The 50,091-nt window shown below is 57.7% G+C and carries 38 protein-coding genes and 1 tRNA gene; 8 read left to right on the forward strand and 31 right to left on the reverse strand.

What is annotated here, in order from left to right; translation table 11 throughout:
• Positions 1 to 580, reverse strand: a 580-nt coding sequence (locus K1Y02_05715; protein MBX7255838.1) for a 1,4-beta-xylanase, incomplete at its 3' end; no start/stop codon positions are given.
• Positions 581 to 834: 254 nt separating this feature from the next.
• Here K1Y02_05715 and K1Y02_05720 point away from each other — a divergent pair.
• Entirely contained in the window at positions 835 to 1,236 is a 402-nt protein-coding gene (locus K1Y02_05720) for a BlaI/MecI/CopY family transcriptional regulator (GenBank protein MBX7255839.1), read from the forward strand.
• Positions 1,233 to 4,607: a carboxypeptidase regulatory-like domain-containing protein gene (locus tag K1Y02_05725; protein ID MBX7255840.1), complete on the forward strand. Its 3,375-nt coding sequence runs from the start codon at positions 1,233 to 1,235 to the stop codon at positions 4,605 to 4,607. The genes K1Y02_05720 and K1Y02_05725 overlap by 4 nt, the downstream gene beginning before the upstream one ends.
• Positions 4,608 to 4,647: 40 nt before the next feature.
• Here K1Y02_05725 and K1Y02_05730 read toward each other — a convergent pair whose 3' ends face one another.
• The 9 genes from K1Y02_05730 to K1Y02_05770 all read right to left on the reverse strand — a co-directional run bounded on the left by K1Y02_05730 (position 4,648) and on the right by K1Y02_05770 (position 14,685).
• Positions 4,648 to 5,016 carry a hypothetical protein gene (locus tag K1Y02_05730; GenBank protein ID MBX7255841.1) on the reverse strand — a complete coding sequence of 123 codons (369 nt, stop codon included), beginning with the start codon at positions 5,014 to 5,016 and terminating at the stop codon, positions 4,648 to 4,650.
• Between the two features lie 54 nt (positions 5,017 to 5,070).
• Complete coding sequence (locus tag K1Y02_05735) at positions 5,071 to 6,120, reverse strand: galactitol-1-phosphate 5-dehydrogenase (protein ID MBX7255842.1); 1,050 nt, start codon at positions 6,118 to 6,120, stop codon at positions 5,071 to 5,073.
• A gap of 79 nt (positions 6,121 to 6,199) precedes the next feature.
• Positions 6,200 to 6,427 carry a type II toxin-antitoxin system HicA family toxin gene (locus K1Y02_05740; protein ID MBX7255843.1) on the reverse strand — a complete coding sequence of 76 codons (228 nt, stop codon included), beginning with the start codon at positions 6,425 to 6,427 and terminating at the stop codon, positions 6,200 to 6,202.
• The gene (locus K1Y02_05745) at positions 6,424 to 6,663 is read right to left on the reverse strand and encodes a type II toxin-antitoxin system HicB family antitoxin (GenBank protein MBX7255844.1); all 240 of its coding nucleotides are present in this window, start codon (positions 6,661 to 6,663) and stop codon (positions 6,424 to 6,426) included. Before K1Y02_05745 ends, K1Y02_05740 begins: the two co-directional genes overlap by 4 nt.
• A gap of 278 nt (positions 6,664 to 6,941) precedes the next feature.
• A complete protein-coding gene (locus K1Y02_05750) occupies positions 6,942 to 8,018 on the reverse strand; it encodes a hypothetical protein (GenBank protein ID MBX7255845.1) in 1,077 nt (358 codons plus the stop codon).
• 75 nt (positions 8,019 to 8,093) lie between these two features.
• On the reverse strand, positions 8,094 to 9,353 hold the full coding sequence (locus K1Y02_05755; protein MBX7255846.1) for an efflux RND transporter periplasmic adaptor subunit: 1,260 nt from the start codon (positions 9,351 to 9,353) through the stop codon (positions 8,094 to 8,096).
• Positions 9,350 to 12,472, reverse strand: a complete 3,123-nt coding sequence (locus K1Y02_05760; GenBank protein MBX7255847.1) for an efflux RND transporter permease subunit — start codon at positions 12,470 to 12,472, stop codon at positions 9,350 to 9,352. Before K1Y02_05760 ends, K1Y02_05755 begins: the two co-directional genes overlap by 4 nt.
• 13 nt (positions 12,473 to 12,485) lie before the next feature.
• Positions 12,486 to 14,009 (reverse strand): TolC family protein, encoded by a 1,524-nt coding sequence (locus K1Y02_05765; protein MBX7255848.1) that lies wholly within the window; start codon positions 14,007 to 14,009, stop codon positions 12,486 to 12,488.
• Positions 14,010 to 14,127: 118 nt separating this feature from the next.
• Positions 14,128 to 14,685, reverse strand: coding sequence for an isoprenylcysteine carboxylmethyltransferase family protein (locus K1Y02_05770; GenBank protein MBX7255849.1), 558 nt, complete (start codon positions 14,683 to 14,685; stop codon positions 14,128 to 14,130).
• A 303-nt stretch (positions 14,686 to 14,988) separates the two neighbouring features.
• Here K1Y02_05770 and K1Y02_05775 point away from each other — a divergent pair, with 303 nt between their 5' ends.
• Positions 14,989 to 15,768, forward strand: a complete 780-nt coding sequence (locus K1Y02_05775; GenBank protein MBX7255850.1) for a hypothetical protein — start codon at positions 14,989 to 14,991, stop codon at positions 15,766 to 15,768.
• A 16-nt stretch (positions 15,769 to 15,784) separates the two neighbouring features.
• Here the strand turns inward: K1Y02_05775 and K1Y02_05780 are convergent, their stop codons facing one another.
• The 3 genes from K1Y02_05780 to K1Y02_05790 all read right to left on the reverse strand — a co-directional run bounded on the left by K1Y02_05780 (position 15,785) and on the right by K1Y02_05790 (position 18,457).
• Positions 15,785 to 17,191: a HAMP domain-containing histidine kinase gene (locus K1Y02_05780; protein ID MBX7255851.1), complete on the reverse strand. Its 1,407-nt coding sequence runs from the start codon at positions 17,189 to 17,191 to the stop codon at positions 15,785 to 15,787.
• A complete protein-coding gene (locus K1Y02_05785; GenBank protein ID MBX7255852.1) occupies positions 17,172 to 17,846 on the reverse strand; it encodes a response regulator transcription factor in 675 nt (224 codons plus the stop codon). The genes K1Y02_05780 and K1Y02_05785 overlap by 20 nt, the downstream gene beginning before the upstream one ends.
• A gap of 299 nt (positions 17,847 to 18,145) precedes the next feature.
• Positions 18,146 to 18,457 carry a hypothetical protein gene (locus tag K1Y02_05790; GenBank protein MBX7255853.1) on the reverse strand — a complete coding sequence of 104 codons (312 nt, stop codon included), beginning with the start codon at positions 18,455 to 18,457 and terminating at the stop codon, positions 18,146 to 18,148.
• A gap of 452 nt (positions 18,458 to 18,909) precedes the next feature.
• Here K1Y02_05790 and K1Y02_05795 point away from each other — a divergent pair, with 452 nt between their 5' ends.
• Entirely contained in the window at positions 18,910 to 19,632 is a 723-nt protein-coding gene (locus K1Y02_05795) for an HAD family hydrolase (GenBank protein ID MBX7255854.1), read from the forward strand.
• A 621-nt stretch (positions 19,633 to 20,253) separates the two neighbouring features.
• Here K1Y02_05795 and K1Y02_05800 read toward each other — a convergent pair.
• Positions 20,254 to 20,730 (reverse strand): NUDIX domain-containing protein, encoded by a 477-nt coding sequence (locus K1Y02_05800; protein ID MBX7255855.1) that lies wholly within the window; start codon positions 20,728 to 20,730, stop codon positions 20,254 to 20,256.
• A gap of 3 nt (positions 20,731 to 20,733) precedes the next feature.
• Positions 20,734 to 21,537: a hypothetical protein gene (locus K1Y02_05805; GenBank protein ID MBX7255856.1), complete on the reverse strand. Its 804-nt coding sequence runs from the start codon at positions 21,535 to 21,537 to the stop codon at positions 20,734 to 20,736.
• Positions 21,538 to 21,866: 329 nt separating this feature from the next.
• Here K1Y02_05805 and K1Y02_05810 point away from each other — a divergent pair, with 329 nt between their 5' ends.
• A complete protein-coding gene (locus tag K1Y02_05810; GenBank protein MBX7255857.1) occupies positions 21,867 to 23,540 on the forward strand; it encodes a hypothetical protein in 1,674 nt (557 codons plus the stop codon).
• Between the two features lie 68 nt (positions 23,541 to 23,608).
• Here the strand turns inward: K1Y02_05810 and K1Y02_05815 are convergent, their stop codons facing one another.
• The 3 genes from K1Y02_05815 to trxA all read right to left on the reverse strand — a co-directional run bounded on the left by K1Y02_05815 (position 23,609) and on the right by trxA (position 25,608).
• Positions 23,609 to 24,613 (reverse strand): aspartate-semialdehyde dehydrogenase, encoded by a 1,005-nt coding sequence (locus K1Y02_05815; GenBank protein MBX7255858.1) that lies wholly within the window; start codon positions 24,611 to 24,613, stop codon positions 23,609 to 23,611.
• 121 nt (positions 24,614 to 24,734) lie between these two features.
• Entirely contained in the window at positions 24,735 to 25,118 is a 384-nt protein-coding gene (locus tag K1Y02_05820; protein MBX7255859.1) for a thioredoxin family protein, read from the reverse strand.
• Positions 25,119 to 25,287: 169 nt separating this feature from the next.
• Complete coding sequence (trxA, locus tag K1Y02_05825; protein MBX7255860.1) at positions 25,288 to 25,608, reverse strand: thioredoxin; 321 nt, start codon at positions 25,606 to 25,608, stop codon at positions 25,288 to 25,290.
• 460 nt (positions 25,609 to 26,068) lie between these two features.
• Here trxA and K1Y02_05830 point away from each other — a divergent pair.
• The 3 genes from K1Y02_05830 (at position 26,069) to K1Y02_05840 (ending at position 28,648) form a co-directional block, all read left to right on the forward strand.
• A tRNA-Ser gene (locus tag K1Y02_05830) sits at positions 26,069 to 26,160 on the forward strand.
• Positions 26,161 to 26,195: 35 nt separating this feature from the next.
• A complete protein-coding gene (locus K1Y02_05835) occupies positions 26,196 to 27,239 on the forward strand; it encodes a glycosyltransferase family 9 protein (GenBank protein MBX7255861.1) in 1,044 nt (347 codons plus the stop codon).
• A gap of 41 nt (positions 27,240 to 27,280) precedes the next feature.
• The gene (locus tag K1Y02_05840; GenBank protein ID MBX7255862.1) at positions 27,281 to 28,648 is read left to right on the forward strand and encodes a dipeptidase; all 1,368 of its coding nucleotides are present in this window, start codon (positions 27,281 to 27,283) and stop codon (positions 28,646 to 28,648) included.
• 42 nt (positions 28,649 to 28,690) lie between these two features.
• Here the strand turns inward: K1Y02_05840 and K1Y02_05845 are convergent, their stop codons facing one another.
• The 13 genes from K1Y02_05845 to K1Y02_05905 all read right to left on the reverse strand — a co-directional run bounded on the left by K1Y02_05845 (position 28,691) and on the right by K1Y02_05905 (position 50,059).
• On the reverse strand, positions 28,691 to 29,206 hold the full coding sequence (locus K1Y02_05845; GenBank protein MBX7255863.1) for a hypothetical protein: 516 nt from the start codon (positions 29,204 to 29,206) through the stop codon (positions 28,691 to 28,693).
• A gap of 11 nt (positions 29,207 to 29,217) precedes the next feature.
• Positions 29,218 to 30,711, reverse strand: coding sequence for a pilus assembly protein PilM (gene pilM / locus K1Y02_05850; GenBank protein ID MBX7255864.1), 1,494 nt, complete (start codon positions 30,709 to 30,711; stop codon positions 29,218 to 29,220).
• Complete coding sequence (gene gspK / locus K1Y02_05855) at positions 30,708 to 31,766, reverse strand: type II secretion system minor pseudopilin GspK (protein ID MBX7255865.1); 1,059 nt, start codon at positions 31,764 to 31,766, stop codon at positions 30,708 to 30,710. Before gspK ends, pilM begins: the two co-directional genes overlap by 4 nt.
• Positions 31,763 to 32,710: a prepilin-type N-terminal cleavage/methylation domain-containing protein gene (locus tag K1Y02_05860; protein MBX7255866.1), complete on the reverse strand. Its 948-nt coding sequence runs from the start codon at positions 32,708 to 32,710 to the stop codon at positions 31,763 to 31,765. The genes gspK and K1Y02_05860 overlap by 4 nt, the downstream gene beginning before the upstream one ends.
• On the reverse strand, positions 32,707 to 33,345 hold the full coding sequence (locus K1Y02_05865; GenBank protein MBX7255867.1) for a prepilin-type N-terminal cleavage/methylation domain-containing protein: 639 nt from the start codon (positions 33,343 to 33,345) through the stop codon (positions 32,707 to 32,709). The genes K1Y02_05860 and K1Y02_05865 overlap by 4 nt, the downstream gene beginning before the upstream one ends.
• Positions 33,342 to 34,067 (reverse strand): hypothetical protein, encoded by a 726-nt coding sequence (locus K1Y02_05870; GenBank protein ID MBX7255868.1) that lies wholly within the window; start codon positions 34,065 to 34,067, stop codon positions 33,342 to 33,344. Before K1Y02_05870 ends, K1Y02_05865 begins: the two co-directional genes overlap by 4 nt.
• Positions 34,068 to 34,144: 77 nt before the next feature.
• Entirely contained in the window at positions 34,145 to 34,591 is a 447-nt protein-coding gene (gene gspG, locus K1Y02_05875) for a type II secretion system major pseudopilin GspG (GenBank protein ID MBX7255869.1), read from the reverse strand.
• A 27-nt stretch (positions 34,592 to 34,618) separates the two neighbouring features.
• Positions 34,619 to 35,833 (reverse strand): type II secretion system inner membrane protein GspF, encoded by a 1,215-nt coding sequence (gspF, locus tag K1Y02_05880; protein MBX7255870.1) that lies wholly within the window; start codon positions 35,831 to 35,833, stop codon positions 34,619 to 34,621.
• Between the two features lie 4 nt (positions 35,834 to 35,837).
• A complete protein-coding gene (gene gspE / locus K1Y02_05885) occupies positions 35,838 to 37,556 on the reverse strand; it encodes a type II secretion system ATPase GspE (GenBank protein MBX7255871.1) in 1,719 nt (572 codons plus the stop codon).
• Between the two features lie 34 nt (positions 37,557 to 37,590).
• Positions 37,591 to 40,281: a type II secretion system secretin GspD gene (gspD, locus tag K1Y02_05890; GenBank protein MBX7255872.1), complete on the reverse strand. Its 2,691-nt coding sequence runs from the start codon at positions 40,279 to 40,281 to the stop codon at positions 37,591 to 37,593.
• Positions 40,282 to 40,292: 11 nt separating this feature from the next.
• The gene (locus K1Y02_05895; GenBank protein MBX7255873.1) at positions 40,293 to 41,207 is read right to left on the reverse strand and encodes a PDZ domain-containing protein; all 915 of its coding nucleotides are present in this window, start codon (positions 41,205 to 41,207) and stop codon (positions 40,293 to 40,295) included.
• Between the two features lie 812 nt (positions 41,208 to 42,019).
• Positions 42,020 to 44,365 (reverse strand): hypothetical protein, encoded by a 2,346-nt coding sequence (locus tag K1Y02_05900; protein ID MBX7255874.1) that lies wholly within the window; start codon positions 44,363 to 44,365, stop codon positions 42,020 to 42,022.
• 81 nt (positions 44,366 to 44,446) lie between these two features.
• On the reverse strand, positions 44,447 to 50,059 hold the full coding sequence (locus K1Y02_05905; protein ID MBX7255875.1) for an IPT/TIG domain-containing protein: 5,613 nt from the start codon (positions 50,057 to 50,059) through the stop codon (positions 44,447 to 44,449).
• Positions 50,060 to 50,091 lie beyond the last annotated feature (32 nt).

Consider the following 50,091-nt stretch of genomic DNA (forward strand, 5'->3'; position numbering starts at 1 on the left):
TCATGTTGGCGGGTTCATTGTAGAGGTCCCAGATCTGCACACGCTTGTCGTTTCCGAAGCGCGTGAGAAGCCCTTTGACGTATGGTTCGAGTTGGTCCACTTTCGCGGGGTCTTTCAGCACGTCAATGCTCGGGCTTTGCACCCAACCGGAATTGTGCACGTGGGGTTTGGGGTCGCGCTGCTTGCCAAGCTTGGGATAGGGGTCCCATACGGAATCGAACGGCACGAACATCACGCCAATACCGTGCTTGTCGGCGATGGATAGAAACTGGTCGATCCGGTTACAGAAGCCTTCGGCGTCCTGCTGCCACAAGAGGTCGTGCAGGAACACGCGAATGCTGGTAAAACCCAGGCTCTCGGCATAACCGAGTTCGCGGTCGATGGTGGCGGGGTCGAAGGTGTCGGCCTGCCACATTTCGAGTTGGTTGATGGCCGTGCTCGGGCTGAAGTTGCAGCCCACCAGCCACGGTTGTGCGGCATACCATGTGTTGGCTTTTTCTTCTGTCCAACGCGGGGCGGGGCCTTGCGCCAACGCCATCGCCACTACCGCCGCCGTCACTCCGGATGTCATCGCAAACATGACTTCTCCCCTCAACTCTGCCTAAGTGGTTTCGACTTGCCCCCCGACTTACGATGCACGAAGCAACCCAATTTCGCAAGTTGGTCGCTTGGTCTGCCATCGATGTGGCGCAGCCGGGCGTCCACTTCCTCGTAGCGCCCGACTTCCACGCCTGGTACTGCGATTCGGTATCGCCCTCCCCCTCCGTACCGCTTGACATCTACTATGCTCATAGTAGATACTATATTCATAGTAGCAAAACGAAAGGCGTTGCCATGAAGTCAGCTAGCCGGCCTTCCGAACTGGAACTCCAAGTCCTGGCCCTCATGTGGGAAAACGGCCCGCTGACGGCCCGGGAAGTGAGTGCGCTCATGCCCGACGGAAAGTCGCGGGCGTACACGACGGTGTTGAGCGTGCTTCAAGTAATGGAAAAGAAGGGACTCGTATCGCACACGCAGGATGGACGGGCAAATCGCTATGCGGCGAAGGCCGCCAAGCGCGCCGTACTTGGACCGATGTTGAGACAGATGGTCGCAAATGTGTTCGGAGGAAGCCCGTCGGCGGCAGTGCAGCACTTGTTACAGGAGACAAAAGTCTCAGCTGACGAACTGAGCGAGATTCGCAAGGTCATTGCGGAACATGACACGGCCTCAAAGCGAGGAGGCAAAGCCAAATGATCGATCTCGCCTCGCTGTGGAGTCCAACGCTATGGGCACAATTGCCCATGGCGCTGCTGCACACGATTTGGGAAGGCACGCTCATTTCCGTGCTGCTTTGGGCAGTGCTCCGTCGTCTCCCGGCGAAGCATGCAGACCTTCGATACGGCGCGAGCGTGGCAGCGATGGCGATAGTCGTGGCAACGTGGTGGACCACATGGGCATTGCTAGGTTTTGAGGCATCAAATTCGGAAGTCATGAACGATGCCACGAACGTCGCCGCAACCGCACCGTCCGCTTCCTCCATGACGCGCGCCGAGACGCCTGCACCAACTTCGAAGCCTACGCATTCGAGTATCCCGTGGCAACAGTGGACCACGTATGCGTGGCTCGCAGGAGTGGCCGCAATGACGATTCGTACCGCCGCGTTGCTCACGGGCGCGGGCCAATTGCGCAGAGAAAGCGTGCCGTGTACCAACGAGGCCGTTCTCGCGTTTGCGGAAGATATACGCGAAGCTATTGGCGTAGGACGCCGGGTCGCGCTGCGCGTGTCGCAAACGGCAACGAGTCCGTTTGCGATGGGTATTCTGTGGCCGGTGGTCGTGCTTCCCGCGCACATCGCTACGGGAATGCCGCCGGAATACCTCCGTGCAGTGCTTGCGCACGAGTTCGCACACATTCGCCGTTGGGATTATCTCGTCAACCTGATGCAGTTGCTCGTGGAGTCGTTGCTGTTCTTCAACCCCGCCGTGTGGTGGATTAGCCGGCAGATTCGGATTGAGCGGGAGGCCTGCTGCGACGCGATGGCCATCCGGCATTGCGGCAACGCAGTGGAATACGCGCGCGTGCTCGCCGACGCGGCTGAGCGAACCAATGCGTCGTTAGCTGCCGTCATGGCCATGGGTGGACCTCTGCCCGAGCAATCGCTGCTTGAGCGGGTGCGCCGTTTGCTTGCGCCGAATCATCGCCCCATCCTGTGCCTTCCCTGGTACACGTTTTCAATCTTCCTGCTCGTATCTACGATCTTGCTGGCAAGCCTCGGCGGCACCACGTTCTTCGCGGTGACGTTTATTGCCCAGGCTATGAAGCCCGAAGAGCGGATTGCGAAGATGGCCGAAGTGCAACAGAAGACCAGAGAATTGCACTTTGATGATTCTGCGCGCGTCGTAGTCACCGGTACCGTGCAAACCGAGGATGGTACGCCGCTCCCAAAACCGCTGAATATTAGTTTTGAGAGCATTACCGACTGTAGCTCCTGCTATGACTCGGCGCCTATTCATGACGGGCACTATGAAAAGGAGATACTGCCGGGGTTCGTTTTGGCGTTCTGCAGGGTAGATGGGTATGCCCTCTCTTTTGCGGAGCCAACGCTGGTCACACCGGAGCAGTCACCGCGGGAAATCAACGTCGTGTTACGGCGTGGCCGCACCGCGCAAATCCATTGTATGGACAACAACGGAACGTCGGTTGCCAACGCACGCGTCGTGTGGAACTTACCGCTTGTCATACCGACTCGCCAAAAGAATGCCCTCTGGTTTCCCGGAGGAGAAGCCGTCTCCGATGCCGAGGGTATGATCCAAGTTGAGCATTGCTGGGATCGGCCGCTCAAACTGGAGGTCATAGCACCAGGCTACCAAATGCGGCGAATACCGGAGGCCGCCATACCCACAAACGAAGCTTTCACGTGTATGCTCGAGAAGGCACGACCTGCGCGCATCATCGTCAAGGATCGCGTAACCGGCGCGCCCATTGAAGGAGCAGAATTGCTGCTCTTGGTGTCAGAAGGTCTGTATTTCTACCAATGCGACCTTCAGAATGGTCTGAACCCAGCACGCGACGCAATGCGGCTGGGAGTCTCGGACCCAAGCGGGCAAATCCTCTTCGACACCGCAAGCGAGGGCACGCGCTATTGGTGCGGCATCGCGGCTCCAAATGGCCGCAAGATCATTTTGGATCGCCCTATCGTCGCTGGGCAAGAAACGATAGACGTCGAAGTCGGTCCGCCGCTTTCTGTACGCGGCACGATATTCGCTCCTCCCGATACCAGCGACGTGTGGAATGGTCCGCATGAAGTTGGATACGAGTTCATCCTACGTATTGCTCATCAGTCCCATGGGTTAATGGGTAATTTTGACGCGGTCTTCAAAGACGGTGTGGCGGAATTCTTCTACTCGAATCTCTGGCCCTGTGGGATCGTGTTGTACGGTGGAGAAGACCGGAACGTGATCGATCTGCGAGAACCGGTGGACAATGTAGAACTCAGGCTTGCACCGAAAGTCCTAAAGACTGAGCAGGCCAAACGCAAAGTAGTCGTGCACTTCGTTGTGCCCGAAGGCAATCCGGCGCCACAAGGCACATTTCGGCTCGACCATATCGCCCGCCCCGGCGACACTCACTATACAATCAGGACATTTCCTATTCTCTTTGGCGAAGTTCATACCGAGGTACCGGTACCTACGAAGCTTGCTTACCATATGGACCGCACTGCAGGGTATTGGATCAAACAAGCTTCGGAGATAGTGGTTGATGCGGGGGATGAACCATTTCGGCTGAATGTGCCCACTCTGCCAGCGGGCGCGATTCATGGAAAAATATCCGGGAGCCATTCGAGAGGCCTGAACTTAACATTGAAAGAACTTGAGCAAGCGCCAAGTGTAGATACGCAGTCATTAGATGTTCAGCCCGAGTACAATGCCGATGGAGAGTATTCGATTAGCCCGCTGCCGATTGGCGGAGTCTATTGCGTCATGGCCTGCGCAGACGCCACGACAGTGATCAGTGATTCCATCGCGCTGACGGAGGCCGAGCCTATACACGAAGTGAACCTCACCCTACCTGAGGGGAAAACCATCTCGGGGCAAGTGACTCTGCCAGATGGAACCCCCTTGGCTGGCTGTACAGTAATGCTGAAACTCGCGCACCCCAAAATGTCTTCGTCGAATTCAACGTTAACGGATGGGCAAGGAAAGTTCCGATTCGAGCACGTAAACCCAGAGTGGGGCATGAGCTATTCTCTTGAGATCAGATCGAGAGCAGACTTCCAGCCGCTGTATCGCAAGGTGAAGCCAGGTGCAATCGTTGACCTCAGGCTAGAACACGGCAAGGTCCTTGAAGGTACGTTGATTGAAGATGCAAGCGGCCTTCCAATCCCCGGCGCTCAGGTTTGTGCAATCTCGTTGAAACAGCATGGCCTTGTGGAAGCAGAAGTCAAGACGGACAAGCACGGGAAGTTCCGCTTCAGTACGCTGAGCGATGGGGAGTACCGGCTCAGCGCGCGCGATGCACGCGAAATCAAGGAGATGTTGGTTACGCCCGACACTGGTAAACCGGTCGAGCTACGGGTGACATTAGCCGACTGGAGTACGTTGAAGCCTGCTAAAAAGAGTCAATGACTCTGCGCCGAGGCACGATCAAGCGCTAATCACTCTGCAGTCATTTCGACCCTGTATCGAGTTCATGTATCGCCTTGGCAATCGCTTCTTTGAATCGCAGGTCCGTTTCGTACGTCACATAGTCTGCATTCTGGAATTGGGTGAGTACTTCGCTGACATTGGCGACGTCGGACTTCTCCAGCGCATACACTATGGCCCGCACAAAGTCGCTGACGGCCCGCGTGTGGTCGTTGTTCGCCTTGTACCGTGCTGACGTGTTTGCGACCACCCCGGAGATGAGATTACCGAGTAACAGCGCGAGGAGTGTGTACCCGATCAAGACTCGCCGGTATCCTGAACGTAGTAGGAAGTACCACCCTGCACCGAATACGATCGTCAAGATCGCCGATACAATCCAGATTTCCGACATGCAGCCTCCTCCTCCCCCGAAGTCTGAAGCCAATGTGATTCGCCCTGAGTTGATTCACCGCCCCGCTTCGTTTACATACAGCACTTTGTTCGAAAGCTCGGTGCGGTCGCGCATGCGTTTCATGGCGTCGAAGAGGGTATCGAGGCCGACGCGGTGAGTGATGAGGCGTTTCAGGTTGAGTTTTCCGGAGGCCATGAAATCGAGCGCGAGTTTCCATTCGTTGCGCGGCAGGTTGCTGTAGCTGGAATTCCAGGTTCCGAACACTTTCAGTTGCTTGCGGAGGATCGCCCAGTAGGCATTCTGGGAGAGGCGCATATCGCCGTCGGGATTGCCCATGAGCACGACGCGGCCGAACGTGCGCGCGGCGAGCATGCATTGTTCGAAGGCCGCGGAACTGCCGGACGCCTCGACGACGAGATCGGCCCCGTCGCTGGTTACGCCGCTCAGCCACGCGGTGAGTTCGGTTTCGCGGACGTTGCAGGTATTGTCGAATCCGATGTCGCGCGCGAACGCGAGTTTCTTCTCGTCGATGTCGGCCAATAGCACCTTGCCCGCGCCCCAGGCCCGCGCCCACATGCCGAGCATGAGTCCGATGGGACCCGCGCCCATGATGAGTACGGCATCGCCAATATCGATCCCGGCTTGGCGCAGCGCATGCACGGCCACGGCGGCAGGTTCGGTCATGGCGGCCTCTTCGCTCGACACACCGTCCGGAAGCGGCAGGAGATTCCACACGGGCACGCGGACGTATTCGGCGAAGCCGCCGTCGCATCGCGACCCCAGGTAGTCGTAGTCGGCGCATTGTGCGTATTCGCCCACTTCGCACAACGCGCACGCGCGGCACGGGATCAATGGAAAGACCGCGGCCGCTTTGCCTACGAGCGCGGTATCGACGCCGTCGCCAACGTGTTCGACAACGCCCGCAAGTTCGTGGCCGGGGATCGTCGGGAAACGGTAAGTCCCCTTCACAAAAACGCGCGGGATATCCGACCCGCACACGCCACACGCGCCGACGCGCAGCAGCACTTCGCCTGCGGCAGGCTGAGGCGTAGGCACGCTCTCATGGCGCAAGTCGCCGACCGCGTGAAGGACACAGGCTTTCATAATCTATGCTCCTCGGGCTTGCCGCGAAAGGCAGTGGCTATACACTGTCGAAAAGAAAGTCTGACGGGAATAACTGTCATCACTTCAGCCGCAGAAAATCGTCAACACTAAATCCCGCATCCCTCAAGATGCGTGCGGTCAAACCGCGGCCTAGGTCGCAATGGGAATGGATGGGCACAGTGACCGCCGTCTTCTTTTCTTCGTGCCAAAGCGTGAGATGACTGCCCGATTGCCGGTCCTCTACGAAACCCTGTTTGCGCAGAAAGCGGACAAGCTCCTGCGCCGTGAGCTGCGGCATCCGGCTCATTCAGGGATTCCGACAGTCAATTCTTCGACGTGAACGAGCCGTTCTTGTTGTTCAATCTTCTGACCGTGGGTTCTCAGGGTGGCCAAATGTTGCTGAACTGCTTCGCGGATGTTCCGCTTGGCCTCTTCGATCGTAGAACCATTGCTGAAACAACCCGGTAAAGTTGGGCTATACGCGAAGTACCCTTCATCCTCAGGCTCTTTCTCGATCACAATCTCGAATGTGTAGAAACGCATCGGATGTCTCCGTGGCCGATTGGTCCCGTGCCAATAATCAGTATGAGGAATTGGCACGGATCGAGGCAAATGGCATTCAGTAACGTTCTACCCCGGATTCCTCACGAACACATTTGAACCTCTCTCGTAACAAGAGAGTTTGCGAGATTTGGGGCCAAGAAACAAAGCGGTTCTCCAAGAGCAGAGTGTGTTCGAGAGAAATCCTCGTGGCACAACCTCAAAGTCTTGCACGTGAGCAATTTGCGTCGGCGCTCAATCGCGCCGGTGCAAATTGCGGACTACTGTTCCGAATTCTTCTTGCGTGGCTTTGGCATATCGAAGTGTTCGCCCCAGGACAACACGACCGTGCTGCCTTTCTTCGCGGACAACGCCAGGTAAGCGTTGGAGCGTGTAAAGGGCGATGCGTTGCCATAGTCCTCGCCGGCGGAGCGATGCTCGAACTCCCAGTTGTGGCCCGGCGCCCAAACCGGCGCCAGCAGCGCGTCTATTTGTTTGGTCAGGTTGACTCCCCGCCAGTAGATGGGACTTCCGACCATCAGGTCGATACTCTTTCCACCTTCAACCAGCACATTCAACCAGCCGTACCACTGCAAGGCGCAGTTGATGTCGCCTTTGGTGGCGACAGTCATTCCCTCGGGCGTCGTGATCACGTAGGCGTTGCATGGCGTGCCGGAGGAATGCTCCGCGTTGTTCCATTGATGGTCCCACAGCACGTCGACTTTCAGTTTGCCGACATCGAGCGGCGTCCCCAGCGTTTGCTTGAGCGTTACCAATTTTTCGGCCCAGGGTTGATCCCCCCACATCTTCTTGTTGCTCTCCGTCACGACGACGGTCTTTCCTTTCTCAATAAGCGCGCGCGTCAACTCGTAGTCGATATGGTCGGAGTGCTCATGCGTGTGGAAGGAGACGTCGATAAGACTCGTCAGCTTATCGACCTGTTCGTCCGTCATGCAGAAGGTTTCGCCTTCTTCTTCCGGCGTCTTGTGCAAGTCTTTGTTGGGGCCTTGGTCAAGATCGATGGCGAAGACAACCGACGGCGTCTGGATGATCTCGGAACTCGAATACAACTGGAAATACCGGATGCCTTGCTTTGGACGTTCTTTTGAAAGCAGGTCAATCACGTGGTCAACCGAGCGGCGATAGTACGCAATCAACTCCGGACTCTTCTCCGAATCGGGGATAGCAATCCAGTCGTCCAGCGCCTTCAACGCGGCAAGGCGGGACTCCGATTGTGGTATGGATGGCGGCGCATCCGTTAGCGCCTGCCACAGGGCGGAACCGTCGTCGGCTACAGCGCAATACGCTATGGCCAGAAACATACAAACCGGCCAAGGCAGTCGAATCTTGACGTTCATGAAGTACCTCCAGGCGCATTAACGCGATGCGGAGGTATTTTGCCCGAAAGGACTGCGCGGAGAACAGTGCGAGAATTACTGCGCCTTGTCGGCTTCCGGTTTTACGATATGTACAGGGCACTCTTCGGGAAGGGCATAGCCGCCTTCCGTGGCTACCGTGTCTCCCGCCGAGATACCCGCTACAATCTGGACAACTCCGGGGGCGTGGGCGCCGGTCTTGACCACAGTCTGGTAGGCCTTGTCATCACGGATGAGTGTGACCACGGATTCGCCATTGCGATCCGCCACCGCTGCGGTCGGAACAACAAGCGCATTGGGAATCTCCGGCAACGCAATACTCACACGACACGCAAGTCCGGGACGCAATGCGCCGTCCTTGTTATCGATGCGAACAAGCGTCTCGACGTCGCCGGTGCTTTCATCGGCCACTTTCCCGACACGCGCCACGGCGCCTTTGTACTCCGAGCCGGACGTGCCATCAAGTGTGACCTTTGCCGTAGCGCCTTCCGTTACTTGCGCAAGACTGCTCGCCGGGACCCGAACGCGCGCATAGACAAACGATAGATCCACGACGGTGGCAACTTTTGAAGTCATGTCGAGGGACATGCCTTGACGAACAAGCAACTGCGTGATGACCCCGTCTATGGGAGACGAAATGGTGCTGAGTTCAAGGTTCAACTTTTGCGCGGCCAGCTCACTCTCCGCGGATTGAAGCTGGGCCTTAGCTTGTTCAATGGCCTCGGGACGCGTCCCGGCCTCCGATACCTTCAAGCGTTGCGCGGCAGCCTGACTGGCAGCGTCGGCCTCATCGGCGGCGGACTTCGCCATCTCAAACTGAACGTCGGCAATTTCCCCGTGTTCGTGCAGGGGTTGAAGCGCTTTGAGTTTGGCGCGTTGGGCTTCGGCGGCAGCGAATGCATTTCGCGCATCTTGCCGCGCGGCTTCAATCTCGGCGCGCAACGGACCCTTCTGAAGCAAAGCAACATTGGCCCTTGCTTCTTCGACGGCCGCGGCAGCCTTGCTCACGTTGGCTTCAACCATGCGCGAATCCAGCAATACTACGGGGTCGCCCGCTTTCACTGCTGCGCCTTCTTCAATGCAGACACGGCTGACAAATCCAGCTACTTGCGGACACAGTTCCACGGTGCGTTCGGGGGCAGCAATAAGGGCTCCCATGAGATCGAGCGACGGACGCAGAGTTGTGGTTTCCACGGTAGCTGCCGAGACTTCGACGGGTGCACGTTCCTCACCCTCGCCTTCGATCGCCGTGTTGCCACCGCAACCCGCAGTCATCGCCGCCACGCATGCAATGCACACCAGAATCCATGTCTTCACGTCGAATTCCTCGCGGTTCTGCTTGGATGAAGCGCCTTCATCAGTGCGTAATACACCGTTGGTGTAGCAATCAGCGACAGCACAAGCGAAACACACAAGGCGCCGATCACGCCGATCGCGAGAGGACGCAGCAGGTCCGCGCCTGCGCCAATTCCGTAAGCAAGCGGCAACAATCCGAGAAATGCCGTTAACGAAGTCATAAGAACGGGGCGCAGTCTCCTGCGCCCCGACTGCACCAGGGCCTCTTCCAGCGAGTATCCGCGGCGCTGCAACTGCTCGACGAAGTCGAGCATAAGGATGCCGTTCTTGGCGACAATGCCAAATCCGATGATGGCCCCGAGAAAGGAGACGATGTTCAACGATGTCCCCGTAACCCACAGAGCGCCGACGACACCGAGAAGAGCAAGGAGAGCCCCAATCACGATGGCGATGGGATGTGCGAACGTTCGGAATTCAAAGATGAGAACCGTGAGGACGAAGAAGATCGCCATGGCGAGTACTCGCGCGAGGTTAGCAAAGGACTCCTGTTGCTGCTGGTACAAACCGCCGTACTCAATGCTTACATCAGCGGGCAGATTGACATGCTCTTTAATTGCGCGCTGAATGGCCTTCATGCCGCTGCGCGTGTCGATGCCGGAGAACCGTGCCGAGACGGCAATCAATTGCCGCTGATCCTCGCGGTGCATTTCAAGCAGCCCAGGTTCATGTTCCAGGTCGGACACTTCGCCGAGTGTAACGCGCGGTCCACTTGCACTGGTCAGCGGGACGTTCTGAATCTTTCGCTCGTTCTCGCGTTCCTTTTCATCCATGATCACGCGAATGCCCACGATCCGGTCGCCTTCCAGGACGTACGATGCCTCTTTTCCGAGCAGCGCAGATTCGACTTCATCGCCAATCTGCGCCGCCGTCAAACCGCTGCGCAGAGCATCGGCTGTGTGGACACGAAACGTCAGGGATGGTCCTGCAACGACGAGACCGTCATTCACGTCGACAACGCCGGGGATCTTCTCGATCTCTTCGGCGATCTGCGGCGCGACGGTCTTAAGAGACTCGACATTGGAACTAAAGATCTTAATCTCGACCGGTTCCGGAGACCAGGTCAAGTCACCGATCAGGTCCGCCAACACGCCGGGAAACTCGACTTCCAGCGCAGGTTCAGCAGCCTCCACCTCCTCGCGGACGGCGTCGACGACTTCATCGGTGTCGCGTTCCCGATCAGGTTTTAGTTTCACCAAGAAGTCGCCAATGTTGGGCTCCGTCGCTGCGAGTCCCAATTGCGCCCCCGAGCGCCGCGAGTAGCTTTCAATCTCGGGCGTCTTTCGCAGGATGGCTTCGATATGCCGCATCATGCGATCGGTCTCGGTGAGGCTTGTGCCCTCGGGACTGACATAGTCCAACACGAACGCGCCTTCGTCCATGTGAGGCAGAAAGTCACTGTCGAGCCGTTGGTAGAGCACGGTCCCGAGAAGAAGCACGAATGCCATGCACATGAGCGCCAACGCGGGATGGCGCAGAGAGACGCGTACCACGCGCTCGTAAAGACGAATCAATCGCCGCAGTATGAATCCACCTTGCTCCAATTCGTCCTGCGTCTCTCCGGGATGCCGCCGCAATAGAGCAATACCGAGCGCGGGGGTCAAGGTGAGCGCAAGAAGAAGCGATATCAATAAAGAGGCGGCCATGGTAAAGGCGAGGGCACGGAAGAACACACCCGGCACGCCTTCGAGGAACGCCAGTGGAAGAAAGACCACTACGGGAGTAATCGTGCTTCCCACCAGCGCATGGCCAACCTCTGAGAGCACCTCATGTATGGACTCGCGCAGGTCACGTCCCGCGCACATCTTTGTGTGCATCGCCTCAACCACGACAATGGCGTCGTCGATGATCAGGCCAATCGCCGCGGCGATTCCGCCGAGCGTCATCAGATTGAAGGTCATTCCCAAGGCGTACATGCACGTCAACGTCATCAGCAGGCACATGGGAATTGCCAGGATCGCTACAAATGTCGTTCTCGCGTTTCGCAGGAAGAGATACATCACAAGAACCGACAGCAGCAGGCCAAAGCCGATACTTTCCCACACACTTCGGCTTCCTTCACGCACGAACAATGACTGGTCGTAGAAGAGCGCCAACTTCATGTCCGGCGGCAGGGTCTTGCGCAGAGCACGCAATTCATCGTGCAGCGCGGCCGCAATGCCTACCGTGTTCCCGTCGGGCTGGCTATAGACATTGAGGAGAACCGCGTCAACGCCGTCCGCCGACACGATATTGTATTTGGGAGCCTCGCTACGCACGACCATCGCCACGTCGCCCACCAAGACCGGCGCGCCGTTGACCCATGCCACGGGGAGCTTCTCAACGTCCGCGGCTTTCGCGACGCGTCCATCGACCAGGGTGAGGTAGAGTTGGCGGTTCTCTTCGTGGAGTCCCGCGGATACGAATGTGTTGGTCTGAGTGATGGCGTCAGAAACCTGCGCCAGTGTCAGGTGATGCGCGTCGAGTTTGGCAGGATCAACCACAACGTGATACTCAGGCTTCTTACCGCCAACAATGTTCACGCTGGCAACGTCATTGATACGGAGTAGCCTTGGCTTAATCTCGTATTCGGCCTTTTCCCACAGCTCGGTGATATTGCGTGTAGTACTCGTTAGGCTGAAACCCAGTATTGGAAACGAAGAGAACGTCAATCGATTCACGGTGTACTCTGCCGTGTCGGGTAAAGAGCTTCGAATTTGCGACAATTGGGCCAACACGTACAGTTCCGCCTGAATCATGTCTGTCTTCCAGTCGAAGAAGACATTGACCTCCGCGGAACCGCGTCCCGTTGCGGACCGGATGTTGACCGTTCCAGGGGCGTTTTTCATGGCCTCTTCGATGGGCCGCGTGATGGTTGCCATCATCTCGTCCGCGGGCATCACACCGTTGTCAACCAGAATTACGATGCGCGGGAAATCGGTCTGAGGAAAGACAGAAGCGGGCATACGGTACGCCGCATAGATACCGGCGACGCAAAGCGCAAGGGAAACAAACAGAATTGTGCTTCCATGTCGTACAACGTAGCTGCTTCGTCCGTTCTGAAGGGGCGTACTGGCGGCCGATGATGTTTGCTCAGTATTCAACGAAGTACTGCCTCTACTTCACCGGCGCCGGCGAATTAGCTGCAGCGTCTTCGAGCGCGCCACCCACTGCCTTCTCAAGATCGGCAAGCGCGGAGGCGTAGTCGGCAGCAAACCGCGCACCGGCTTCTTTGTGGTCGTTGAGCGTTTGCTGCGCCACGAGCAAGGTCAGGATATTCTCCTCACCGGCCTCATACGCCCGCTGGGCTGTCGCGATGTTCTGCTCCGCGAGAGGGATTGCGTCGCGGCCGGACAGTTCGAGCAGACTCTTAGCCGCTTGCAGCCGGGCCACGGACTCACGAACGTCTTGCATGACGCCAAGCGCCATTTCTTCGTAGTCTTTTTGCTTCTGCGCGTACTTGAAGCGGGCTTTGGCGATTTGCGCCTTGTTCTGATCCCAGATCGGAAGCGTAACTTGAAGGCTGGGGCCTAGAATCATGTCGATGGTTTGGCGCTTCTCCAATTTTCGGCCACGCCAATTGTCGAGCTCCTGCAACGCCAGGTCCTTGGCATTCTGCCTGCCCGCCTGAGCTTGGCCGCGGCCAACCTGGGCCAACTGCGTGATGGCCTCATTGATACTTTGGCTTGCCGTAACGCCGCTGAGATCGGGTTTCTGCGGTACCGGAGGCAGTGGTTTCAGACTTCGGGGCGCGCGTGCCTCGGGGCGTTCTCCCTCAATCCCGAGAACAAGGCTCGAGAGTATAGAGCGGCGCTGATGCTTTATTTCGGCTTCCGCGGCGTCCAAATCAAGGGCGGCCATCCGGACATCCAGTCGCGTGTCCAGAGCACGCTTTACCAGAGCCGCCTCATCGGGACAGTCCGCTGTCACACGCGGGAGCGGGTCTGTTAGTCGAACACCAGCCTGCTCGAATGACAACCCCAGCAGCCGTTCAAATCCCGCTCGCGCGACATCTCGATCTCGTCGCGTGGATTCCAATCGCATTTGACCTTCGAGAACACTGGAGGCGACAAGGTTCACGTCGAGGATGGTGGCCTCGCCCGCTTCAAACCGGTTTCTAGCGAGTTGCTGTGCATGCTTGAGTAAATCGAGGTTTCCGGCCAATACGCGTTCTGCCTCTTCTTGCGAACACACGTCGAAGTACGCGCGCCGGACTCTCGCGGTGAGGTCTACAGCCGCATTCACGACGTGAAAGACTGTTTGCTCCAGTTGGTCTTTCGCGATGCGCTTGCGGACAGGTATCTGCCACAAGTCGGCGATTTCCTGAGCGAAGCCCACGCTGAGGTTGCTGCGTCCACCGCCTTCGGGAAAGCGGGCGCTCAGGGAAAGGGATGGATTTGACAGCAATGCCGATTGCGCCACATCCGCCCGCGATACGCCGATCTCTTGAAAGATCGACTGAAATGCGCGGTTGTTGAGCAGAGCCACGCGAATGGCCTCTTCCTGCGTCAACCCGCCGTCAAGCAAGGCGGCGACGCGTTGCTGAACGTCAGACTCAATCGTGGGGCTATACACAACGTTTGAGCCCGTACGCTGCTGGATGAGTTCGCCGGCCCTCGTATAGTCCTTCTCCGGCTTCACAGTGCCGCATCCCGCGAAAGCAAGGATGAGAATAGGTAAGGCTATTCTTCTTCCCATCGTCACTGAGTTTTTGCTCCCAGCCTGGCTCATGTCTTGGCAGCTCACGATCGACACCGCCCTACCCGAAGAACTCCTTTGCGACAAGTGGAATCACGAGAAGCAGGCAGTGCGCTTCGGCCACAAGGCTGGGCAATAGGAATCGCCGCGCCATCTCGGGGCGGAGGCCTCTGCTGCCGAAGCGGGGCACCCAACGAGAAGTTGTTTGAAGATAGGAAACGTACGGCGCCCCGTATTTCTCGGTGAGGTGCGCTTCTTCTCTCCGCACCACGAACCGGTACACAAGCACGCACCAGGCGAGCATCAGCGGCAGAAACCAAATCAATTCGGAAACCACCGTCAGACCGAGCAGCATCGTCGTGTTCGCAATGTAGATCGGATTGCGCACAAGAGAATAGGGACCGGTGGTTGTAAGTGTTTTGTGAATACGTAACCGGTAGTGAAGATGTACTTGCGCCCACACCCGAATGGCAACGCCAATAAAGAAGACCGTAAGCCCTATCGGCCAGATCACGGCATCGTGCTCGGTCTCCCCGGCAAATACAAGCAAGCAGAATAGGTAGGGTGGCGCCATCAACACCCCGCGAAAACGATAAGCGCGTTCAAGCCAAACGTTCATATGTAAAGCTACCTCTTTCGATGCCGCGTGGACACACCTGCCCGCGGCGTACCTCCATGAAGTGTAGAAGACAGGCGCTTACCGGATGCTTGCCGAAACATTACCGTTTGGCAATCTTGAGGAAAGCTGCAAACTCCTGTCGCTCCTTGAATTACGCTTATCCCGCATAGCGAAGATTGCCAAATGGTCATGTACAGGTAATCTCCGGGTTAACTCGTGCTTGTTATGCTGAATGGCGTGTCCAATGATCAGAACGGATCCCGTTACAGATATACATAGCCAAAACACGGAGCGTTGATACCTATGAGCCGAAATCGATCTTTCCAGGATTCGATCGCGCCTTTAGTTGTAGGCACCATTCTCGCCCTAGCACCGTTCTTGTTCAGTGCGCCCGCCCATGCCGTTGATCCGACTTCGCTGGAGCCGGCAGAAGCGTTCACGCCTCGGACTCTTGAACTCGAACTGGAGACCGCGTACGAAAAATACGAGGATGCCGAGTTGGAGCTTGAAGCGACTGTCGGCTATGCGTTCAGTGAGAGGTGGAAATTGGAGGCGGCGCTGCCTGTCGAGTACGAAGAAGGAGACGGAACCGAGGTTGGCGATGCTTCACTGAAACTCATCCACACGTTTAACCCGGATACAGAGAAGTGGCCGCTCCTAGGCCTCTCGCTTAAGCTGGCCTTTCCAACTGGCGATCACGGTGATGAGGATCACGGAGGCATCGATACCGAATTGATGTTTTATGCGATGCAATCGCTTGGCGGTCCCGACAGCAAGCATCAATTGCATCTGAACCTGGGCGGCACATTCGTGGGTGGCGCGTCCGATGAAGAGCGCGACTTCAGGTACTCGGCCCTGCTCGGATACTCCTATGCGCTCAATGAGCGAACGACGTTAGTCGCTGACTTCATACGCGAAGAGCTCGAAGAGAATGGCGAAGACTCGAATATGCTTGAGGTCGGAGTGAAGCGTCAGGTGAACGATTCCGTGGAAGTCGCGGCGGGAGCGGGGATTGGCCTTGGCGAGGATTCTCCGGATTTCATGGTGAAGGCGGGCATCGGTTTCAAGACCGGTCAGAAGTAACTCCAAGCGACGAATCTCAGGCCGTTGCTTTCGGCAATGCGATCGTGAAAGTGCTGCCCTTCCCGAGCATGCTGGTTACAGAAATGGTGCCACGATGTGCTTTCACGATCGCCTCTGCAAGGCTTAGTCCTAGTCCATTACCCGGTTGTGACCGGCTTTCGTCGGCGCGGTAAAAGCGCGAGAAGATCCCGGGCACATGTTTTTCGGCGATGCCGACGCCGGTATCGGTCACGGTGACGCGGACCTCAAGGGCGCTTTCCGAAGTCTCTACGCTCACTTCGCCACCAGCTTCCGTGTACTTGACGGCATTGTCGATGAGTTGCGCTACAGCGCGCCGTAGGCGATGAGGGTCGCCCCGAAACAGGGCATCGCCGTTTGATCGCACGTTAAGCCGTATCCCCTTGTCTTCCGCCGCAGGCGCAAACAGATCGGCGACGTCGTGAGCCAGGTGCGCCATGTTGAATTCCGACGTGGTGAGACGCGCCAGTCCCGCTTCCGTTTCCGAAATCTCAAGCATCGTATTGATCAGCGTCAACAAGGCGTCGCAGTCCTCAACAATGCTCCCCAATACGGAACCCTGGGCCGAGGTATGATCCGTTTCGTCAAGGGCGACTTCCGCGGTGCCACGGATTCTCGTGATGGGTCCGCGCAGATCGTGCGCGATATCGTCGGATACTTCTTTCAGGTTCTTGATGAGCCGCTCGTTGTGCTCGATCATCCGATTGAAAGCCGTTGCCAGGTCGGCGATTTCGTCTTCGTAGCCGGATACCTGCACGCGCTGACTCAAGTTACCCAATTCGATGCTTGTAGCGGCATAGGTGACTTGCTCCACGCGGCGAAGCGCGCGCCGCAGCATATACCAGGCTCCGGCCGCGGAGAAGGGCACGATAACGATTATTCCCCCGAGAAAGACCCAGCGGAACGTGTTCATGATGGCATCGTTCGCTTCGGTGGATACGCCCATTTGGAAAATGATGTCGCCGTTGAGGGGCGCGGTCATAACGCGCGTTTGAGGGCCGGTCGCTGTTGTGGTCAACGTCTCGAACGCGGGTTCGTTTTTCGCCGGCACGCGAATCTGAGAACCAGTGGACTCGAACTCGGGCCACGCGTGCATGCTGGTTGTACCAACGACAGATCCTTGCATATCAAGCAAGCGAAAGAACAGTCGGTCAGTACCCTCTGACATGGCTTCACCATTCAGCACGTCCGTGAGCACGGAAATGCCTCGCGATTCGAGCAGGGCCGAGTATTCTCCGATTTCATTGATCATTGACTGATCGAGGCGGCTGTCGAGGCTGGCGCGCAATACGTAATAACCGATTGCCAGGACTGAGGCAAAAGACATCGCGAAGACAACCGCAAACCAGCACGCCATTCTGAAGGCAAGGCTTTTCGTGGCGCGTCTATTGGGACCGAAGAACATATCCCACCCCTCTCACGGTGTGGATCAGGGCGTTGCCGAATCCTTTGTCGACTTTGTCCCTCAAGCGGCTCATCCGCGCTTCGACCACATTCGTTTGCGGATCGAAGTTGTACCCCCAGACATGCTCCATAATCATGGTCTTCGATACGACCCGGCCGGCGTTTCGCATCAGGTATTCGAGCAGCGAGAATTCGCGCGGCTGCAGTTCGATGGGCTTACCCGATCGCACTACTTCACGCTTGAGCAAGTCCATCTCCAGATCGTCGTAGGTGAGCGCAGTCGGCTCCGCCACGGCGCGCGCCCGCCGTATGAGTGCCTGTATGCGCGCCAACAACTCGGAGAAAGCAAAAGGCTTCGTGAGGTAATCGTCGCCACCCGATTGAAGACCGGCGACTCTGTCACTTACCGATTGCTTCGCGCTGAGGATAAGCACGGGGACATTGACGCCCTGCCGCCGCAAGTCCTCAATCAAGCTGATGCCGTCAAGCTTCGGAAGCATTATGTCGACCACAGCCGCGTCGTAGGACTCCGTCGTAGCCAGATGGAATCCGTCCAGGCCGTTGGTTGCGTGATCGACCGTATACCCGGATTGTTTCAGGCCTTTCACAACAAATGCCGCGATTTTGGCGTCGTCTTCGACCAACAAGATGCGCATGGACTGCAATATGCCCTGATGTTCTGTATTTGAAGACACGGCTCTTCGCAACAGGCAAAGGACCTGCTGACATTGTGCCACAGCGCGGCGGATTGCCGTTACTTACGCAAGATCCGGTCGCGTGCCGACCCGAGAGCGCGAACAGGACATGCGGGTCCGCTTCGGCCTGTGCCGATGGTGATGAACAGACGTTGTTCTCGCTCTTACGGAAACGGGGATCGCGGCGAATGAAGTGCCTAGTCCGGATTTCTCGTGAGCAATTCGCGTCGGCGCTCAATCGCGCCGGTGCAAACTGCGGACTACGCGGCTTTGCTGTTGGTCGTCGCGAGCGATCTCGCCGAAACGGCCGTCGGCGCGTTCGTTTCGACAGGAACTGCCTCAAGCACTACGGGCTCGGGAAGTCTGCTCTCAATGAAGCGAACCAACGAAAGCATGATTCGGCGCAGGCCGCGTGCCGCGGCGGTGAAGAGCATGTCTCCGGCATAGACGACGGCCGGCACGGGCACGAAGGTATCGCCGTTGCGGGTAGCCACCCATACGCCCATGGACGCTTCCGCAGACGGGAACCCTCCCATGGAAAAGTTAGAGGTATCCTGTTCTGTCTTGTTCATGTGATGCGTGTATCCTATCGCCCGGAAAGGCTGCGGTTGGTCTACAAAAGTCCTATATGAACGCTTGACTGCATGCATACATTCCCCTGCGCCGTGCGCTGCAGGATTGCTTTCGCAGCCTGAGCTGGCGGGGTTTGCAACGCGCATGCATTCTGCCGGCCGCACGTTACGGCGGCATTAATCCGCAATTTGCACCGGCGCGATTGGGCGCCGACGCAATTTACTCACGTGCAAAACGTTGAGGTTTTGCCATGAGGATTACTCGCGAACACACTCTGTTATTGGAGGACCGCTTTTTTCACCGCACGTCTCGCAGACACGCGGGTTACGGGAGATGTTCAAGTGTGTTCGTGAGAAATCCGGGTTAATGGCGTGTTTTAAGTGTGTATAATCCCGTGACCCGTGAAATGGTTCCGCCCCTGGCGGAGTGTACCAAGGAGACTCCGACCGTCGTGCATATTTCGCAGTTTCAGGCCGTACTCTTCGATCTGGATGAAACGCTCCTGGAGAATACGCGTTCGTTTCAGGACATGGCCTACGACACGTACTTCCAGTTCCGGACTGACTTGGACCCGGTTTCCGCTGACGATTTCTGGCAGGTCTTCTGGAGCAAGGCCGTGGACATGTGGTACATGATGATAGACGGCGTCATCACCGGCGATGAGGCGCGTCTCTACACCTTCGTGAACACGTTGCGGGCGCTCGACGCCGATTCCGGTCTCGCAAAGCCCATGTTGGAAGACTCCCATGCGCGTATCGTGAACGCGACCAGGTTGTTTGAAGATACGATTCCGGTGCTGACCCGCTTAAGGGAAGCGGGCTTGCGGCTGGGCATTGTCACCAATGGCTATGCCACCACGCAGCACGGAAAGATCGCGCGACATTCCCTTCGGCCTCATGTGGATTTCGTGGTCGTCTCCGAAGAGGTCGGTTCGCACAAACCCGATCCCGCCATCTTCGGGGCGGCGGTGTCTTTGGCGCAGTCGGCCCCGGCGAGAACGCTTTTTGTAGGGGACACGTTCGTCAACGATATTGAGGGAGCGCTGGGGGCCGGTCTACGCGGCGTCCTGGTCGACCCTTCCGGCCGGATGGCAAGCGGGCCTTCGTTTCAAGGTGAGTCAGTGCCAAGTGTGCGCTGCCTCGCCGAATTGCTGCCAATCCTCGGGCTCGAGTAACCCCAAAAAGGAGTTGCGGCGTCTGTGATGGCGGGTCAGACGCCGCAATGGTGGGGGTTCAATCGCGTCCAAGTGGGGAGTAGGACGCGTTAGGAGGCTAATTGAGTTCTTGGCGCAACTGGCGCCGTAGGTCTAGGAGCTGGCAATAACCCAAGTGGTCGCATACAACACAGAACCCAGCATGATGCAGCGTGGCCGCACCCGGCTGTAAATCACCCGCTTACCCTGAATTTTCGTCAGGTACCACATTTTGAATCGGGACGTTGTGGTGGTTCGGTGTCGCATGATCTCCTCTCTCCTCGGTTCAGCTTTTGTCTTCTTCGAGCGGTCATCTATTGACAGAGCAAGCATAATGCCAATCTTATAAAAGGGCACGACTGCGAGTTTTTCTAGTTTTCCTGCGGAAAGATTTGGATTCTTCGCCCTTGTAACTCATTGAAGTTGTTCAATTTCGTTGCAGGATACGCCCCCGCGTTCATAAATGGACGCCCAAGAGCGATGCAAATTGAGTGGCAACAGTTTTCTAAGTTACGACAAGCCCCGAATTTCAAGACTCAGCGTCAGAACAGGAGGGAATTAACGAAACCAAGGAGGTCAATGAGGGGGAAAAAGGATATCAGGCTACTGTTGCTGGGCCTGCTGAGCTGATTTTCGCAGCCACTCTGCGGCCCGCAGGGCAAAATCGCGTTCAGTTTCGTACGTGAGCATGCTGGTGGCGCTTTGCAGGGATTCGGCCCATAGAGGCGAGAAGAGTGCTTCCTCTGACCCTGGTGCAGCGTGGATGGGTCTTCGCTCGGCGGACCGCAGGCGCATCAGGTAGTAATGCTCGTTACGGTGGTAGTGGACGTTTTCGAAATCGTATTCGCTGACTGACTCGCCGAGGTCGGCAATCACGTCGAGTTGGCAGTATCCGGTTTCCTCGCAGGTTTCCCGGACGGCCGCTTCAGCATCGGTTTCGCCAGGGTCGATATGACCCTTTGGCAGGCGAACCTCGTGGATTTCGCGGTTATCGCGAACAACGTGCCGCTCGATAAGCAAAACGCGCAGGGAAGAGTCTAGAACGATTCCGCCAGCGGCACGATATCGTCTGGTCTTCACGGTCTACTGGACGGCCGGTTCCGTTATAACGGGCGACCCGTCCGGCATCTCCGGAACGTGGTAGGCGATGGCCTCAATCAGGGTATCGCTACCAACGGCATATCCGCCGCAGTAGAGCTGCCCAGGAGAGACTTGAGCCATTCCATAGGCATCGATGTACTCTTCACCGGTTTTAACGCCGACGTATTCCGCATCCAACTGGGTCGGGCTGCTGAGCTTTGCTTCACCCCTGAACTCGTAATTCCCCCCCACGGTGGCGACGAAATAGACACTATCGCCCTGGGTCTCCACAATCGCCTGGCCGATTACCGGGGCAAAGGGTTCTTCACTGCGCTTCAGGACATAGCGCCCATCGAATCCATTGGTCAATTGGTACTGGCTTAACGCGATCTCGGTTTCCGAAGGTGAAACGGGGTGTTCAACCAGCTTTTTGGCCAGTTCCTCGTAGATAGCCGAAGAAGAAGTCCAGAGCAACTCCGGATCCGACTCGGAACCTGTGTCTTCGAATCCTTGCGTGAGCATGGACTCGATCGACGACACGTTGAAGGCGACCCAGAGAACAACCAAGAGGCCCAGAACCATCAGGAGACTGGAGAGAACTCGCCGGGGGTGGATTTTTTCCTCGATGGGAATGACAGGACCTTCGCTGGAGAGGCGCCTGGTCCGTTGATCGCGCAGGTTATTGCCGCACATTTTACAGAGCAATGTGCCGGGAGGGTTAACCGTGCTGCACTGTTCGCACACGGCATCCGCATCAATATGCAGATCGGAGTGCTCCGCGATTCCCTCTCGTCCGCTCGGTTCCATTGACGCTCATACCTCCACACGGGTTTATGCCGAATCGTCTGTCGATTGCATGACTCACCGGTACCCGCTACCCCGGCAGCGGGCTATGAACGCATCGCTTGTCGACACAAAGCGCCCCAACCCATTGTGTCACAGAGCAACTCGTGTGTCCAGCGGAACGTTACTCTTGAACCGCTTGATGAGGCTGGCGGCGATGCCGTCGGCTGTGTGCCGCATTGGAAAGGGCGTTTGCATGGTGTAGACTTCGTGGGTGCATGAGGCCGTCTTCGCTCGCTCTGCTGCATCGGGGCGAGTTTCAACACTAGGCTGGGACAAGGGAGTAAGTTAGGGTGCCGTATCGCACGCTCGCACAACGCGTGGGCAATGCCGTACGCCTGGCGGAAGTGGTCCAGGTCTTGGTTCGCCATGGTTTCGCCGACCTGGTGCGGCGTCTGGGTCTTCACGAGGGGTTGCCTGCCAAAGTCCTGCACAGTCTCCGCCTCATAGAGGCGAACTCGGCCCCACCCGAGACGATTGGCGCGCGATTGCGCGAAGCGCTTATGGAGTTGGGGCCCACTTTCGTAAAGTTCGGACAGATTCTCAGCACGCGCCCCGACATCATTGGCCCACAAATCTCCGGTGAACTCAGCCAACTCCAGGATCGCGTGACCGCGTTGAGCTTTGCCGACATGCGCCTCGTGATCGAAAAGGAACTCGGCGGTCCGGTTTCATCGCTTTTTGCGGAGTTCGAGGAAACGCCCGTCGCGGCAGCTTCGCTCAGCCAAGTGTATCGGGCGCGCACCAAAGAGGGGCATCCGGTCGCAGTCAAGGTGCAGCGGCCCGGCGCGCGAAAAGTCATTGAATCCGATCTCAGCCTGCTGATGGGCATCGCGGAATGGGTCGGCGAACACGTGTCGGATGTGAAGTGGATGAACCCCGCGGGCATGGTAGGCGAGTTCGAACGGTCCATTAAGCGCGAACTGGATTTCACCATCGAAGCGCGGACCATCGATCGTTTCCGAGAAAACTTCGGCGCAACGGAAACCGTGTTCGTGCCGCTGGTTTACGACGCGTTGTCGAGCGCGCGTGTGCTCACCATGGACTGGATCGACGGAGTCCGTATCGACGATGTCAGTCAGTATGCCGAGCGCAACTGCGATCCGAAGACCATAGCGGCAATCGGTTGCGACGTGTTGTGCAAGCAGGTGTTCGAGTATCACCTCTTTCACGCCGATCCGCATCCCGGCAACGTGATGGTGACGTGCAACAATCAAATCGCCTTTCTCGACTACGGCATGGTGGGGCATCTCGAGAAGCACGATGTTCATACGATGGCCGACCTGTTGCACGCCGTGTTTAACGAAGACTCCGCGCGGTGCGTTCAGGCGCTGCTTGCATTCACAACTACCGGCGACGCGCCCGACGAACGGGCGCTCGAACATGAGATTGCGCAGTACCTCGCGTTTGAAGCGCAGGCCGTTCTCGGAAAAGCCGACATCGGCCGCGCGTTGGAACAGATCACGGGAATCTTGCAGCGGCACCAATTGCAGTTGGCGCCTCGTTTCTCGCTGTTGCTGAAATCGCTCGCAACGATTGAATCCACGGCACGCGTTCTCGACACCGAGGCCGATATGGTTCCGGTGATACGCCCGTACGTCGAGCGCATGGTGCTTAATCGTTTTGCGCCCCAGAACCTGGCCCTGGAGGGCCAACAAGGTCTTGCGTCCGCGATGCGGATGTTCCGAGAAATGCCCACCGATCTGCGCCACATCGTACGCATGATTCGCACGGGCAAGCTGCGCCTTCAAATGACCCACGAAGGATTCGAAACGCTCGCAAATGTGCTCGATCGCGCCAGCAATCGCATCGCGTTCAGCGTAATTGCCGGTTCGTTGGTGGTCGGCTCGAGTCTATTGCTTTCTACGGAAGCAGGCGCAAAGACCTTGGGGCTCGCGGGATTCATGATTGCCGCAGCGTTGGGGCTGGGCCTTCTCATTTCGATTATTCGATCGAAGAATTACTAGTCTGCAAAAGAAAACGCGCGCGAGGCTTCTCGTTCCTCGCGCGCGTTCTTGCGTTTGTTGTGTGGCGCTTACAGGACTTCGGCGATCTGCACGGCGTTTAGCGCGGCGCCCTTGAGCAGGTTGTCCGACACGATCCACATGAGAAGGCCGTTCTTGTAGGAAAGGTCTTCGCGGATACGGCCGACAAAAGTCTCGCCTCTTCCCGCGGCGCGCGTGGCCAACGGGTAGAGCTGCTTGGACGGATCGTCTTCCACGATCACGCCGGGCGCTTTCGAGAGAAGTTCGCGCGCCTGCTGAACCGTCAGCTTGTCGCGGGTGTCGATGTTCACGGACTCGCTGTGTCCCGTGTACACGGGGACGCGCACCGTGGTGGCAGCGACGCGGATCGAATCGTCGCCCATGATCTTCTTGGTCTCGTTGACCATCTTCATTTCTTCGGAGGTGTAGCCGTTGTCGCCGAACGCATCGCTCTGCGGGATCTGGGGAATGCAGTTGAAGGCGATTTGGTGCGGGAACACGGAGCATGCCGGCTCTTTGCCTTCGAGCACGGCGCGTGTCTGGGCGTGCAACTCATCGAGGGCTTTGATGCCCGCGCCGGACACGGCCTGGTAGGTGGAAACTACGACGCGCTCGATCTTTGCGGCGTCGTGGAGCGGTTTCAAGACGACGACCATCTGGATGGTTGAGCAGTTGGGGTTGGCGATGATGCCTTTGTGCCACTTGATATCGTGGGCATTCACTTCCGGCACGACCAGCGGCACTTCCTTGTCCATGCGCCAGGCGCTGGAGTTGTCAACGACCACGCATCCGTCTTTCGCGGCACAAGGGGCAAACTTCTTGCTGGTTCCACCGCCCGCGCTGAACAAAGCGACGTCCACGCCTTTGAACGAGTTTTCGGAGAGTACTTCGACAGGAATCTCTTCGCCCTTGAACGTAACCGTCTTGCCCTTCGAGCGTTCGGACGCGAGTGGCTTGAGCGACTTTACCGGGAAATTACGCTCTTCAAGGACGCGGAGCATTTGACGCCCCACAAGGCCGGTGGCTCCGGCGACAGCTACGGTTTTCGGTGTCATGGCGGTACACAATCCTTTCTGACTAATAACGGACCCTAGTTCTATGCCCGAGTATGCATACGGTCCCATGCGAAGGCATGGATGCCCGGTTCAACGCTACGTTGCGCCCCCTACTCCCCCATCAACCTTTCAGCAGCGCGCGCAATTCATCCGTCGAGTGATATCCCACTTCCATCCGAACCACCTTTCCTTCCCGAAAGATAAGAAGGGTGGGAACCGATTCCACCTGGTGCCGCTCGGCCAAATCGGGTGCCAAGTCAATATCCACGACGGCCACTCGACTTCCTTCCAAGGCGATCGTATTGACGTTGGGTGACATAGCCCGGCACGGGGGACACCACGTTGCGTAGAAATCCACCAATACGGGCTGCCCCTGCGCCTCAGCCACGAATGCGTCCAGTTTCTCCGCGGAGTCAATCTGCGTAACCGATTGAGACCACTCGACTTTGTTTTCCACGACGGTCTGCGCAATCCCGAAGGCCAGCAGACCTCCAATTACAGCCATGGTCACGGGGTCGTGGTAGAAGACGGTACTTTTTCGCGGAGCGTCGCGCCTCAAGAGAAGGGCGAGGGCCGCGCCAAGTGCCACACCGAGTACTGCTATCGCTAGTTTCGCTGGCATGTCTTCCACGTTGCCGGCTCAGTCCGGCGCGGGCCACCCGGCTGCAAGGACGTCAACCTACGGCGCTGTCGATCGCGGCTTTCAAATCGTTCTTCTGCGTCACGCCGACGAAACGCTTCGAGATCTGCCCGTCTTTGAAGACGATGAGCGTAGGAATGCTCGAGACTTCGAATTTCATGGCCAGATCCGGCTCGTTGTCCACGTTCACTTTGCGGACCTTCGCCTTATCGCCGTAGTCCTTGGCCAGATCGTCCAACACCGGGCCCATCAAGCGGCACGGTCCGCACCACTCCGCCCAGAAGTCCACCAAGGTTACGCCAGCCCCGACCGTAGAATCGAAGTTGCCCGCCGTCAGTTCAAGAGCACTGCTCATCAGATTGCCTCCTACACGTTCCAGTGGGGTTCGCCCCTGCCGTTCTGGAGGGGTTACGCCTTCGGCATTGTATCCGTTTGATGCGCAAAGCCACCGCCTCGCCGGGGCTGCCGGCGAAATGGCCTCCGCCAAATGGACACCGATTATACCTACAAGCGGATTGAACCCGCAATTTTACCTTTTCCGGCGTGTCGCACGTGTTGACGGGTGCATTTACCGGGCGGTCAGGGCAATCTCGGGAGCAGCACGGACTCACACGGACAGGCACGGACAGGCACGGATGAGCATGGACAGGCATGGACGGAATCCGAATCTTCGCTCGCATCTGCGCACCCGCACAGCCGTCCTAAAGAAACTCATTGAATTCAGCCTTATCCAACGCATAAAATCAGGAGTTTTCTGCTAACCATGGATTCGCTTAGATCGGGTGCCGTTGGCGCCCGCACGCATCCACAACCGCGGAGAGATGGCCGAGTGGTTGAAGGCGCACGCTTGGAAAGCGTGTGTACTCTTAACGGGGTACCGCGGGTTCGAATCCCGCTCTCTCCGCCATCTTTATGCCTTAACCGGTGGGACAAGCGCTGCCTATGATGGGAGGCGCTCCGCACATCCTGATTGTCCGGCTCAGCGCCATTGGCGACGTGGTGCGCGTGTTGCCCGCACTGCAAATCATCCGGCAAGCCTTCCCGTATGCCCAAATCGATTGGGCCGTTGAACGGAAAGCCGTTTCGGTGCTGGAGGGACATCCCGCGTTGGATGCGCTGGTTGTTTTCGACCGGCCATCCGCCACTGGAAAGGCCGTCCGGGAATTCTATACTTTCTGCCGCACCATACGCCGGTCGCGCTACGACATCGTGCTGGATTTTCACGGCATTCTTAAGAGCGGTCTGCTGACCGGCTACTCGGGCGCCAAGCAACGTATTGGCTTTGCCCGGCCCAGGAGTCAGGAAGGCAGCAGCCTGGTGACCAATCAGAAGGTGCGGCTTCCTCATCAGCCGATTAACCGCGCCGAGGAAAACTTGTTGTTGTGTTCGGCCTTGGTGCCGAACAGCGAGTGGCCGAGTGTTTCGATCCACGTGCCCCACGATGCGCGCGAGGTAGTGGACGAATTTTTCGAACGGGCATTCGACGGCAACAAGCGGGTTATTGCAATGCATGTGCCGGTGGACCGCCCGGAAAAGCAGTGGCCATTCGAACACTTCGCCGCGCTCTCGGATATGCTCATCGCGGACGGGCGGTTCGACGTCGTGTTGACCTGGGGACCGGGCCAGTTCGATTCCATCGAACGGGTGCTCGCCCACACCAAACGCCGGCCCATTGTTGCGCCTGAAACAACAGACTTGAAGCACTACGCGTGGCTTGCGTATCGGGCATCGCTCTACTTCGGCGGCGATACGGGGCCGATGCACATCGCGGCAGCGATGGGAACGCCGGTAGTTGCCGTGTTTGGAGGAACCGACCCGGTTCGCCATGCTCCATTTCGGATGCCGCACATTGCGCTGATAGCGGGAGATAAGCCCGGGTCGCTCGCGGAGAGCCCCGGTATGCTTCGTGCCGTAACGCCCCAAATGGCGTACGAGGCGTGTGTAAAGCAGGCGCTCGCCGACACGCGGACCCGGCGAATCGACTAATGCATCTCGCCGGCGCCATGCCGGCATTACGGGAGGAAGCCGTGAATCAGGCTATCGACTATGCGCGTTCGAACAGCGAGCGTTACCTTGAGGAATTCAAAGCGCTGCTGCGCGTCCCGAGTGTATCGACGCTGCCGGAGCATAAGGACGATGTGGAGCGTACGGCGCGGTGGCTTGCGGTAGAGTTGCAGCGCGTAGGTATTCCGCACGTCGAGATTCTTCCCACGGCGGGCCACCCGGCTGTCTTTGCCGAGATTCCCGGGCCGAAGGGCTCGCCAACCGCACTCGTCTACGGGCACTACGATGTGCAACCGGTCGATCCTGTTCACGAGTGGGTGTCTCCGCCGTTTGAGCCAACGGTTCGCGGCGACTACTTGTTTGCGCGTGGCGCATCCGACATGAAGGGACAGATCTTCGCGCAGATCAAGGCGATGGAAGCGCTGCTCAAACATGGCTCGGCCCCGTGCACGATCAAGTACCTCATTGAGGGCGAAGAGGAAATCGGATCGCCCAATCTGGGTTGGGTGGTTGATACCTATATCGACAAGCTGCGGTGCGATTTCGTGCTCAATTGCGACGCGGGTATTCACAAGCCGGATGTTCCCGCAATTACGTATTCGCTTCGAGGTCTCGCATACTTCGAAGTGGAGGTGTTCGGGCCGTCGAAGGATCTGCATTCGGGTTTGTTCGGAGGCTCCGTGCACAATCCCGCGCAAGCGTTGTGCGAACTCATTGCGGGGATGCACGACGCGGAAGGCCGCGTGACGCTTCCCGGGTTTTACGACAAAGTGCGCGCGTTGGACATTGAGGAACGCGAGGCGTTGGCGAAGTTGCCGCATTCCGACGAAGAATGGAAAGCGATGACGGGAGCGCCGGCTTTGTGGGGCGAGAAAGGCTACACCACGATCGAACGGGTGGGCGCGCGGCCGACACTTGAGGTCAACGGCATTCTGAGCGGGTTTACGGGCGAAGGCTCGAAGACCGTGTTGCCCGCGAAGGCCATGGCGAAGATTTCCACGCGTCTGGTCGCGGACCAGGATGGTGCGGAGGTTCATGCGCAGTTGTGCGAGTACCTCAAGCGGAACGCACCGCCGACCGTCCGATGGGAAGTGCGTGAATTGACGCACGGCAAGGGTGCGATCATGGATCGTCGTTCGCCGTGGATGCAGAAGGCTGTTGCAGCGCTGGTTACAGTGTTTGGCAAAGAGCCCATCTTCAAACGCGAAGGCGGCAGCGTGCCCGTCGTGAGTCTGTTGCAGCAAAAGCTCGGGGCGGACTCCGTTATGCTGGGTTTTGCGCTGCCGGACGATGGCATTCACGGGCCAAACGAGCGTCAACACCTACCGACGTTCTACCGCGGTATCGAAACGTATATCCGCTTCCTGAGTTCCCTGGGAACGGCGGACTGACGCAAAAGCGCCACGTTGCGCTCGGGGAGTGACTGGTCCGCCTTACACTCGGGGCGAGACGAAGGTCATGCTGCAATCAAGCCCTCTGGAGTCCTTCGCCGGACGGATGAAGTCGACCTTGTCGAGAATGATGAGGTAGTCGTTGGCGTAGATGCGATACAGGACTTCCACGAGCTCCTGCCTATTGACGCCGTTTAGGCGCAGTTCCACGGCTGACACCTTGCTATCGGTTGGCGAGGCGGCACCGAGTTTGCTGGCGATATCGGCGCGCGACCCAAGGGACAACGCCTTCACAACGCCGTCGATATGCGACCACAAGTCGAATCCGCCTTGCTGCACGATCATCTTCTTGACCGAATCGACTTGTTGCCGCGCGGTCTCGATTTCCGCGCTCCAGAGTTGGGCCTCTTGCAGGCGGAGCTTCGCGGCGCTGAGCTGAGTGGCGGATCTCCGGTACTTTTCCAAGGGACCCTGGCTAACCAGAAACAGCACGATGAACAGCAAGGCCATCGCGCCTACTCCCAGGAAGACTTTTTCTCGTTGTTGAAGCTTTGGCATGAATTTCCTCGTCACAAGCTCGCGGTGAAAGTGAATAGGGTCTTTCCCAATTTCTGTGAACGAACCGGCTCGTCTTCGACGTGCAGAATGGCAGACTGTTTTAGACCCTCGAAGATCTGTGTGAATGCCTGAGTGTCCAGCAACTCGCACGACACCGAGACCATTCGCTTCTGCCCGGTTGACGGTCTAATCTTGACTTCGGTTACAAGCACCTTGTCTTGCGGAAGTTTCTCGCTCAGTTCTTTCAGAATGTCCAGCAACGGCGGTCTGGATAGCATGTCCGCGGAGATTTGCGATCCTGCCTTGGAAGTCTCTTCATACTCGCTGCGGAATAGTTCCGCCGTCTGTATGCCTCCGAGATCGTTTGCAGCACGGCCGCTCTTGACACTTTCGGAATTGGGGAACGACTTCGCGTACAGATCCCAAATCTGATCGCCAATCTGCTTAACTTCGGCCATGTTCTTGCGGTAGTCAACCACGCAGTAACCGACATAGCCAGCGACGACCAGCAGCACCAGGACGGCGGAAAAGACTGCGTGTAGTATGAGTCCGCGCCTGCCCCCGGGAGCTGCGAGTTCGTCCTTGCGGAATTCGAACGCAACACCACCGCCTGCCGCGGAGACGGACACGCCAATACAGGGCAGCCAGGCATCGACATTACTTTCCGGAAGGCAATTCGCGCCCTTGATTGACTCACCCAAGTCTTCGAAAACAACGGGCGTCTGCACTACAGAACAGAAGGCGTCGCGGTCAGCCGGATCCGGCGAAATACCAGTCACGGTCAGGTCTTCCAGAGGCGATTCACTCTTCCAATTCGCAAGGAACGCACGGATACAGTTCTGGACTTCGCGGGCCGCCGCGCCGGGGTCTTCCTGAAATCGCTCGGGCGTGAACGTCAATTGGCGAAAGTAGGCCAGCGCTTTGTTGTACGTCACGCTGAAGATTGCGCCTGTACCGAGCAAGTGCACTTGTGCATGCAAACCGGAATTGCTCTTGCGCGAGGAAAGCCACATTGTCGATAGACCGGCGACATCGAGGTTGATGCTTTCAATCTCGACGCCGGCGGCATCGGCAATGGCGACATGCTCTTCCAGCATGGCCCGGCGCACGCCTACCGCGAGCACCTCGGTCTTGCCGTCTACTTCGCGGATTGCCCCGAAATCGACGATAAGTTCATCGATGGGAAATGCGAGAAAGGGTTCCAACTCAAATGGCACCGCGGCGGCGACGCGGGTATGCCCGCGGAAGGGAACTGTGATGGTGCGCGCCACGGCGCTCTGGCAGCTTTCGCAGAGCACAAACAGAGACGGCTTCGATTTGATTGCGCCAACGGCTTCACGCAGCGCCTGCGCAACGGCCTCCGTACGCTGCGACTCGTCCGCGTAGACGGCGCGCGCGGAGTGCGCCTCCAACACCGTGGGGCGCGCCCCACCGGTCTTGACCACGACGACTCGAACGCCGTCGGCGTCAAGCTCAACACACCCGATTTTTGCTGACAACTTCACCGGACTTCTCTCCAATCCAGAATACGAAACCCATCGGGACCGCCCTGAGTGTCTCTGCGAACAAATGCTTCGATGCGGACCTTGCTGCGGCCCGACATCCCGTTTCCTTGTATACGAAATGCGCTACTGGCGATTACAAAGGGACGAAACTGCACTTGGCCTTCTTCCTCGCGGGGTTGTTGAATGCCGCGCGTCTCGAGATCGGACATGGACATGAAGGGCGCCGTCTCGCGTTCTTCGAGAATGATGTCCGCGATACCGGGTTGTCCGATGGCCTCGCCGACGGCCACCAAGAGCTCGTGCTGCGCGGTATTGGCATTGACGCGCCCGCTTCGGTGCCCATAGACCGTCAGCAGCTCCGTCAGCGGCAACTGGTCAACGGTGCCGTTGCCGAAGAAGAGTTCAGGAGTGATGCCGCGGACCAGCAACAGTTCTTCAACCGAACTCATGGGGCCGTTCTTCGCGCGGTAGGGTACGGGCATCTGCTGATAGTAGTCCGATTCGGCTCCCATCGGCTGGGGATCGTCGTCTTCGTCCAGCCAATCGATGATCGCATCGACAACGCTGGGGTCGCCTTGGCGCGCTTCAATCAAACGCCGCAGAATCTCTACAACGTCTTCGCGTGGTTCCTGCGCGCGCGAGTTGAAAAGCGCGTTGAGATTCAGCTTGCCGAATTCGTCTTCGATGGAGCATTGCATCACGCCGTTGTTGATCTTCTGAAACGGAGTGCCCAACGCCCACACCTCGTCCAGGCTGTCGTACAATTCGGCGCCCTGGCGCTCCGACTCGCTGCCGCTGTCTTTCTTCGTGTCGTTTTGCTGCCCGGTCACTCCCAGGATGAGATCCTGGATGAGGAGGGACATGCCCGATGCGACACCGGATTTCGCGGCTATCAGCGCGTCGAAGTCATTCACGTTTGCCGAGACCTGGGATGTCTCGACCTGCGTCTCGTAGGTGAACTCAATGACCAGGGCCATCAATATCGCCACAAAAAGCAACACGATCAGGAGGGCAATCCCCTCTTGTCCTTTTCTGCTTCGGGTGTGCGCGGTCATTGCTTACTGTCCCCAACTCCCCTGCGGGCACGCTCCATGTCTCGCTGTGTCACAGGGTCGCCTACGCCGTAATCGCGACCAGGGTCATAGTTGGGATCGCCGGGTTTCGGTATGCCTTGCTCGTCGAGCTCCGACATCTCTTCGAACGAGCTGATGCTTCCTCCGTCCGCGGTCCGACCCAATCCGATGGGTAGCGGAACGACCACTTCAAAATCCGGTTCGTCGACGATACTGAAACGTTGTTCGGCTTCCTCGGCGAGTTGCGCTTCGGTTCGCGCAAAATTGATCCGAACGCGAATACACCAGGGCATCATGCCCAGCGCGGACGAGTCCCACTCGGGTTGCCAATCGACTCCATCGTAGTATGAGATGTCCAGTGTACGAATCGGAACCGACCAGGAGGGAGCCTTCTCAAGCGGATTGGAGACGTCCTCGCGCTCGATCAGGGAATCTTCGGTAACGATTCCCCCGGTTTCATCGTCAAGTTCAACGACATTGCTCGCGACCAACGGTGTTTCAACGGCTTGAAGTTTGCGCTGTGCCATATCCAGCGTGTTGAGCACATTGGCGTTCATGGCGCTGGTGTCTGCGCCGAGCACATCGTAGCGCACTTCCTTGAGGTCGCCGGGCAACCCGGTTCCTCCGACCAGCGGCGCCATGGAAACAAAACGCAGGGAGTCGGCGGGGCCATCGGGACTCTCCTGGTCCATTCCCACAAGACGGAACAACGGGTCGCGTTGATCGCGATCGGTGTGCAGCGCGGAAAGATTGGTGCGAAGGCTGCGTTCGAGGAATTGGCGCAAACGCATTTCTTCGGCACTCACGCGGGTAGCGGCCATCGTTGTCGTGACGCCGGAGAAACTGGCATAAATCGCGGCCACGACGATCACAAGTATTGACGTCGCGATAAGCACTTCTATCAGGGTGAAGCCGCGAGTCTTCATTCTTGCGCTCCTGGCAATTTGAAGTTGCCAGATTGCATCTGGCGGCGAATGTTTGCCGGGATTTGGCCCAGATTCGGCATGTTGCCGCCGTTCTGGCGTATCAACTCTTGCAGTTGCTCTTGCGTCATGCCGCCGGGGAGCTTTCCTCCGCCGCCCTGTTGCATAAGCTGCTGCATTTGCTCTTCCGTCAGCGCGCCCTGCGCCTGGAGACCTTCCAGGAGCGTCTGTGAATCCCTGGTCATCACAAAGATCTGGCGTTCTCGCGTTTCCTTCGGACCTTCCACGCGCACCATGACATCGTACAATCCGGGGAAGCTTTCGCCCACGAGCTGCGCTTCGAACGAGTAGGAGAAGCCGGGATAACGGCGCCCAAATTCCTGGCTGTCGGAGAGCTTGGCGGTAGCCACGGACAATTCGGCGTAACCGATGGCCTCTGACATGAGGTTGCGCATCTGAACTTCTTCGCGAAGCGTATCCTGCGCGCGCAACGAACCGTAGTGCGCCTCCAACAGCACGAAAATGGCTGTTCCGAGCACGGCAAGCGCAATCATGACCTCTACGAGGGTAAAGCCCGCGGAACCGCACGCGCGAATTGTGTGGAGTCGTTTGAGATTGAAGGTTCGCGTCTTGCTCATACCGGCTGCTCCTTGCCGCGCCGCAGGTGGGAGTTTCCAGTAATGGGGTCCCACGTGACGGTGACGTATTCGCCGGACGCGTCGCGAAGCGTAAAGACGACAAACTCGTTGAGCCCGGCGGGAGTCACTTCGATCTCGACTTGGCCTTGCGTGTAGTCCACCGTTCCCACCCGAACCGATTCGATAACGACGTCGTTCGGCAACACCGTGCGTTGAAGCAGCGAAGTGACCACTTCTTCCCGGTCGTCTTCTTCGTCTTCGTCCAGCTTGAATTCTTTGTCGAACAAGGGGCCCACGTCGGAAAGGATGGAGTTGCGATTGACCGTGCGCGCGCGCGCCTCCAACGAGCGCATGAACGACCGGTCGAACTGCGCCTTCACCTGAAGCGCGTAGTCGGACATGGCGTCGCCGTTTTCTGTGGCGAGCGCGAGCAAATCCTCAACAGTGGGATCCGCGGGCAGAGCCTGTTCTGCATTCTCCTGGCCCGAGTCGTCGAAAAGCTTGTTGGTTTCTTCGAGCCAACGAAGTGTGAAGTATTGCTGGGTCTGCAGATCGACAACGACAGTCGCACTTTCCTGTTCAAGCGCGGTGTAGGCGGTGACAGAGCGCCCATAGCCCGCGACATGTCGGGCAGCCGAATCAAGTTGGCCAAAGGCGAGCGCCACCGACAGGCGCGGCATCGCGATAGCAATCGCCATGGCAATGATGCCGCAGACAATCACCAGTTCGATAAGTGTGAAGCCCAGGTCTCGACGCGACTTCGTGTTCCATGACGTCGAATCGGCCCGCGCTTCGCAAGCTACTTTTGCGCCTGAAGGTTCCAGCTTTCGATGTCCGTGTTGTATTCGGTGCCGCCTGGTGCGCCATCAGCTCCAAATGAGACAACTTCGAAATCGTGCCCTTTTGTCCCTGGGCACGTGTATTGATACGGATTGCCCCACGGATCGCTTGGCACGTTGTCTTCATTCAAGAAGTTCTGCTTTTCGTTGCTCACGAGCGCTTGCAGTCCTTCGCTGGTACCGGGATAGCGTCCGAACTTGAGTTTAAACATGTCGAGCGCGGTGCGAAACGAGTGAATCTGAGTTTGGGCCGCTCGCACCTTGGCATCGTCCGTGGCGCCGATCATGCGCGGAACCACTACAGCCATGAGCAAACCAAGGATCACGATTACGACCATCAATTCGATGAGCGTGAATCCTTCCCGGTTCGTGAGCCGCTTTGCGGAGGTGTTTGTCGCGCCGTTCATGATTTCATCTCCTTTGCCGGGCCGCCACTAAACGCCCGAACTCATTTCGAAAATAGGCAACAGGATGGACATGACCAAAGTTCCTACCAAGGCGCCCATCACCAATATCATCATCGGTTCTAACAGGCTGACGATGCCGTTGACCGTCAGTTCGATGTCTTCGTCGTAGGTATCCGCGACCTGCGTCAACATGCTCTCCAACTCGCCGCTTCGCTGGCCCAGTTCGATCATGTGAATCAACATGGGCGGGAAGTAACCCGTCTCTTGCAGTGGCGTGGCGAGATCGCGGCCCCGGCGGACGCTGCTTTTGACGTCGTCCATCAGTCCCTCGATGACGCGATTCTGCACGACCGTCTTCACGACATCGAGCGCGGTCATCATGGTAAGCCCGCTTTGCAGCATTGTGCCCAGCGTGCGCGCGAAGCGCGCGCTGGTCATCTTCACGTAGAGCGGACCAAGCAGAGGCAAGCGAAGTTTCAGCTTGTCCCATTTGAGACGGCCATCCGGGCGCGATACCCACATGCGCCAGAGCACGTACGAGCCGATCGCGGCGGCAATAATCAGTATCCACCAGTCCTTGATGAAGTAACAGGTGCCCATCATCACTTTGGTGATGGTGGGTAGTTCCCGATCCTGTTTCTCAAAGATTTGAACAATCTTGGGGACAATGAAGGCCATTAGAAAGGTCACGACGCCAAAACCGACGAAGGCCATCAGCACGGGATACGCGAGCATGGATGTTATCTTGTGCTTCATGCGGACGTTGCGCTCGGTAATGTCGGCCAAGCGCGCCAGCACGCTTTCGAGCGCGCCGCTCGATTCGCCGGCGCGAATCATGTTCACGAAAAGCTCCGAGAACACCTTCTGATGCGACGCCATCGCGTCGGCAAGCGAAACGCCTTCGTTGACGCGGTCGCGAACGTCGAAAATGATCTTGCGCAGGCGCGGGCTGCTGGTTTGCGCGATGAGCGCCGTGAGCGCTTCGACCAGCGGCATGCCCGCCTTGAGCAGCACGGCAAGTTGGCGGGTCATCAGCGCGAGATCGCGTTGGCTGATGCGGGACAACCCCGCGCCGCGCTCTTCGCGGCCCGTCGCGCTCTTCTCGAACGTGGCCTCGATGCGTGTCGGATGCAGTTCCTGTTCGCGCAATTTGCGGCGCGCGGCGGCAGGCGTGTCCGCGTCGATGGTTCCACGCACCGTCTTGCCGGTCTTTGCCAGAGCTTGGTATTCGAAAACAGCCATGAGACTAGTCCGTCACCTCGAGAAGGATGTCATCACGCGTAACGCGCAAGACCTCCTCGATGGTTGACACACCCTGGAAAACCTTGGCCGCGCCGTCTTCGCGAAGCGTGCGCATGCCTTCCTTTTTGGCTTCGCGCTTGATGACGTTCGAGTCGGCTCCGCGCACGGTGAGGTCTTGGATTTGCGGTGTCATCACCAGGAGTTCAAAGATTCCCGTTCGTCCGTAGTAGCCGCGGCCTTGGCACTTCTCGCAGCCCTTACCCCGGTAGGCCACGCGGCCCTTTGCGGTATCGCGCGGGATGCCGAGCTCAAGGAGGCTCTCCAGTTCGGGTTCGTACGGCTCTTTGCAGTGTTTGCAGATATTGCGCACCAGGCGCTGCGCCATGATCGCAATGGTGGACGAACTGACCAGGAACGGTTCGATGCCCATGTTCACAAGACGCGTGACGGCGCCGGCGCTGTCGTTCGTGTGCAGCGTGGAGAACACCAAGTGACCTGTCAACGAAGCCTGAATCGCCATGTCGGCCGTTTCGAGGTCGCGGATTTCTCCGATAAGTATGACGTCAGGGTCTTGGCGCAGGATGCTGCGCAGTCCGGCGGCAAAGGTCAGGCCAATCTTCGGACGTACTTGAATCTGACCAATACCGGCCATCTGATATTCAATAGGGTCTTCGACGGTGATGATGTTCTTGTCGGAAGAATTCACGCGCTGAATGGCTGCGTACAGCGTGGTGGACTTTCCGGAACCGGTGGGTCCCGTGACAAGCAGGATACCGTGCGAACTTTGAATCAACTTGTCGAACAGGCCGTAGTCGTGCGGATCCATACCGAGTTGTTCGAGACTGAACAGGAAGTTTCCCTTTTCCAGGATACGCATCACAACGCGTTCGCCGTAGGCAACGGGGATCACGGACACACGGATATCGATTTCTTTGCCGCTCAGACGAATCTTGATGCGTCCGTCTTGCGGGAGGCGGTGTTCGGCGATGTTGAGATTCGCCATGATCTTGATGCGCGATGTAATGGCCGCCTGCTGCGACTTGGGCACCGTTAGCTTCTCGTAGAGCACACCGTCGATGCGGTACCTGACGCGCACGTCGCGTTCAAATGGCTCTACGTGGATATCCGAAGCGCGTTCTTTCACGGCGCCGGAAATCAACAGATTGATGAGCTTGATGACGGGCGCTTCGTTGGCCAGATCGAGCAGGTCGCGTTCGGAATCGAGCGCATCCAACGTCGCGACCTCGCCTTCGTCTTCGTTTCCCGATAGGACGATGGTATCGATCATGTCGCGCGCATTCTCGCCCTGCTGATCGAAGTAGCCGTCAATTACCGCTTGGATCTCTTCGTCGCGGCACAACACGGGAAGCACGGGGCCGCCTAGTAGCAGCCGCAGATCGTCGAGCGGCAACAGGTTCACGGGGTCGTTCAGTGCGACGTAGAAAGCCGTGCCGTTCTTTCGGAAGGGCACCATGCGGTATTCACGAATGAAGTTGATGGGGGCCTTGGTCGAGAGCGAACTATCGAGCTGACCCTTGATATCGCGCTCGAAGGGAATGGCAAATTGCCGGCTGAGCGCTTCGAGAACGTGGTCCTCCTCCACGTACCCGAGATCCATGAGGATTTCGCCGATACGTTTGGGCCGGATCTTCTGCAGTTCGAGCGCCTCGGCAACTTGCTCCTGATGGACATGACCCAATTCCAACAGGATCTCGCCGAGCAATAGCGCTCGTTGCGTAGCAGGCACGTCGATACCTCTACTTGCTGGGCGCGTCGCCGCGCTCAAAGCCGTCTTTGCTCTTCAGTTCTTGAACAACGGCATCCGTGGGCCGGTATTCATTGCGCATGTATCGCTTGCGGTCGATCTTCTTGATCAATCCCTTATCGAAAAACACGTCCAGATTGGCCTTGTGCATTTCATCCATCTGGGATTCGGTAAAGCGGTCGTAATCGATACCGTCTTTCACAATGTGCGGCGTTACCAGGACCACGAGATTGCGCTTGCGGCGCGCATCGTCTTTGCGCCGGAACAGCCATCCCAAACCGGGCACGTCGCCCAGCATGGGCGTCTGCCTCCGGTTGCGGTCTGTGGTTTCGCTGATCAAACCGCCCACAATTCCCGTGGAGCTGTCTTTAATGACCACTTCGTTTTTCACATTGGACAGCGATAGCGTTGGACCTACAAGGTTCGGGTCCAGGCCCACATCGCTGGCAATCGTGGAGGAGACTTCCACCTCCAGCTTCATGTTGACGTAGTCGCCTTCGCTGATTTGAGGCGTTACCGTGAGCTTAATACCGACCTCTTCGCGGTCTACGCTGTTGTATACGCTACCCACGCCGCCAATGTTACCGCCCAGTGACTGCTGGGACCCGCGAATAAATGGCACCTTTTGACCAACGGTGATCTTCGCTTCCTGGTTGTCGACCGTGGTCAGGCTCGGACGCGAAAGCACATCAAGCGCCGTGAGCGATTCGAGCGCTGTCATAAGCAACGGCACGTTCGGAACCACCTGTTCCGTGGTTACTCCCGCGCTATCCGTCGTGCGGATGGTTGTAGTGCCGTCGATGAGACCGAAGTTGAACAGGCTCGAATCGGACGAACCGGTCAGGGACAACGGCCCCTGCGTAAGCACGTTCGCAAGGTTGACGACGTTGTTCAGTGCGAAGTAGTCGTTGGCGGTAAGGCCGGCGCTTTCTACCGCCAATTGGTAGCGGTCCGTGATTCCGACTTCCATGATGATGGCCTCGACGTGCACCTGGCGAGAGGGCAAATCGAGCTGCGCAATCAGGGAGTCGATGACTTTGTAGTCTTGCGGCGAAGCGATGATAAGCAACGAGTTGGTTTGGTCATAGCGCGTTATCGTGACCCGCTTCTCAAAGGGTTGAATGTCGCCCAAGCCGCCTGCGCCAACACCGCCACCGGAAGGCGCCTGCATGGGTATGGCGCCGCCGCCCCCGCCGCCTTGCTGGCCGGAGGAGGTACTTCTGCTGCTTTGGCGCGGCGTGTTTCCGGTGAGCGGAGCCAGGGCCGCCTCGACGTCTTCGGCGTCGGCGTGAAGTAGCTGACGAACGTGCATGGTGTTGGACTCGCTGGGCGTCGGCGAGTCAAGGCGATCAATCAGATCGCGGACTTGCACCATCAAGGGCTGTGAAGCCACGACTACGAGCGCGTTCAAGCGTTCATCGGGCACAATGCGCAACGTGAGGGGCTCTGAGCCAACGATAGTCTGTTGACGTTGCCCTGGCACAGCGCCACGCGTTGGGGGACGCTGAATTGCCGCTGCGGGCTGGCGGATGACTGGGTTTTGCGCACCAGGCGCGCCGGCGACTCCTCCCCCTTGGTCGCCCATGAGCACCTGTTGAATCTGTTGCGCGATTACTTCAGCGCGGGTGAATTCCAAGGTGAAGAACTCGACGACCTCGTCGTAGCCAGGGATATCGACTTCCTTAAGGAATTCGAGCATCTTCCGGATGCCCGCGGCGTTGTCATAGAGAATAAGGGTGTTGGTCTTGCCGTAGGCATCGACTTGTGCCTGCTTCGAACCCAACACCTTCAGAACCGTCGCCAATTCTGCGGCGTCCGCATGTTCCACCTTGATGATGTGCGTCGAGTACGAATCGTAGCCTTCAACGGATTGATCCGCGCCCGTTTTGAGCGGCGACTGCTCCGGATCTTCACCGACGGGCCGTATGCGTATCAGGTTGCCGCCCGCGGATGGCACCATCTGAAGGCCACGGGTGGCCAGGACGGATTCAAGCACTTCATACACCATGTCCGGTGGAATGGGCGTATGTGTGATGATGGTGACCTTCTGCGTAGCCACAGTGGGATCGATGTCGAAGTTCTTGCCCGTCATCGGCCCCAATGACTGAATGACGTTGCTCAAGTCGGCGTTGTCGAAGTCGAATTTGACGGGTTCCGTGGGCACGCCGCCGTTCTTGGGACGGGATTCGTTCACAGGGAGTTCGCCGGGAGCGAGCGGCTGAGAAGCCATGCTCGGAGGAGGCGCACCCTGCGGACCGCGGGCTGAAGGAACCGGCAGTCCACGACGAGGAGCGCGCACCTGCGGGGCTCCACCTGCTGGAGGTGCAGGCGGCGCGGGCGGCGGCGTCTCCGCGGGAGGTTCGGACTCGACGGTTTCCGCCTCATGGGCGGTAGCGCCTTGCTCAATCGCGTTGGGATCGACAGCGCCTTGGTCAAGGTTGGCTGCGCCGTCTTGCTGCGGATCGGCGGGCGGCTGCTCGGCATCTGCCGCGTGTGCCGCCCCATCCTCGGGCTGCACCTGCACCAACTGGACACGGTCTCGCCGAGGAAGTCGCTGGGGCTCCTCCGATTGGGCGCTGGCCTGTCCGTTGAAGCACAGGAGTCCTGCTGTAAGCATGGCCGCCGTTACCCAGTTTGCCACGGTCTTGGCCTGATTCCCCATCCGCATAGTTGTTGATTCCATTGTGGTTTCCGCTACTCCAATCCGACGGTAAGCATTTGAGCCGCTCCACCGCGTACTATGCCCAGACGAATGGTTTTCGAATTCGAGTACTTGTTGAATATTTCCGCAAGGTCTTGTTCGCTTCGTATCTTCGTGCCATTGACGCTCTCGACAACATCGCCGTCTCTGAGACCCGCTTGCTCAAGCAACGGTATGCTGCTCATGCTGTCGGAGGTGATCCCGAGGACGTTGCCCTGGTCGTCCGTCTGAAAGCGTGGATTCAACTGCGACGCCAAATCCTGGTAAGAAGTCGAAAGCACTTTGGCGACTTCTTGGCGTTGAATCACGGGATGCGCGGGAGCCATCGCCGCGGCCCCTCCGGCGGGAAGACCGGGCTTTCCTGTGTTCGGCAAGGTTTGCGCTGTCATGAAGGTATCTGCCATCGCAAGTTCTTCTCGCTGATTCTTTGCCTTATTCAGCAGAATGACCCTCCTCGGGTGAACTTCGAGCAGCGTAAGTTCGTCGGTCACGGCTTGTCCCAGATAGTAGGTCTGTACTTTGACCAACGTTTTGGCGGCTGCGTTTTCGATCACGGCGGTTCCGAGCGGGTCGGTAGGTGTGGAGGCGGCCGTTCCGTATAGCTTGAGCGAGGCCGAAGTTGGAACGACCACATTGTTGGCGGGTAGCTCTGCGTCCGCAGGCTTTCCCGTACTCCCCGCAGCCCCGAATAGACCACCGTTTACGATCGCGTCGTAGGTGGTACGTTCCGCAACACGCCGGAACTCGAGCGGTGTCGTCGCCGCAGGAGCGCTTTCAACGGGAGTTTTCGCGATAGCGCTCGTGTCGAGCATCTTCGCGCTGACCATGTAGATCACAAATGCAACAAGCAACGCCAATGACAGGTCGACTGCCATGAAGAGTTGCCGTATGAGCAAACCTTTGACCATCACTGGCCCCTACCAACAACCGAAGCTATGCAACAGCTTTCGCGACATCGCGAAGCCGCGCGGTTGGATATTATGATATGACACCATTGGCTTGATCCGGTCACTGAAGAGAGTCTTTCGTCTCTGCTTTGGCCAACCTGCGAGTCGGATCTCACATATTCCCCTGTCGACACCTTGGTGTCTGCAACGCGGGCTCAAGTTGTGCGATTCCAACACGTTCCGACCTAATTGACTAACGCCCCCCAAGGCGGCATGGTTGACGCTAGCCGGTTTGACGACACTCACAGAAATGACCTGGAACCGAGTCCGTAGCTGAGAAAAGAGTCTACCTGAGCCTCGAAATCGAAGTAAAGCAACGTCTGCAATTTTCGCGATGAAACGTTCTGGCTTTTGACCACGCTGAGGCTTCCAATTGGTGTTTTCACGAGCGTGCGCGAAGCCGTCTCGTACCAGAGCGTGGTCGTGATTGGCATAGTCTCAACGTCGCACGCGTGAACATGCTGCGTCGGCGCAGAATGCTCTCTCCCACGTTCCCGCTAGACCTGCGGCAACCGTCCAGGTGCAGGGAGATCCTAGGATTTCTTCTCAACTGGGCCGTGACGGCGCCCACAGGTTGCGGCTGCACAACTGGGCTTACATACCATATACGGTAGAGTTTGGTCTCTGAGGTTGAACCCACCCTGTCGTCGGTTGTTCCCTGCCTTAAAGCGCGTGCCAGGCCCAATACTCGGATGCAACCAGCGTTTAACGAGAATCCCCGGAAGCGGTCACCTCCGGGGACTTGATGATGCGTGTGTTGAGGAAGATAGCTTCTATTCTTGCTTCTTCTGCTCTTTATCGACTGTACGGATATACGACTTGAAGTTCTCCAGATCTACTAAAAGGCGGCCATCCTGCGGGGAAGAGGCGTCTTTGGTCTTACCGTCCGCGCCGACGGTCTTTAGTTTCAGGCCGTGCTTTTCCATTTTGGCCGATTCTTTGACAAGGCGGTTGTACGCGGGAAGAACTGTGGGAGTCACGTACTTCTCGCCGGTTTCGGCGTCGGTTTTCACGGCGAACTTGCCGACCTTTCCGCCAATACACACGTTGTCGTAGACGCGATCATCCTTAAGAAACAGGAATACGTCTTCACCTTGCTTGAACTCGGGCAGTTCCTGCGATGAGCGGCCAATTGCACCAACTCTGCCCGTAGGAAGACGTAAGTGAATCGAACCGTTCTTATTGAGTTTTCCCTTGGCTGTATCCGTCACCTTTACGATTACATCCGTGTATATCTGGAGACCGTCGTCGGTTGCAAACGTATTTGTCGACTCGACCGTACCTTCAACTATGTTGTCTGAAGCCGCTACGATGTCGGAGACATCCTCGTACGGTACGAGTTGTGCGTTCGCCAAGGGTGCAAGGGCAAACAGCAACAGGGGAAGGACCGCAGCGGAACGGCGCAATCTGCGTCCTCGTGCAACCATCGATGCCAAAAGTCCCGCCATGGCAACACTGAGCCATTCTGCGTGTACGACTACCCACTCAAGCCCTTTCATTAGCATTCTTGTCAGGGCCAATATCGTATCGTGGCGCGTTAGGAACTGCGCCAGCGTCGGCGCAACCCGGTAGTACGCATCCATGACGGCGGCGCCAACCGCATTGGATAGCAGGACCTGGTCGCGGAATTCGCGTAGCATTTTCGGCGCTTCAATGACGTTGATTCCCGAAACCACTACGTTGAGCGGGCAGGTCTGATTTTCGTCTCCGAACATCGGCCTTCCGGAAGCCAACAAGACATCCAACGTCTTGCCGGTCGTATTACTCACGATCTTTCGGGCATTCAAGTCATACCGAAGAGGCGTCCCCTGGTTGACATTTGTTAGGCCGAATATATTGCCGTTCTCACCTTCACGAAAGACTTCCGCAGGAAACTGCGAATCAAAACCAAACCCTGCACCGCGATGAATCTCATCATAGACCCCGCGCTCATCACCGCCAAAGATATCCGGAAGAAACTCACTGGAAGAGATGGTGTATGTGGGCTGGAACGTGGTTTGGCTTATCGTCTCCAACTGCTTGAATAGACCCTTCAGCCTGAAGTGACCTCGGAAATCGGTATTCACGGCGTTCTCATAGTACCCGGTGAACGTGTCAACAAACGGGACGCGTGATGTGCCCGAATTGTTGTCCGCATCGCACCACGCCCGAATCCAGGCGCCGGCAATCGGTTGCGACGGTAGATTCTGACGTGTTTGGGTCCGTACGCGCTGGTCTAAGTTGAAGAAGATATCCACGTCGGTGCGTGGATACATGAAGGTGATTCCGGCAATATCATCGGGTGCCAAGTCTTGATGTGAATCGGTAAAAGCTCCGCTTTCTTCCTTGTAGTACATGAAATCGTTGTACATGGTTGGCGTCACACCGCGTAAACCAATCGATCCGTCAAAATTCCGCAACGCCACGACCCGGTCTTCAATATTGACGCCTGCCTGGGCAGAATCGGTTGGGTCAAAATTGTTGAGAGGACTCCATCTCAGGCCAGCCACTTCTCCGCCGGCAAAAACTCCAACTCCCTTTATGATGGGACCCAAGCTCGTTGCTTCCGTGTCTCTGGCCTTTTGAGCAACCACTGTGTCGACATCAATCATCTCGCCGGCATCATAGTTGACGGTGGAATTCCCGATGACTATGGTCGTCGCTTCAAACGTATTCGTCACCAGGGTAGCGACCATCGATCCGCCAACTATACTGCCGTTATCTTCGGCGTCTTGAGTGGATTCAAACACCACCACATTAAAGGCATCGATCTGGGTAAGGTCGGCAGTTAGCTCGACAGGATCGACAATATCCTGTCCTCGAAAGAATGCCATGTAGGCCGTTGAAACCTGCTCCCACTCTTCGAATCCGGCAAAAACTTTGTCCACTTCACTGGAACTGAAACCGTCTTCTCCGTTGCCCGTTTCGAAGTTGAGCTCGACGCCTTCGTCGTCGCCGCTCACGTCTCCGTCGCCGTTCACGTCAAGCACGTCGAGCGGCCACTTGATGAACGTTAGAGCGCCTCCATTGAGAGTGTCAAAAAAGCCGTAGGGATAGAAAGCGAATGCGTGGGACGTCAGCATCATCGCCGCCATCACGCAAAATGCCAGGCGAAAGAATCTCTGGGGGTTGCTGCTCACTGTACGCATTTCCTCTCTCTCGCTTTTGGTCCAGGCCGCACGCATGCCGTAACTGAATCGTCCCATCATGACAAGGATGGGTCAGGAGGCGCAAGCCGCCCGGCGCAACTTGCGCCGAACGGCTCGGCCAATTACAAACCCAAGGGTCAACATCAATAGCAGCGAAGGCATCTCAATCGCCCACGCAACGGGAGTCAGAACCAGACGGACTAACCAGGCCAAGAATGGCGACTGCGCGACCGTGTCGGCGATAGCCGGGCTGGCCGTGTAGTACGCGTCAACCAAGGCCGTGCCGGCAGACGATTTCAGCAACACGGCGTCGCGGAACCACCGGAACGCGTCCAGATGTTCGCTGAACGGCGTACCGAAGGCAGCCGTGGCGATAAAGCAACCGCCGCCCGGCAAACCACCACCGCCCTGGAATCCACCACCGCCGCCGCCCGGAGAATTCACGTACGTGAATCCGTCGGTCAGCGTGGTCGACAGCAGCGTAGGCTGGTTTTGAACCGTTATGTCGAGTGCTCCCGTCGTCGGGAGGCCGCCCACCGGGAATCCCACGATAATCTGATTGGCCGTATACGACTGAACCGGCATCAGCGTACTGCCGAAGTACACCTTGGGATCGATAAATCCGCTTCCCGTGATGGTCACTGGGAACACGGAACTGGTACCCGAAGACGGATTGACTCCGGTGATGGACGGCGCTGTACCTCCCGAACCTCCGATGGTAAACGCGGCGTACAAACCGAACTTGCTGTTTGACGTGTTCGTAACGCGCAACGTAGCCACTGAATTGTCGTCCGGATCCATGGTCGTGCCACCCGGAATCGTCGCCGTGATGGACGTGCTACTGGAAGTAATAATCGTCAAGTTCACGCCGTCGATGGCCGCCGTCGGCGCAGTACCAAAGTTCTGGCCGGTGATTTGGATGTTCAACCCGCCCGCGGAAATCGTCTTGGGAAGCTGGTTCGGCACGACCGCGGTGATAATGACGTCGTTAACCTGCCCTTGTTGCGTTGCGGCGGTCACGGTCCGTGTCTGCTCGGACTTGTTCACCGTTGAACGCACCCAATTAAACCCGCTGTTGTCCACTTCGGGATATTGCTTGTAGTACTGCTCGTCCTCGAAGAACGTGATCAGGCCGACGGCCCGCGCTCCCCACGGGAATTCGCTGAACACATCGAACTCGCCGACACGCGTAGCCGGAGGCGGCGGGAACGTATCGGGATCGGGTTCGGTGGGCGTGTTGGGACCCCACGAGACGATACCCACACTGAAGTCGTCGCCCGCTTCAAGCCCGTCGGAGGTGCGTATCACGACGAAGAAATCGTCGCCGGTGGCGGGGTCGTTTGTGCCGGAACCGAAACTGTCGGGCACCCATTGGCGATGCCGCGTCTGCGACACGCGCGGCATGGGCACGTTGTCCGTTCCCGGCGTCGAGAACACGAACATGACTTGCGTGCTGGGTTCACCCGCTTGACCGATCAAGAATGGCTCATAATCGACCTCAACGGGAATGTCGGCGCTGTCAAACACGCCGTTCACGCCGTCGTAGTCGTTGTCGCGGTAAATCGCTACGCCGCTCTTCTTCGGATCTTTATTGAACGGAAGCAAGTCGTCCAGGATATTAAACTTTCCGTCGTTGCCTACGTCGTAGAATTCGACAATCAACTGCTCAAGGAACGTTGGATCTCTTACGATGCGGTACGGGCCGTTCTGGGGCGTGCCGCTTTCCAACGTCAGCGTGTTGGAGGTGTTTCCGGTAATCAAGAACTGCTCGAACTTGCGGTCTATCAGGAAGTACCCGGTAAAGGCGCCGGAACTCCACGCGGCGCCAGGCACAGAAAATGTCCCCAATGCCCCGTTGCCCAAGGCTCCTTGCGCCGCGGTTCCGACAGCATCGCCTCGGTTCGTGCTGATGCTGACACCGAGGACGGCCGTATCGGCGCTGTTCTTGACGATAGTCTGGCCCGTGCCCGTGAGACCTGTGATCTTCACGCCCACATTCGCTTCGAGCATGTCGAAACCGAAGGGGTCGGGGCCCCAATACTTCGCCACGGGACCTTCTTCCGGCTGGGCCTTCTCGTAGATGGCTGTGCTGATGGGCATCTGAGGTGTCAGTTGCAGCCCTGCCAGCTTATCGGATGCCGTGGTGCGCGTAGGCAGTGTCGACGGCACAAGAATCCGGAACTGCTCGAAGCGCTTGATGGTTTCCGACGTACGGACAATAACGAAAAGGTCGTCGCCGCCGTTGCCCGAGGGACCGATGGCTTTCGTCGTCACCGTATTCGGGTCGGACCCATCCTCCTTAAGTTGGTACATCTGAGGCTTCTTGCTCCAGAACCCATCGCCGGCAGGCGTCGGATTAACGGCGGATACCAGGGACCCGTCTCCGCTGGCGCTCGGGCGAAGCAGACTGTCTTCGCTCTGAGTGGCTGACTTATCGGCCTTCACGGCTGTCTCTGAAGAGAGAGACTTGGTCGCCGTGCCCACGTTACCACCTTCGGCGTCGATTACTGGCAATTGCCAAGGCGATGTTGGCCGCAGCCGCAACACCCAGGCATTGTCTGCCGAGGTTACGACGCCATCGCCGTTCAGGTCGTCTGCAACTCCGTCGCCGTCCAAGTCGATCGGTTCGGCGGCGGTCTTCCATGCCAGCCCGGTCAAGGGGACCACGGAATCCACCGTCAACTCATCAACAGGTGCGGCTTGGATGCCGAATACGCCGTCGCCATTCGTGTCTTCCACAAGGGCCACGCCAGAGCTTGTGCTAATGCCCAGAGGATCGAGCGTCTGTAGATCCGAAGGCGTGAAGTTGGGGCCCCAGAAGGCTACGGTCAACTGCTGCATCTTGATCCGCGCGAACTGGTTGACGACCGAATCGTCGGCGCCGCACAGATTTACGCCAAGCATAGCCACGGGCCGGCTCAGTATTTCAACGTGCTGTTTTAGGTAGCGAGCCCTTCTGTTGTTCAGGCTCCAATTGAACTCTTCCGGATACTCATCCGGCAGCAAGCTCGCAGGCCAGGTGACGTACCGCGGCAGCGTGGGCAGCGCGGGCGGCGTCGTGAAGAACGACGAGCGCGGTCCGTAGGGAGGCAGATCCCAGTCGCTGCTGAAGAAAGGCACTGTTTCATACGGATACTGGAACGAATCGAGCTGCTGATCGTCCACCAACGTACCGTTGACAGTCTTGTAATAACGTGTACGATAAACACCGATGGTGTGATAGTCGAGGAAGCGCGCGCTCGATAATCCAAAAGGATCGAGCCACGTGTCAAAATTCGTAAGAACGGGATCCACGTTTCCGAAGATATCGCGCGGGGAACCGAGCCCCAGCATGCGGAAGCCCCCACCAGTCGCCAGTTCCGAATCTGACTCGCCGTACGCCAACTGCGTCACGCGCGCATACAAATTGTTCGTCTCGTAGTTGAGAACCAGGTCATGGAACTCAGCGCCCGAGCGGACAGGCTTCGTGTTGCGCGACTGCTGAGTGCGTTCCGGCCAGAACGGTTCCGCCGACAACCAACGCGCGTCGTCCTGCCAGCTCGCGCCAAATAGGACTCCCTCACCGATCAGTGAATCCTCGGGAACCATGGGGGTCGCATAGATACCGCCGTCCTCGTGACCCGCGAGCCCGTTGGAATCCTGATAGTTCGGGTTGAAGCGGCGAGGTTCGATAAACGCGCGGAAATCCGCGCCCATGGTCAATCCAATGCCATCGCCGGGGTTGCCGGAAATGTCGGCATAGCCGCTGTCGGGTCTCGCCACAACGAAGTAGTCGCTTTGGAACGAGCTCGTATCGGAGAACTGGCCAATCTCATGCTTGCTTTCGGAAGTAGGCTCAAGATAACCCGTTGGGAGTTCCTCGGGCGCGCGTCTTCTGTCGCCCCAAAGGCGCAGCCTAATCTTCCACCACGGGTCTCCTCCACCCGGCGGATTCGGAATGTACTCCCATTGAGGCAAGCCAGGGTTCACTTCGTCGGGATCCTCAAATACCCTGTTGCCCTCGGTGTACATGGGATGGTCGGTGAAAGTCACACCGGGGAACGAAGGTGTTGGCACATCGAACTTTCCGTTGCCGTTCGTATCGTGATAGACGCTCAGCCCGTTGAAGGCATAGTCCAGCCCGAACGCGCTGTGCGCACTATTAACGCCCGTGTCTGTAAAACCCTCTAGCCCCTGTGTCGGATTGAATCCTCCGTTTCCGGGAGGGCCATTGGGATCGGCACCGATATCCGTAAGAACTACGTTCACCTCGGTCATGGCGCCCACCCCGCGAACCGTAGACGGTCCGTGAATGTTGATCCCGATCAAAGGAATGAATTGTTCCGTGGGTATGAGCCTGCGCAGGTCCAGGCATTCACCGGCCACAAAATCGAACGCGCTGCCACTTACGTCGAAACGCGGACGGCGGTATTCGCCGATGGGCGTGTAGACATGGTTGACCCAGTTCCACATATTCGAGTCGTCCATGGTCACGTCGCTGAAGTAGCCGCCCGTGATGTCCCAAACACCAAACGATGATGCGTAGGAAGCGCATATCAGTTCACTGAAGTACCCACCGTCGCCTGCAGGGTCGTAATTGTCGAGGGGGCCTCCGTCATCTTTTAGCGGAAATTGCCATGTGTCCCGTACCACGGCAGTGACACCGTAGACGCGGCAACTCAATGTCAGGGCATGCCGCCATCTGGCCGCTGTGCGGACTAGCAATATGTACGCTTCCCCACCGGGTCGATACAAACCATCTTCAGGCGCCGTCCCACCAGTATACTGATGCGTGGACATCCAGAAGTCGGGGACCGCGCCGGGCGGCGTTCCAAAAAGATTCCATTCATATCGGAAGATATGGTTCGTGTAATCCGAAGTCACGGTAATGTTCGCGGGCTTGCCGTCCAGGGGCGTCCCGTCTGGCGCGAAGTAATGCAGCGTGTCCGTGTCATCATCGGTGTAACGGCCCCACAGATCTTCGGGGTCGTCGTGAGTCCCCTCTCGCACCCACTTGAACTCAAGCAGGTCTGAGAGCGCTAATTGGCCCTCAAACGCGTCGTACGGCCGCCCGCCCGGCGGTTCCGTCTGGTCCTCGCGAATTTCCCATGCAAGGCTACGCATCAGACGAAATCCGATGTTCTCGTCCTCGTTGGACGACTTCATCGCGACACGAAACAGCGGTACCCAATCGTTCAGCGGCAACAGGCACGCTGTGTCCGGAATCATATCGGTAACGGTGATGTCCACCGAAGGCTGTTCCGTGATCTTCACGTACGCCTCTTTGGTAATCGATTCGATACTGCTATCGGTATAGACAATGGACATTGTGACTTTGTAGTCGCCAGGCTTCAGAAAATAGACTTCTGCCCAAGTCGTACCGAGCGTAGGGTTGGTCGCCGCGGCTGCGTCAGTACCGAAATCCCAGAAGACTTGACTTATCGTTTTGCCCGGACTTGGAATCGGCTCGAAGAATAGCCATCTCGGCGCTTGAGCCGTTACATATGGATTGCCCGATTCGTCTGACAGCACGGGCAGTTGAAAGTACTGTCCCGAATCGGGCGGGAATTCCTTGAATACCTTAAAAGATGCTTGCGCATATGCGGCGCTAGAACCCACAAACGTCAACGCACACACCGCGCTCATCGCGACAAGAAGGGACCGCACCGCGCGAACCGATCGGTTGCTTGTATTAACGCGCATCACGTCTTAGACCTCCTGATACGAACAGAAAAACC

The sequence above is a fragment of the Candidatus Hydrogenedentota bacterium genome (assembly GCA_019695095.1).
Taxonomy (GTDB): Bacteria; Hydrogenedentota; Hydrogenedentia; order Hydrogenedentales; family SLHB01; genus JAIBAQ01.

Bases quoted from the DNA above. Each gene is read 5' to 3' on its own strand.
- K1Y02_05845 (MBX7255863.1), bottom strand. From the start codon at position 29,206: ATGCCAAAGCTTCAACAACGAGAAAAAGTCTTCCTGGGAGTAGGCGCG.
- K1Y02_05775 (MBX7255850.1), top strand. From the start codon at position 14,989: ATGAGCCGAAATCGATCTTTCCAGGATTCGATCGCGCCTTTAGTTGTA.
- K1Y02_05895 (MBX7255873.1), bottom strand. From the start codon at position 41,207: ATGGTCAAAGGTTTGCTCATACGGCAACTCTTCATGGCAGTCGACCTG.
- K1Y02_05720 (MBX7255839.1), top strand. From the start codon at position 835: ATGAAGTCAGCTAGCCGGCCTTCCGAACTGGAACTCCAAGTCCTGGCC.
- K1Y02_05785 (MBX7255852.1), bottom strand. From the start codon at position 17,846: ATGCGCATCTTGTTGGTCGAAGACGACGCCAAAATCGCGGCATTTGTT.
- gspG (MBX7255869.1), bottom strand. From the start codon at position 34,591: ATGAACGGCGCGACAAACACCTCCGCAAAGCGGCTCACGAACCGGGAA.
- K1Y02_05805 (MBX7255856.1), bottom strand. From the start codon at position 21,537: ATGGAACCGAGCGGACGAGAGGGAATCGCGGAGCACTCCGATCTGCAT.
- K1Y02_05750 (MBX7255845.1), bottom strand. From the start codon at position 8,018: ATGAACGTCAAGATTCGACTGCCTTGGCCGGTTTGTATGTTTCTGGCC.
- K1Y02_05780 (MBX7255851.1), bottom strand. From the start codon at position 17,191: ATGTTCTTCGGTCCCAATAGACGCGCCACGAAAAGCCTTGCCTTCAGA.
- K1Y02_05735 (MBX7255842.1), bottom strand. From the start codon at position 6,120: ATGAAAGCCTGTGTCCTTCACGCGGTCGGCGACTTGCGCCATGAGAGC.
- K1Y02_05835 (MBX7255861.1), top strand. From the start codon at position 26,196: ATGATGGGAGGCGCTCCGCACATCCTGATTGTCCGGCTCAGCGCCATT.
- K1Y02_05865 (MBX7255867.1), bottom strand. From the start codon at position 33,345: ATGAGCAAGACGCGAACCTTCAATCTCAAACGACTCCACACAATTCGC.
- gspK (MBX7255865.1), bottom strand. From the start codon at position 31,766: ATGACCGCGCACACCCGAAGCAGAAAAGGACAAGAGGGGATTGCCCTC.
- K1Y02_05725 (MBX7255840.1), top strand. From the start codon at position 1,233: ATGATCGATCTCGCCTCGCTGTGGAGTCCAACGCTATGGGCACAATTG.
- K1Y02_05860 (MBX7255866.1), bottom strand. From the start codon at position 32,710: ATGAAGACTCGCGGCTTCACCCTGATAGAAGTGCTTATCGCGACGTCA.
- gspF (MBX7255870.1), bottom strand. From the start codon at position 35,833: ATGGCTGTTTTCGAATACCAAGCTCTGGCAAAGACCGGCAAGACGGTG.
- K1Y02_05815 (MBX7255858.1), bottom strand. From the start codon at position 24,613: ATGACACCGAAAACCGTAGCTGTCGCCGGAGCCACCGGCCTTGTGGGG.
- K1Y02_05770 (MBX7255849.1), bottom strand. From the start codon at position 14,685: ATGAACGTTTGGCTTGAACGCGCTTATCGTTTTCGCGGGGTGTTGATG.
- K1Y02_05820 (MBX7255859.1), bottom strand. From the start codon at position 25,118: ATGGCTGTAATTGGAGGTCTGCTGGCCTTCGGGATTGCGCAGACCGTC.
- K1Y02_05740 (MBX7255843.1), bottom strand. From the start codon at position 6,427: ATGAGCCGGATGCCGCAGCTCACGGCGCAGGAGCTTGTCCGCTTTCTG.
- gspD (MBX7255872.1), bottom strand. From the start codon at position 40,281: ATGGAATCAACAACTATGCGGATGGGGAATCAGGCCAAGACCGTGGCA.
- K1Y02_05745 (MBX7255844.1), bottom strand. From the start codon at position 6,663: ATGCGTTTCTACACATTCGAGATTGTGATCGAGAAAGAGCCTGAGGAT.
- K1Y02_05790 (MBX7255853.1), bottom strand. From the start codon at position 18,457: ATGAACAAGACAGAACAGGATACCTCTAACTTTTCCATGGGAGGGTTC.
- K1Y02_05730 (MBX7255841.1), bottom strand. From the start codon at position 5,016: ATGTCGGAAATCTGGATTGTATCGGCGATCTTGACGATCGTATTCGGT.
- trxA (MBX7255860.1), bottom strand. From the start codon at position 25,608: ATGAGCAGTGCTCTTGAACTGACGGCGGGCAACTTCGATTCTACGGTC.